Source organism: Marisediminicola sp. LYQ85 (assembly GCF_046600695.1).
Lineage (GTDB): Bacteria > Actinomycetota > Actinomycetes > Actinomycetales > Microbacteriaceae > Marisediminicola.
Genome location: NZ_JBKIWO010000001.1, coordinates 1595691 through 1652359 on the forward strand (window position 1 = coordinate 1595691; position 56669 = coordinate 1652359).

The 56669-nt window shown below is 69.6% G+C and carries 54 protein-coding genes and 1 tRNA gene (2 of these 55 cut by a window edge); 26 read left to right on the top strand and 29 right to left on the bottom strand.

What is annotated here, in order from left to right:
• Together ACLHG5_RS07540 and ACLHG5_RS07545 are read right to left on the bottom strand one after the other, a co-directional pair.
• A protein-coding gene (locus ACLHG5_RS07540; protein ID WP_411314799.1) for a GntP family permease crosses the window boundary here: on the bottom strand, positions 1–1106 show its 5' portion. It extends 304 nt beyond the left edge of the window; only the first 1106 of its 1410 coding nucleotides appear in the window; the start codon lies at positions 1104–1106; its stop codon lies off the left edge, out of view.
• A 5-nt stretch (positions 1107–1111) separates the two neighbouring features.
• A complete protein-coding gene (locus ACLHG5_RS07545; RefSeq protein ID WP_411314798.1) occupies positions 1112–1651 on the bottom strand; it encodes a gluconokinase in 540 nt (179 codons plus the stop codon).
• Between the two features lie 215 nt (positions 1652–1866).
• Between ACLHG5_RS07545 and gndA the strand changes: the two genes are divergently transcribed.
• On the top strand, positions 1867–3321 hold the full coding sequence (gndA, locus tag ACLHG5_RS07550; RefSeq protein ID WP_411318306.1) for an NADP-dependent phosphogluconate dehydrogenase: 1455 nt from the start codon (positions 1867–1869) through the stop codon (positions 3319–3321).
• Positions 3322–3430: 109 nt separating this feature from the next.
• On the opposite strand, the gene ACLHG5_RS07555 is transcribed toward gndA, so the two are convergent.
• Positions 3431–4759 (bottom strand): LCP family protein, encoded by a 1329-nt coding sequence (locus tag ACLHG5_RS07555; RefSeq protein WP_411318307.1) that lies wholly within the window; start codon positions 4757–4759, stop codon positions 3431–3433.
• Between the two features lie 77 nt (positions 4760–4836).
• Here ACLHG5_RS07555 and ACLHG5_RS07560 point away from each other — a divergent pair, with 77 nt between their 5' ends.
• A complete protein-coding gene (locus tag ACLHG5_RS07560; protein WP_411318308.1) occupies positions 4837–5199 on the top strand; it encodes a hypothetical protein in 363 nt (120 codons plus the stop codon).
• Positions 5200–5319: 120 nt separating this feature from the next.
• Here ACLHG5_RS07560 and ACLHG5_RS07565 read toward each other — a convergent pair whose 3' ends face one another.
• The 3 genes from ACLHG5_RS07565 to ACLHG5_RS07575 form a co-directional block, all read right to left on the bottom strand.
• Positions 5320–6297 (bottom strand): ribose-phosphate diphosphokinase, encoded by a 978-nt coding sequence (locus tag ACLHG5_RS07565; protein ID WP_411314794.1) that lies wholly within the window; start codon positions 6295–6297, stop codon positions 5320–5322.
• A gap of 37 nt (positions 6298–6334) precedes the next feature.
• Positions 6335–7771, bottom strand: a complete 1437-nt coding sequence (gene glmU / locus ACLHG5_RS07570) for a bifunctional UDP-N-acetylglucosamine diphosphorylase/glucosamine-1-phosphate N-acetyltransferase GlmU (protein WP_411318309.1) — start codon at positions 7769–7771, stop codon at positions 6335–6337.
• 106 nt (positions 7772–7877) lie between these two features.
• Positions 7878–7949: transfer RNA gene (locus ACLHG5_RS07575), tRNA-Gln, on the bottom strand.
• A gap of 105 nt (positions 7950–8054) precedes the next feature.
• Between ACLHG5_RS07575 and ACLHG5_RS07580 the strand changes: the two genes are divergently transcribed.
• Positions 8055–8546: a MarR family winged helix-turn-helix transcriptional regulator gene (locus tag ACLHG5_RS07580; protein WP_411314792.1), complete on the top strand. Its 492-nt coding sequence runs from the start codon at positions 8055–8057 to the stop codon at positions 8544–8546.
• Between the two features lie 40 nt (positions 8547–8586).
• Here the strand turns inward: ACLHG5_RS07580 and ACLHG5_RS07585 are convergent, their stop codons facing one another.
• The 5 genes from ACLHG5_RS07585 to glp all read right to left on the bottom strand — a co-directional run bounded on the left by ACLHG5_RS07585 (position 8587) and on the right by glp (position 13303).
• Positions 8587–10452: an ABC-F family ATP-binding cassette domain-containing protein gene (locus ACLHG5_RS07585; protein ID WP_411314791.1), complete on the bottom strand. Its 1866-nt coding sequence runs from the start codon at positions 10450–10452 to the stop codon at positions 8587–8589.
• Positions 10453–10518: 66 nt separating this feature from the next.
• Positions 10519–10971: a molybdenum cofactor biosynthesis protein MoaE gene (locus ACLHG5_RS07590; protein WP_411318310.1), complete on the bottom strand. Its 453-nt coding sequence runs from the start codon at positions 10969–10971 to the stop codon at positions 10519–10521.
• Positions 10964–11443 carry a molybdenum cofactor biosynthesis protein B gene (locus ACLHG5_RS07595; protein WP_411314789.1) on the bottom strand — a complete coding sequence of 160 codons (480 nt, stop codon included), beginning with the start codon at positions 11441–11443 and terminating at the stop codon, positions 10964–10966. The genes ACLHG5_RS07590 and ACLHG5_RS07595 overlap by 8 nt, the downstream gene beginning before the upstream one ends.
• Entirely contained in the window at positions 11440–11958 is a 519-nt protein-coding gene (gene moaC, locus ACLHG5_RS07600) for a cyclic pyranopterin monophosphate synthase MoaC (protein ID WP_411318311.1), read from the bottom strand. Before moaC ends, ACLHG5_RS07595 begins: the two co-directional genes overlap by 4 nt.
• Positions 11951–13303, bottom strand: a complete 1353-nt coding sequence (glp, locus tag ACLHG5_RS07605) for a gephyrin-like molybdotransferase Glp (protein ID WP_411314787.1) — start codon at positions 13301–13303, stop codon at positions 11951–11953. Before glp ends, moaC begins: the two co-directional genes overlap by 8 nt.
• Before the next feature lie 76 nt (positions 13304–13379).
• On the opposite strand from glp, the gene ACLHG5_RS07610 reads away from it, so the two are divergent.
• Entirely contained in the window at positions 13380–14228 is an 849-nt protein-coding gene (locus ACLHG5_RS07610; RefSeq protein ID WP_411318312.1) for an MTAP family purine nucleoside phosphorylase, read from the top strand.
• Positions 14228–15283: an NAD-dependent epimerase/dehydratase family protein gene (locus ACLHG5_RS07615; protein WP_411314785.1), complete on the top strand. Its 1056-nt coding sequence runs from the start codon at positions 14228–14230 to the stop codon at positions 15281–15283. Before ACLHG5_RS07610 ends, ACLHG5_RS07615 begins: the two co-directional genes overlap by 1 nt.
• On the opposite strand, the gene ACLHG5_RS07620 is transcribed toward ACLHG5_RS07615, so the two are convergent.
• Positions 15270–16835 (bottom strand): molybdopterin-dependent oxidoreductase, encoded by a 1566-nt coding sequence (locus ACLHG5_RS07620; RefSeq protein WP_411318313.1) that lies wholly within the window; start codon positions 16833–16835, stop codon positions 15270–15272. The genes ACLHG5_RS07615 and ACLHG5_RS07620 overlap by 14 nt on opposite strands.
• A gap of 137 nt (positions 16836–16972) precedes the next feature.
• On the opposite strand from ACLHG5_RS07620, the gene ACLHG5_RS07625 reads away from it, so the two are divergent.
• The 3 genes from ACLHG5_RS07625 to ACLHG5_RS07635 are packed head-to-tail and all read left to right on the top strand — an operon-like array spanning position 16973 to position 19091.
• On the top strand, positions 16973–17716 hold the full coding sequence (locus tag ACLHG5_RS07625) for a glycosyltransferase family 2 protein (RefSeq protein ID WP_411316272.1): 744 nt from the start codon (positions 16973–16975) through the stop codon (positions 17714–17716).
• On the top strand, positions 17713–18366 hold the full coding sequence (locus tag ACLHG5_RS07630; RefSeq protein WP_411318314.1) for a DUF2064 domain-containing protein: 654 nt from the start codon (positions 17713–17715) through the stop codon (positions 18364–18366). The genes ACLHG5_RS07625 and ACLHG5_RS07630 overlap by 4 nt, the downstream gene beginning before the upstream one ends.
• The gene (locus ACLHG5_RS07635; protein WP_411314782.1) at positions 18363–19091 is read left to right on the top strand and encodes a class I SAM-dependent methyltransferase; all 729 of its coding nucleotides are present in this window, start codon (positions 18363–18365) and stop codon (positions 19089–19091) included. The genes ACLHG5_RS07630 and ACLHG5_RS07635 overlap by 4 nt, the downstream gene beginning before the upstream one ends.
• Here the strand turns inward: ACLHG5_RS07635 and ACLHG5_RS07640 are convergent.
• Together ACLHG5_RS07640 and ACLHG5_RS07645 are read right to left on the bottom strand one after the other, a co-directional pair.
• Positions 19034–19540: a hypothetical protein gene (locus ACLHG5_RS07640; protein ID WP_411314781.1), complete on the bottom strand. Its 507-nt coding sequence runs from the start codon at positions 19538–19540 to the stop codon at positions 19034–19036. The two genes, ACLHG5_RS07635 and ACLHG5_RS07640, sit on opposite strands and share 58 nt — an antisense overlap.
• Complete coding sequence (locus ACLHG5_RS07645; protein ID WP_411318315.1) at positions 19537–20826, bottom strand: molybdopterin-dependent oxidoreductase; 1290 nt, start codon at positions 20824–20826, stop codon at positions 19537–19539. Before ACLHG5_RS07645 ends, ACLHG5_RS07640 begins: the two co-directional genes overlap by 4 nt.
• Positions 20827–20934: 108 nt before the next feature.
• Here ACLHG5_RS07645 and ACLHG5_RS07650 point away from each other — a divergent pair, with 108 nt between their 5' ends.
• On the top strand, positions 20935–22353 hold the full coding sequence (locus tag ACLHG5_RS07650; RefSeq protein ID WP_411318316.1) for a glycosyltransferase family 87 protein: 1419 nt from the start codon (positions 20935–20937) through the stop codon (positions 22351–22353).
• Positions 22354–22462: 109 nt separating this feature from the next.
• Entirely contained in the window at positions 22463–23149 is a 687-nt protein-coding gene (locus ACLHG5_RS07655) for a hypothetical protein (protein WP_411314778.1), read from the top strand.
• Between the two features lie 74 nt (positions 23150–23223).
• On the opposite strand, the gene ACLHG5_RS07660 is transcribed toward ACLHG5_RS07655, so the two are convergent.
• On the bottom strand, positions 23224–24102 hold the full coding sequence (locus tag ACLHG5_RS07660; RefSeq protein WP_411318317.1) for a hypothetical protein: 879 nt from the start codon (positions 24100–24102) through the stop codon (positions 23224–23226).
• Between the two features lie 50 nt (positions 24103–24152).
• On the opposite strand from ACLHG5_RS07660, the gene moaA reads away from it, so the two are divergent.
• Together moaA and ACLHG5_RS07670 are read left to right on the top strand one after the other, a co-directional pair.
• Complete coding sequence (gene moaA, locus ACLHG5_RS07665) at positions 24153–25235, top strand: GTP 3',8-cyclase MoaA (RefSeq protein WP_411318318.1); 1083 nt, start codon at positions 24153–24155, stop codon at positions 25233–25235.
• Between the two features lie 13 nt (positions 25236–25248).
• Positions 25249–25518: a MoaD/ThiS family protein gene (locus ACLHG5_RS07670; protein WP_411318428.1), complete on the top strand. Its 270-nt coding sequence runs from the start codon at positions 25249–25251 to the stop codon at positions 25516–25518.
• A 19-nt stretch (positions 25519–25537) separates the two neighbouring features.
• Here ACLHG5_RS07670 and moeB read toward each other — a convergent pair whose 3' ends face one another.
• On the bottom strand, positions 25538–26698 hold the full coding sequence (gene moeB, locus ACLHG5_RS07675; RefSeq protein ID WP_411318319.1) for a molybdopterin-synthase adenylyltransferase MoeB: 1161 nt from the start codon (positions 26696–26698) through the stop codon (positions 25538–25540).
• Between the two features lie 34 nt (positions 26699–26732).
• On the opposite strand from moeB, the gene ACLHG5_RS07680 reads away from it, so the two are divergent.
• Positions 26733–28271 carry a hypothetical protein gene (locus ACLHG5_RS07680; protein ID WP_411318320.1) on the top strand — a complete coding sequence of 513 codons (1539 nt, stop codon included), beginning with the start codon at positions 26733–26735 and terminating at the stop codon, positions 28269–28271.
• Positions 28272–28281: 10 nt separating this feature from the next.
• On the opposite strand, the gene ACLHG5_RS07685 is transcribed toward ACLHG5_RS07680, so the two are convergent.
• The 5 genes from ACLHG5_RS07685 to metG all read right to left on the bottom strand — a co-directional run bounded on the left by ACLHG5_RS07685 (position 28282) and on the right by metG (position 33581).
• Entirely contained in the window at positions 28282–29220 is a 939-nt protein-coding gene (locus ACLHG5_RS07685) for a 4-(cytidine 5'-diphospho)-2-C-methyl-D-erythritol kinase (RefSeq protein ID WP_411318321.1), read from the bottom strand.
• Between the two features lie 93 nt (positions 29221–29313).
• Positions 29314–30141 (bottom strand): putative protein N(5)-glutamine methyltransferase, encoded by an 828-nt coding sequence (locus ACLHG5_RS07690; RefSeq protein ID WP_411318322.1) that lies wholly within the window; start codon positions 30139–30141, stop codon positions 29314–29316.
• A gap of 20 nt (positions 30142–30161) precedes the next feature.
• Positions 30162–30995: a 16S rRNA (adenine(1518)-N(6)/adenine(1519)-N(6))-dimethyltransferase RsmA gene (gene rsmA, locus ACLHG5_RS07695; RefSeq protein ID WP_411318323.1), complete on the bottom strand. Its 834-nt coding sequence runs from the start codon at positions 30993–30995 to the stop codon at positions 30162–30164.
• A gap of 13 nt (positions 30996–31008) precedes the next feature.
• On the bottom strand, positions 31009–31944 hold the full coding sequence (locus ACLHG5_RS07700) for a TatD family hydrolase (RefSeq protein WP_411316270.1): 936 nt from the start codon (positions 31942–31944) through the stop codon (positions 31009–31011).
• Positions 31945–31982: 38 nt separating this feature from the next.
• Complete coding sequence (gene metG / locus ACLHG5_RS07705) at positions 31983–33581, bottom strand: methionine--tRNA ligase (protein ID WP_411314770.1); 1599 nt, start codon at positions 33579–33581, stop codon at positions 31983–31985.
• Between the two features lie 102 nt (positions 33582–33683).
• On the opposite strand from metG, the gene ACLHG5_RS07710 reads away from it, so the two are divergent.
• A complete protein-coding gene (locus ACLHG5_RS07710; protein ID WP_411318324.1) occupies positions 33684–34532 on the top strand; it encodes an aldo/keto reductase in 849 nt (282 codons plus the stop codon).
• A gap of 152 nt (positions 34533–34684) precedes the next feature.
• On the opposite strand, the gene ACLHG5_RS07715 is transcribed toward ACLHG5_RS07710, so the two are convergent.
• Positions 34685–36388, bottom strand: a complete 1704-nt coding sequence (locus ACLHG5_RS07715; RefSeq protein WP_411318325.1) for an AAA family ATPase — start codon at positions 36386–36388, stop codon at positions 34685–34687.
• 294 nt (positions 36389–36682) lie between these two features.
• On the opposite strand from ACLHG5_RS07715, the gene ACLHG5_RS07720 reads away from it, so the two are divergent.
• Genes ACLHG5_RS07720 through ACLHG5_RS07735 form a run of 4 tightly spaced genes read left to right on the top strand, consistent with a single transcriptional unit; the run spans position 36683 to position 40922 of the window.
• The gene (locus tag ACLHG5_RS07720; RefSeq protein ID WP_411314766.1) at positions 36683–37471 is read left to right on the top strand and encodes a DeoR/GlpR family DNA-binding transcription regulator; all 789 of its coding nucleotides are present in this window, start codon (positions 36683–36685) and stop codon (positions 37469–37471) included.
• Positions 37468–38454, top strand: a complete 987-nt coding sequence (locus ACLHG5_RS07725; protein ID WP_411318326.1) for a 1-phosphofructokinase family hexose kinase — start codon at positions 37468–37470, stop codon at positions 38452–38454. The genes ACLHG5_RS07720 and ACLHG5_RS07725 overlap by 4 nt, the downstream gene beginning before the upstream one ends.
• A 38-nt stretch (positions 38455–38492) precedes the next feature.
• Positions 38493–40595 carry a fructose-specific PTS transporter subunit EIIC gene (locus ACLHG5_RS07730; protein ID WP_411318327.1) on the top strand — a complete coding sequence of 701 codons (2103 nt, stop codon included), beginning with the start codon at positions 38493–38495 and terminating at the stop codon, positions 40593–40595.
• Positions 40596–40652: 57 nt separating this feature from the next.
• Positions 40653–40922 carry an HPr family phosphocarrier protein gene (locus ACLHG5_RS07735; RefSeq protein ID WP_411314763.1) on the top strand — a complete coding sequence of 90 codons (270 nt, stop codon included), beginning with the start codon at positions 40653–40655 and terminating at the stop codon, positions 40920–40922.
• Positions 40923–41027: 105 nt separating this feature from the next.
• Here the strand turns inward: ACLHG5_RS07735 and rsmI are convergent, their stop codons facing one another.
• Complete coding sequence (rsmI, locus tag ACLHG5_RS07740) at positions 41028–41939, bottom strand: 16S rRNA (cytidine(1402)-2'-O)-methyltransferase (RefSeq protein WP_411318328.1); 912 nt, start codon at positions 41937–41939, stop codon at positions 41028–41030.
• A 51-nt stretch (positions 41940–41990) separates the two neighbouring features.
• Between rsmI and ACLHG5_RS07745 the strand changes: the two genes are divergently transcribed.
• Positions 41991–43616, top strand: coding sequence for a dolichyl-phosphate-mannose--protein mannosyltransferase (locus tag ACLHG5_RS07745; protein WP_411318329.1), 1626 nt, complete (start codon positions 41991–41993; stop codon positions 43614–43616).
• A gap of 71 nt (positions 43617–43687) precedes the next feature.
• Here the strand turns inward: ACLHG5_RS07745 and ACLHG5_RS07750 are convergent, their stop codons facing one another.
• Positions 43688–44155 (bottom strand): BLUF domain-containing protein, encoded by a 468-nt coding sequence (locus tag ACLHG5_RS07750; RefSeq protein ID WP_411314760.1) that lies wholly within the window; start codon positions 44153–44155, stop codon positions 43688–43690.
• Positions 44152–44406, bottom strand: a complete 255-nt coding sequence (locus ACLHG5_RS07755; protein WP_411314759.1) for a hypothetical protein — start codon at positions 44404–44406, stop codon at positions 44152–44154. The genes ACLHG5_RS07750 and ACLHG5_RS07755 overlap by 4 nt, the downstream gene beginning before the upstream one ends.
• Positions 44407–44559: 153 nt before the next feature.
• Between ACLHG5_RS07755 and ACLHG5_RS07760 the strand changes: the two genes are divergently transcribed.
• The 3 genes from ACLHG5_RS07760 to ACLHG5_RS07770 all read left to right on the top strand — a co-directional run bounded on the left by ACLHG5_RS07760 (position 44560) and on the right by ACLHG5_RS07770 (position 48659).
• Positions 44560–45918: an O-acetylhomoserine aminocarboxypropyltransferase/cysteine synthase family protein gene (locus tag ACLHG5_RS07760; RefSeq protein ID WP_411314758.1), complete on the top strand. Its 1359-nt coding sequence runs from the start codon at positions 44560–44562 to the stop codon at positions 45916–45918.
• A 134-nt stretch (positions 45919–46052) separates the two neighbouring features.
• Complete coding sequence (locus ACLHG5_RS07765) at positions 46053–46607, top strand: CoA-binding protein (protein WP_411318429.1); 555 nt, start codon at positions 46053–46055, stop codon at positions 46605–46607.
• Between the two features lie 198 nt (positions 46608–46805).
• Positions 46806–48659, top strand: coding sequence for an alpha/beta hydrolase family protein (locus ACLHG5_RS07770; RefSeq protein ID WP_411318330.1), 1854 nt, complete (start codon positions 46806–46808; stop codon positions 48657–48659).
• A gap of 60 nt (positions 48660–48719) precedes the next feature.
• Here the strand turns inward: ACLHG5_RS07770 and ACLHG5_RS07775 are convergent, their stop codons facing one another.
• Positions 48720–49280, bottom strand: a complete 561-nt coding sequence (locus ACLHG5_RS07775; protein ID WP_411318331.1) for a DUF3060 domain-containing protein — start codon at positions 49278–49280, stop codon at positions 48720–48722.
• Between the two features lie 80 nt (positions 49281–49360).
• On the opposite strand from ACLHG5_RS07775, the gene ACLHG5_RS07780 reads away from it, so the two are divergent.
• Both ACLHG5_RS07780 and ACLHG5_RS07785 read left to right on the top strand, forming a co-directional pair.
• The gene (locus tag ACLHG5_RS07780; RefSeq protein ID WP_411318332.1) at positions 49361–50239 is read left to right on the top strand and encodes a sulfurtransferase; all 879 of its coding nucleotides are present in this window, start codon (positions 49361–49363) and stop codon (positions 50237–50239) included.
• A gap of 67 nt (positions 50240–50306) precedes the next feature.
• Positions 50307–50906: a hypothetical protein gene (locus ACLHG5_RS07785; protein ID WP_411314754.1), complete on the top strand. Its 600-nt coding sequence runs from the start codon at positions 50307–50309 to the stop codon at positions 50904–50906.
• Here the strand turns inward: ACLHG5_RS07785 and ACLHG5_RS07790 are convergent.
• Positions 50882–52768, bottom strand: a complete 1887-nt coding sequence (locus tag ACLHG5_RS07790) for a thioredoxin domain-containing protein (protein WP_411318333.1) — start codon at positions 52766–52768, stop codon at positions 50882–50884. The two genes, ACLHG5_RS07785 and ACLHG5_RS07790, sit on opposite strands and share 25 nt — an antisense overlap.
• Positions 52769–52790: 22 nt before the next feature.
• On the opposite strand from ACLHG5_RS07790, the gene ACLHG5_RS07795 reads away from it, so the two are divergent.
• Positions 52791–53540 carry an MBL fold metallo-hydrolase gene (locus ACLHG5_RS07795; RefSeq protein ID WP_411314752.1) on the top strand — a complete coding sequence of 250 codons (750 nt, stop codon included), beginning with the start codon at positions 52791–52793 and terminating at the stop codon, positions 53538–53540.
• Positions 53541–53607: 67 nt separating this feature from the next.
• On the opposite strand, the gene ACLHG5_RS07800 is transcribed toward ACLHG5_RS07795, so the two are convergent.
• Positions 53608–54435 (bottom strand): aldo/keto reductase, encoded by an 828-nt coding sequence (locus ACLHG5_RS07800; protein WP_411318334.1) that lies wholly within the window; start codon positions 54433–54435, stop codon positions 53608–53610.
• 36 nt (positions 54436–54471) lie between these two features.
• The gene (gene nhaA, locus ACLHG5_RS07805; RefSeq protein ID WP_411318335.1) at positions 54472–55767 is read right to left on the bottom strand and encodes a Na+/H+ antiporter NhaA; all 1296 of its coding nucleotides are present in this window, start codon (positions 55765–55767) and stop codon (positions 54472–54474) included.
• 106 nt (positions 55768–55873) lie between these two features.
• Between nhaA and hrpA the strand changes: the two genes are divergently transcribed.
• Positions 55874–56669 carry the 5' portion of an ATP-dependent RNA helicase HrpA gene (hrpA, locus tag ACLHG5_RS07810; protein ID WP_411318336.1) on the top strand. 3026 nt of this gene lie beyond the right edge of the window, so only the first 796 of its 3822 coding nucleotides appear in the window; it begins with the start codon at positions 55874–55876; its stop codon lies off the right edge, out of view.

Sequence of the window (56669 nt, forward strand, 5' to 3'; positions counted from 1 at the left end):
GCGGCGATGACAAAGCCCGCGACGATGAGCGGAAGGCCGAGGGCGTCGAGCGACTCGGCGAGGGCACCGCCGATGCCGCTCGCGCGGAGCACCCCACCGAACATGCCACCGGCACCCGTGATGAGGATGATCGCGCACACGGGCCCGAGGGCGCTGTCGACGATGCTCTCGACGAGCGAGCGGCGCTTGCCGTTGCGCCACCCGAGGAGCCACATGGCGAGCACGACGGTGATGAGGAGCGCGATCGGAGTCTCACCGAGCAAGCGGAGCCCCTGCACGACGGGAGAGTCGAGCGACACGACCTCGGCCGTCGCGAGAGCGTTGAGTCCCGTGTTGAGGAAGATGAGGATGAGCGGCAGAACGAGCAGGAAGATGATGGTTCCGAGGCGGGGAGCCGACTTGAACTCGTCCATCTCGGGGTCGTCCTTGACGCCGGAGAGGATCGTCGGGATCGCGATGTCGTACTTGCGGCCCAGGTAGGTTCCGAACTTGTATCCGACGATGTACCAGGTCGGGATCGCGATGAGCAGACCGAAGACGAGCACGACGCCGACATCCGCGCCGAGGAGGCCGGTCGCGGCGACGGGGCCGGGGTGCGGCGGAACGAAGATGTGCATGACCGAGAACGCGGTCGCCGCGGGGAACGCGTAGAGCAGCAGCGAGCCGCCGAGGCGACGCGCGACGGCGAAGATGATCGGGAGCATGACCACGAGGCCCGCGTCGAAGAAGATCGGGAAGCCCATCGCGAGCGAGGCGACGGAGAGCGCGAGGGGGGCTTTCTTCTCACCGAAGGTGCGGATGAGCGCATCCGTGAGCACTTGGGCGCCGCCACTGATCTCGAGCATGCGGCCGAGCATCGCCCCGAGTCCGACGAGGAGGGCGACGGAGGCGAGAGTGCTTCCGAACCCGGATGTCAGGGTCGGGATGACCTGGTCGAGCGGGATTCCCGTGGCGATCGCGGTGACGAGGCTCACGATGATGAGGGCGAGGAACGCGTGGATGCGCGCCCCGATGATCAGCACGAGCAGGAGCGCGATGGCTCCCGCCGCGATCAGGAGGAGTCCCCAGGTGGGGAGCTCCCACAGGAGTTCGAGCTCGGTCATCATTGTCCTTACTGGTTGGTCGTGCTGGTGGGGGTTTGGAGGTCGCGGAGGCGCTGCGCGACCTCGGCGACGATGGATTCGGGGCCCTGGGCGATGTCCACGGCGATGCCGCGTTCGCCCTCGACGAGGGGCTCGAGGGTGTCGAACTGCGAGTCGAGGAGGGTCACGGGCATGTACTCGTGGTTGCGACGCGACTGCCTGTCGGCGATGAGATCGCGTCCGCCGACGAGGTGCACGAAGACGGTGCTCGGCGCGTGGCTGTTGAGCACGCCGCGGTAGCGCTTCTTGAGCGCCGAGCACGCGACGACGATGGGCTTGCCGTCGGCGAGTTCGGCGCCGACGCGATCGGCGATGATCTCGAGCCAGGGGGCGCGGTCTTCGTCGTTGAGCGCGTGGCCCGCCGCCATCTTCGCCTTGTTGGCGCGGGGGTGCAGGTCGTCTCCGTCGATGAACTCGACGTCGAAGTGGTCGGCGAGAGCCTGACCGATCGTCGACTTTCCGGAGCCGGAGACACCCATGACGATGAGTGGGGGGATGGAGGTCGGCACATTTCTCCTTCGGTATCAGGACGCGTCATTACGTCTGACAACATCAACGGAATTGCCGTTTAAATCAGACTTAACCGAAGACACTAGCAGTCGATGAGGTCCATACTGACCCCGGGCGACACACGACAAGCAAGAAAAGTCGTGTTCTAGGCTGAATCGAGCCGCAGCGATCGCGCCGACGGCACCCAGCACGTGAAATTGCGAGGAGCAACCGCATGTCAGATCGGGCCACTCAAGCGAACATCGGAGTCGTCGGGTTGGCGGTGATGGGGTCGAACCTCGCCCGCAACCTCGCGAGCCGCGAGGGCAACACCGTCGCCGTCTACAACCGCTCCCCCGAGCGCACCGACCTCCTGCTCTCGGAGCACCCGGAAGCCGGCTTCATCGCCTCGAAGTCGATCGAGGACTTCGCGGCATCGCTCTCGAAGCCCCGCACCGCCATCATCATGGTGCAGGCCGGGCGGGGAACCGACGCCGTGATCGACCAGCTCACCGAGGCGTTCGAGCCCGGCGACATCATCGTCGACGGCGGCAACGCGCTCTTCACCGACACCATCCGCCGCGAGAAGGCCGTGCGTGCCACGGGCATCAACTTCGTCGGCGCGGGAATCTCGGGCGGCGAGGAGGGTGCGCTCAACGGCCCGTCGATCATGCCGGGAGGCTCGGCCGAGGCCTACGAGACCCTCGGGCCGATCCTCTCGTCCATCGCCGCCGTCGCCGAGGGCGAACCGTGCGTGACCCACATCGGCACCGACGGCGCCGGCCACTTCGTCAAGATGATCCACAACGGCATCGAGTACGCCGACATGCAGCTCATCGCCGAGGCCTACGACCTCTTGCGCCGAGTCGGGGGGCACGAGCCCGCCGCGATCGCCGACGTCTTCGACGAGTGGAACGGCGGCGACCTCGAGTCGTATCTCATCGAGATCACCGCGGAGGTGCTGCGACAGGTCGATGCGGAGACCGGCAAGCCCCTCGTCGACGTCATCGTCGATGAGGCGGGCTCGAAGGGAACCGGGGTCTGGACCGTGCAGAACGCCCTCGGGCTCGGCGTGCCCGTCGGCGGAATCGCCGAGGCCGTGTTCGCCCGCGCCGTGTCGAGCAAGCCCGACCAGCGCGAGGCCGTGCAGAAGACCATCACGAGCCGCCCCGAGATCCACTCGGCGAGCGACAACTTCGAAGACGACGTGCGCGCTGCGCTCTACGCCTCGAAGGTCGTCGCCTACGCCCAGGGCTTCGACGTGATCATCGCGGGAGCCCTCGATTACGGCTGGAACATCGACAAGGGTGCGGTCGCGAAGATCTGGCGCGGCGGATGCATCATCCGCGCGCAGTTCCTCAACCGCATCGTCGAGGCCTACGAGAACAACCCCGGCATCTCGACTCTGCTCGAAGACCCGTATTTCGCGAAGGCCGTCGCCGACGGTGAAGCGGCGTGGCGCCGGATCGTCTCGACGGCCGCCCTCTCGGGCATCCCGATCCCCGGATTCGGCGCGGCGCTGAGCTACTACGACTCGCTCGCGTCCACGCGGCTCCCCGCGGCGCTCGTGCAGGGCCAGCGCGACTTCTTCGGAGCCCACACCTACAAGCGCGTCGACAAGCCCGGCGTGTTCCACACGCTGTGGTCGGCCGACCGCTCCGAGGTCGAGACCGAGGGCAGCGGGCACTAGTCGCTCGACGGGCTCAGGGAGCGGCCGAGCGGCCGTTCGCTGAGCCTGTCGCCGCCCCCCGGCGCTGTGTACTCAACGCAGCTCAGGGCGACGCGGTGCGGCTCCCGCGTCAGCCGCCCGCGGTCTGACCCGCGGTGCAGGTCTCCTGGTCGGCCGTCTGACCCTCGACGGTGTCGGGCAGGTCGACTCGCGGCGTCTCGCCGTCTGCGGTGCCCTCGCTCGGCGCGGGAGTGGTCGGGGCGCTCGGGTCTGCCGACGGCGGGGGAGTCTCCCCCGGCGTCTCCTCGGGCACGTCGGGCACCTCGGGCTCGACGGGAACGCCGTTCTCGTCGAGGGCGTCGGGGTCGATGGTTCCGCCGCCGGTGTCGCCCGTGAGAGTCAGGGGGAGGTCGGCCTCGATCGCGGCGATGAGCTCTGTCGCCGCCGTCTCGATCGCGACGACGCCCGACTGGCCGTTGCTCGTGCCCGACCCGCTCGGGTATCGCACGAACACGACCTCTTCGAGCGGGATGTCGCGCAGCGCACTCGCGATCGACACCATCGTGTCGACGCTCTGCAGGCTGTTGGAGAGCTGCAGGTTCTGCGTCGCCGCCGTCGCGATCCCGTAGAGCCTCACGGGGTTCGAGAGCGTGTCGGAGCTCTTGAGTGTGCGCACGAGCGACGAGAGGAACTGCTGCTGGTTGCTGATGCGCGTCGTGTCGCTGCCGTCGCCGACCCCGTAGCGCGAACGCAAGAACTGGAGGGCGTCGAAGCCCGAGAGCGAGTGCTCCCCGGCATCGAGCTGGAAGCTGATCTGGCGGTCGTCGATGGGCGTCGCGACGCACACGGGAACCCCGCCGACGGCGTTCGACATCGCGATAACACCGTCGAATTCGATCTCGGCGGCATAGGGGATGTCGAGCCCGGTGAGGGCCTCGACGGTGAGGACGACGCACGCGAGCCCGCCGCGGCTCAACGCGGAGTTGATCTTCGCGCTGTACGCCGGGTTGTAGACGGTGCCGTCGGGGCCCGTGCACTCGGGGATGTCGACGAAGAGGTCACGCGGAAAGCTCACGACCGTGGCCCGCTCGTGATCCTCGGAGATGTGCATGAGCATCGTCACGTCGTTGAGCTCGGCGTCGCGTTCACCGTATGCCGCGTTGCCGCCACCGCTGTCGCTCCCGACGAGGAGGAGGTTGACGCCACCCTCGATCGCCCCGATCTGCACGGGATCGTCGTCTTCGCCCGCGAGACTCACGCCCGGCCCGACGGCCGAGGTGAGGTTGTAGACGGCGAAAGCCGCGACGCTCGCCGTGCTCACGAGCACGACCGCGAGGGTCGCCGCGACGACGCGCGCGACGAAGCCGACGGGGTGCCCGCTGCGGAGTCGACCGTGCCGAGCCACGGGTGCGGCTGTGTCGTCAGCCCGTGGGGCGGAGCGGTGAGATGCAGTAGACATTGAGCCGATGGTAACGGATGGGTCTCGCTCGACCCTGAGCATGCGCGCGACACCGCCCGTGACACACTGGGGAGGCCATGTCAGACCACCACCCCGAACTCGCCGGCTATGAGCCCGGCGACGGGCGACCGCTGCGCAGCAAGAACGTGGTGCGCGTCATGCGCGTCGTCGTGATCCTGGGAATCATCGCCCTCGTCCTCCCGGGCATCGTCACGACCCTCTCGGTCGGCTCGTCGACCGCCGCCGCGGCGTGCGCGACCTGGGTGGATTTCGAGACGCCCGACGCCACGGGAGCATCGGCACGTTTCGAGTTCTTCGGTCCCGGCGGGCCAGGATGGCAGTGCTACTCGGTGGGGGCGTTCGGTGGCGACCGCCTCGTCGCCTCGCTCGGGATCATCCCGAGCGGAGCTCGCCTGCCCGTTCCGACGATCGGGTCCTGAGCTCGCGCTGCATCGCGGTCGCGAACTGCTGTTCAGCGTCCGCGGGAACAGCCATTCGCGACCGCGACCGCGATCGGCCGTTCGGTGCTCAGGCTGCGCCGGGCTCAGGCAGCACTGGGCTCAGGCGGCGCCGTCGAACATCGACGTGACCGAGCCGTCGTTGAAGACGGCGCTGATAGCCCGCGCGATGAGCGGCGCGATCGGCAGCACCGTGAGCGTGTCGAAGCGCTTCTCAGCGGGGAGGGGAAGGGTGTCGGTCACGACGACCGAATCGATGAATTCGCTCTGCAGCAGCTCGGTCGCCGGGTCGGAGAACACCGCGTGGGTCGCCGCGACGATGACGCGCGTGGCGCCCTGGGCTTTGAGGGCCTCGGCAGCCGATGCGATCGTGCGCCCGGTGTCGATGAGGTCGTCGACGATGAGACACGTGCGGCCGTCGACATCCCCGACGATCTCGCGAACCTCGACCTGGTTGTGCACGCGCGGGTCGCGACGCTTGTGGATGATCGCGAGCGGTGCGCCGAGCTTCTGGCTCCAGATGTCGGCCACGCGCACGCGACCCATGTCGGGGGAGACGACCGTGAGGTCGGAGGAGTCGAGGTTCACGCGGAAATGCTCGAGGAGCACGGGCATCGCGAAGAGGTGGTCGACGGGGCCGTCGAAGAAGCCCTGGATCTGCGCGGCGTGGAGGTCGACGCTCATGATGCGGTCGGCGCCGGCGGCCTTGAAGAGATCGGCGACGAGTCGGGCGCTGATCGGCTCGCGACCGCGGCCCTTCTTGTCTTGGCGCGCGTAGGGATAGAAGGGGGCGACGACGGTGATGCGCTTCGCGGACGCGCGCTTGAGAGCGTCGACCATGATGAGCTGCTCCATGAGCCACTCGTTGATCGGGGTCGTGTGTGACTGGATGACGAACGCGTCGCACCCGCGCACGCTCTCGTCGTAGCGTGCGTAGATCTCGCCGTTCGCGAATGTGCGAGCGTCGGTGTGCACGAGCTCCGAACCGAGGGCGCTCGCGATGTCGACGGCGAGCTGGGGGTGGGCCCGACCGGAGACCAGCACGAGCCTCTTCTGTCCGGTGACGGTGATCTCGGACACGCATCCTGCTCTCTGCCGGCGAACCGACGGTGATGACCTACTCGGCGGAGTCGACGCCAGCAGCCGCAGCTGCCTGAGCAGCAGCGGTGCCGGCGCGATTCTGTGCAACCCAGCCGGCCATGTTCCTCTGCGAAGCCGCCGTGATGGCGAGGGCTCCAGCGGGAACGTCTTTGCGGACGACCGTGCCGGCGCCGGTATAGGCTCCGTCACCGATTCTAACCGGCGCGACGAAGACGTTGTGCGACCCCGTGCGCACGTGCGACCCGACGACCGTCTTGTGCTTCGCGACACCGTCGTAGTTGGCGGTGATCGTGCCCGCGCCCACGTTGGAGTGCTCACCCACGACGGTGTCTCCGACGTAGCTCAAGTGCGGCACCTTGCTCCCCTCGCCGATCGTCGAATTCTTGGTCTCGACGAAAGTGCCGATCTTGCCGTCGGCGCCGAGGGTCGTGCCGGGACGCAGGTAGGCGAACGGGCCGACGGTCGCTCCCGCGCCGACGACCGCGAGGGTCGCGTCGGTGCGAGTGACGACGGCGCCCGCGCCGATCTCGCAATCGACGAGTGTCGTGTCAGGGCCCACCACGGCGCCGGACTCGATCGCGGTGGCGCCGAGGATCTGGGTGCCCGGGCGCACCTCGACGTCGGGTGCGAGGGTCGCCGTGACGTCGATCCAGGTCGAGGCGGGGTCGACGATCGTGACGCCCGCGAGCTGCCAGCGCCTCACGATGCGCGCGTTCAGTTCGACACCCGCCGCGGAGAGCTGCACGCGGTCGTTGATCCCCGCGACGAGCCAGTGGTCGGAGACGGCGACGGCCGCGATCCCCGCGCCGGCAGCGCGCACCTCGGCTGCGGCATCCGTGAGGTATTTCTCCCGCTGGGCGTTGTCGGTGCCGATGGAGGCGAGCACCGAGCGCAACACGGCGGCGTCGAAGACGTAGACGCCCGCGTTGACCTCGCGCACCGCGAGCTCGGCGGCCGAACCGTCTTTCTGCTCGACGATCGAGAGGAAAGTGCCCGCCGCGTCGCGCAGGATACGGCCGTTGCCCGTCGGGTCGTCGAGCACGGCGCTCAAGAGGGTGAGGGCGTCGCCGGATGCGCGGTGCGCGTCGACGAGACCGCCGACCGTCGCGGCGTCGAGCAGCGGAACATCCGCACTCAAGACGACGACGTGGCCGTCGAAGTCGGCGGGCAGGGCGTCGACCGCGACCTCGACCGCGCGACCGGTGCCCGGGACCTCGTCTTGGTCGACGACGATCGCGCGAGGCGAGAACGTCGAGACGGCCTCGACGACGCGGTCGCGCTCGTGCCGCACGACGGTCACGATGTGCGCTGCTCCGAGGGCCTCCGCCGTCGTGAGCACGTGCCCGATGAGAGGCAGTCCCGCGAGCGGGTGAAGAACCTTGGGGAGGGACGACTTCATGCGGGTGCCCTGCCCTGCGGCGAGAACGACGACGGCGAGATCGGACGAAGACATGGAGCCCCTCACTCGGGCTGCGCCGGTGGTGATCCACCACCGGTTCGGCCCGGATAACAAGAAATGACGGTGGACACGTGGCGGCCCGGTCGGGTCGGCGGGGTCGCTCCGCCTCCAGGATTCGAACCTAGACCGAACAGCTCCAAAGGCTGTCGTGCTGCCGTTACACTAAGGCGGATCACGCCGAGGGCGCTCCCCCAGTCTGCCAGATCGGGCGCGCGGATGCTCCCGCCCCTCCCTCGCGGCGTCGGGCCCACGACGGTGCGGGCACGATAATGGTCGGATGCCAGGAAGCGATGAGGTCGACCGGATCGTCGACGCGTGGTCCCGTGAGAGACCCGACCTCGACTTCTCCCCGCTGCAGGTTCTCAGCAGGGTCGGGCGGCTCTCGAAGCACCTCGACCGCGCGAGGCGCACGGCGTTCGCGGCATCCGGTCTCGACTCGTGGGAGTTCGACGTGCTCTCGGCTCTGCGCCGCGCCGGCGACCCCTATCACCTGAGCCCGAAAGCACTCCTGCAGCAGACTCTCGTGTCGAGCGGAACCATGACGAACCGCATCGACCGCCTCGTGGCACGCGAGCTCGTGGAGCGCCGCACCGACCCGCGCGACGGTCGCGGCATCCTCGTCGTGCTCACGGACGCCGGCAGCGCCCGCGTCGACTCGGCGATCAGCGCGCTCCTCACGGCCGAGACCGAGGTGCTCGCGGGACTCCCCGCGAACGATCAGGAGCGCCTTGCCGCGCTCCTGCGCAAACTGAGCCTCGACTTCGACTGAGTCAGCGAGCTAGCTTGCTAGCCGGAGACCCTGCCGCGCGCTACCCCTCGAGCAGTTCCGAGAGTTCGAGCCAACGGAACTCGAGTTCGCTCTGCGCCTTCTCGACGGCCGCGAGCTCGGCCTGAAGCGCGCCGAGGCCCGCGTAGTCGTTCTGGTCGTGCTCAGCGAAGCGCTGGTGCAGCGCAGCGATCTGCTGGGCGTACTTCTCGAGCTTGCGACCGGCCGCAGCGAACTCCTTCTGCGAGTTGCGCAGCTCGGCACCGCCGAGTTTCGGCTTCGAGCTCGCGCTCGACGACGCCGCGCCCGTGTCGGTCGCCTTCTCGGTGGCGGTGGATGTCGCGCCCCCGCGCTCGACCGAGCGCAACCGGAGGTACTCCTCGACCCCTCCCGGCAGGTGCCGCATGCGGCCGCCGAGGATCGCGTACTGGTTGTCGGTGACACGCTCGAGCAGGTAGCGATCGTGGCTCACGACGATGAGGGTGCCGGGCCACGAGTCGAGCAGGTCTTCGATCGCCGCGAGGATGTCGGTGTCGAGGTCGTTGGTGGGCTCGTCGAGGATGAGCACGTTGGGCTCGCCCAGGAGGATGAGCAGCAGCTGCAGTCGACGACGCTGGCCACCGCTGAGGTCTTTGACGGGGGTCGAGAGCTGTTCGCTCATGAAGCCCATGCGCTCGAGCAGTTGCCCGGGGGTGAGCTCCTTGCCGCCGGTGACGTAGGAGCTCTTCTGGCGCGCGATGACGTCCATCACGCGGTCGTTGAGGATGTCGGCGAGCTCGTCGAGCTGCTGGCTGAGGATGGCGACCTTCACGGTCTTGCCGCGCTTGACGCGGCCGACGGTCGGCTGCTGGGTGCCCGCGATGAGGCTCAGGAGGGTGCTCTTGCCCGCGCCGTTGACCCCGAGGATGCCCGTGCGCTCGCCGGGCGCGATGCGCCACTCGATGTCGCGCAGCACTTCGCGGCCGAGCGGGGCACCGGTGTGCTCATCGGTTCCGCTGCCGACATCGCCGGCACTCAGCGGATAGGTCACACCCACGTCGAGCAGGTCGACGACGTCCTTGCCCAGGCGCGACGTCGCGAGCTGGCTCAGGGCCACGGTGTCGCGCGGCGGCGGCTCGTTCGCGATGAGCTCGTACGCGGCATCCATGCGGAATTTCGGCTTGGTCGTTCGGGCCGGCGCACCGCGACGCAACCAGGCGAGCTCTTTGCGCGCGAGGTTCTGGCGCTTCGACTCCATGGTCGCGGCCATCTTGTCGCGCTCGACGCGCTGCAGGATGTATGCCGCATACCCGCCCTCGAACGGCTCGATGATGCGGTCGTGGACCTCCCACGTGTCGGTCGAGACCTCGTCGAGGAACCACCGGTCGTGAGTGACGACGATGAGCCCGCCCTGGTTGGGCGACCACCGACGCTTGAGGTGCTGGGCGAGCCACGCGATGCCCTCGACGTCGAGGTGGTTGGTGGGCTCGTCGAGAAAGAGCACGTCCCAGTCGCCGACGAGGAGCTTCGCGAGTCCGACGCGACGACGCTGCCCGCCGGAGAGCTCGCCCATGCGGGCGGTCCACGGGAGGTCGCTCAGGAGCCCGTCGATGACGTCGCGGATGCGGGCGTCCCCCGCCCACTCGTGCTCGTCGAGGTCGCCGACGATCGCCTGCGAGACGACCATGTCGTCGGGGAGCACATCGGACTGGTCGAGCATGCCGAGGGTGATGCCGCGGCGCCTCGTGACCCTGCCGCCGTCGGGTTCGATTCGCCCCGCGAGGAGGTTGATGAGGGTCGACTTGCCGTCGCCGTTGCGACCCACGACGCCGATGCGATCACCCTCGTTGAGGCCGATCGTGACCTTGTCGAAGACGACGCGGGTGGGATATTCGAGGTGCAGGGATTCGGCCCCGAGGAGATGTGCCACCCTCCGAGGGTACGCGGGTGCGGGCGACCGGCCGAACCGGCGGTCGGCTGAGGGCCGGTCGACGGCTCAGCCGATCGCGCCGACCCACTCGGTCGAGCCGTCGCCGAACTCCTGCTCTTTCCAGATCGGCACGGACTCCTTGACGGCGTCGACGAGCCGCGCGCACGCCGCGAACGCTTCGGCACGGTGGGCGGATGCCGCGGCGCACGCGAGGGCGATGTCACCGATGCGGAGCGAGCCGACCCGGTGCGCCACGGCGAGGGTCACGTCGGGGAACTCGCCCGCGACCTCCGCGGCGACGCGCGCGATGACATCGCCCGCGGTGGGGTGCCCGGTGTAGTCGAGCCTCGTGACGTGTTTGCCCTCGTCGTGGTCGCGCACGACCCCGGCGAAGGTCACGACGGCCCCGGCGTGGTCCGACGCGACCGCGCGGGAGCACGCGTCGACCGTGATCGGTTCGGAGTCGACGCGGGCGAACACGACGCCGTGCCGGGGATTCTCGGACTGTGTCTCAGGCATCGTGGTGGCCTCCGTCGATCTGGTCGAGAACGTGGTCGAGGATGTCGTCGAGGACGCCGAGCCCGTCGCGCACTCCCCCGGTCGACCCGGGGAGGTTGACGACGAACGTGCCGCCCGCGACTCCCGCGACACCGCGGGTGAGCAGCGCGAACGGCGTGCTCGCCGCACCTCGGCGGCGCAACTCCTCGTGGAAGCCGGGCACCTCGACGTCGAGCAGAGCCGCGGTCGCGTCGGGGGTCGAGTCGCTCGGCGAGATGCCGGTGCCCCCCGTCGTGACGAGGAGTGCCGGGCGAGCGGCGAGCGCTGTCGCGAGGGCTGCGGCGACCTCGGGACCGTCGGGAACCACAACGGGGTCGGTCGTCTCGAGACCGCGCGCAGACATCCAGTCGCGGATGATCGGCCCGGTGCGGTCGTCGTAGACCCCCGTCGCCGCGCGAGTGGAGGCGACGACGACGACGCCGCGACGGCTCACGCGGCGCCCGTCCGTTCGGCGAGCGCACTCTCGCGAGTCCAGTCCCCCGACTTGCCCCCGGACTTCGCGACGACGCTGATCTCGCCGATCGTCGCGAGCTTGTCGACGGCCTTGATCATGTCGTAGAGGGTCAGGGCCGACACCGTCGCGGCGGTGAGCGCTTCCATCTCGACCCCGGTGACGGCGGTCGTCGAGACGGTCGCCACGACGGTGAGCGCGTCGTCTGCACCCGTGATGTCGATCTCGACGGCTGCGAGAGGCAACGGGTGGCACAGCGGGATGAGCGTCGCGGTCTGTTTCGCGGCCATGATGCCGGCGATGCGCGCCGTGCCGACGGCTTCGCCCTTCGGCAGCGCGCCGTCGAGCACGGACCGCACGACGTCGGCCCGCGTCGTCACGACGGCCCTCGCTGTGGCGCGTCTCGCGGTGGCGCTCTTGGCCGAGACGTCGACCATGTGCGCGGAGCCGTCGGCCCGGACGTGGGTGAGGGAGGGGGCGGAGGGCAGGTCAGTCATGGATGCTCCAGATCTCGACGGTGTCGCCCGCGGCGAGGTGACTCACACCCGCGGGGATGTGCACGAGGTGCGAGCTCGAGGCGTAGCTGTGCAAGAGGTGCGAGCTCGGGCCGCCCACGAGGTGGACGGTGCCGTCGTCGGCGAGAACGCCGCGGCGCACCTGGTGCTTGTGTTCGGGCGAATCGACGGCGACGGCGAGGGGTGCCCGCTGCGAGGGTCGGTGCACGCTGAGACCGTGCATCGCGCGCAGGGCGGGCCTCACGAACATCTCGAACGACACGAGGGCGCTCACGGGGTTGCCGGGCAAGGCGATGACGGGACGGTCGATCGTGGCGCTGCTCGTCGCGCCGCTCGTGACACCCGCGACCACGGCCGACCCGGCAACCGCCCCCTCGGCGAGCGCGATGCTCGCGAGGCCGAGGCCCTGGGGTCCGCCCGGCTGCATCGCGACGCTCCCGAACGCCACCCCCGCGGGAGCGAAGACGTCGCGCACGACCTCGAAAGCGCCCGCGCTCACTCCCCCGGTCGTGAGCACGAGATCGCACAGTGGGGCGTCGACGGCGAGGATGCGCGCGAGCTCGGTCGCATCATCGGTGACCGAGCGCACCGCGACGACCTCGGCTCCGGCCCCGACGACGCTCGCGGCCATGCTCGCGGCGTTCGCGTCGTAGATGCGGCCGTGGTCGAGAGCAGACCCGGTCATCTGCAACTCGTCTCCCGTGGAGATCACGAGCACGCGTGTGCGGCGCACCACCTCGACGCTCGTGATGCCCGACGCCGCGATGACCGCGCACTGAGCGGCCCCGAAGCGCGTTCCCGCCGGCAGGAGCACGGCGCCGGCGCGCAGGTCGCTCCCGCGCTCGCGCACGAACGCTCCCGGGCTCGGCGGGGTCGCGAATCGCACGGCGGCGAGAGCGTCGCCCTCGGCCGGAAAGGTGTCGGGTGTCGCGTGTTCGATCGGGATGACGGCATCCGCGCCCGCGGGCATCGCGGCACCGGTCATGATGGGCGACACCGTGCCGGCCGCGAGCGCGGCGATCGGATGGCCCGCGGCGATCATCGGCCCCACGGGCACGTCGCGGCTCGCCACGATCTCGGTCGAGCGCACCGCGTATCCGTCCATCTGCGAGTTGTCGAACGGGGGATGATCGATCGGCGACACGAGGTCGTTCGCGAGCACCCGGTCGAGGAGAGCGGAAACCGATCCGGCGAGCGAAGACGCCCCGAGAGGCGGCCGGTCGTGCGCGGAGGGGAGGTCGATCCGCTCGGGCAGGGCGTGGGCACGGGCGGCGAGAGGGGCGAGCAGAGCGCGAACCGCCTCCTGGTGCTCCGCGACCGTCGTCATGCCCCCATCATCCCAGGCGGCGCCGGGAGAACCGCGCCTGCACCCCGATCGCAGCCCGTGCTGGAAGACTGGGCGCATGTCTGAACCCGTCGCGCGCATCGCCGTCATCGGAGGCTCCGGTCTCTACAGCCTCTTCGACCCCGCCGAGTCGGAGAAGCGATCCATCGCGACCCCGTACGGCACGGCATCCGTGACCATCGGAACGCTCGCGGACACGACCGTCGCGTTCCTCACGCGCCACGGCGTCGACCACTCGGTCGCGCCGCACCTCATCAACTTCCGCGCCAACATCTGGGCGCTCGCGTCGCTCGGGGTGCGCGCCATCGTGTCGAGCGCCGCGGTCGGCGGAGTCCACCCCGACTACGCACCCGGAACGTTCGTGCTCACCGACCAGTTCATCGACCGCACCCACGGGCGGGCGGACACGTTCTACGACCGCGGGTCGGTTCAGCACCTCGCCGCCGCGGACCCGTTCTGCCCGACCCTGCACTCGATCGCCGAGACCGCTCTCGGGGGCGAACTCGACGGTGCTCGCGTCGTGCCGACCGGCACGGTCGTCGTCATCCAGGGTCCGCGGTTCTCGACTCGCGCCGAGTCGCTGTGGTTCCGCGCGGCGGGCGCCCACACCGTCAACATGACGCTCTACCCCGAGGTTCCGCTCGCGGCCGAGCTCGGCATCGGAACGGTCAACCTCTCGTTCGTGACCGACGGCGACGCGGGCCTCGCTCCCGCTCTCGGCGACGAGGACGGCGCGGGCGACGAGGTGAGCGCCGAGCTCGTGTTCGCGCGGCTCGCCGAGGCTCAACCGCGCATCGTGCGCGCGATCGAGACCGTCATCCGCGCGATCCCCGACGACTACGAGGCTCGCGAGCTCATCCCCGCCCACGAGGTCGCGGCTGTTCTCGCCCAGCAGGTCACCGCCTGATGCTCCTCGTCACGGGCGGCAGCGGATTCATCGGCTCGGCCGTCGTCGAGGCCGCCCTCGCGCGCGGCGAGCGCGTGCGCGTGCTCGACTCGCTGCGCGACGACGTGCACGGTGCGCCCCCCGCCGCCGACGATCGCGTCGAGTTCGTGCGTGCCGACGTGCGTGACGCGGATGCCGTGGCCGGTGCCCTCGCGGGCGTCGAGGTCGTGTGCCACCAGGCCGCCAAAGTGGGTCTCGGCGTCGACTTCGCCGACGCACCGGACTACGTCTCGTCGAACGATCTCGGCACGGCCGTTCTCCTCGCCGCCATGAGCGCCTCGGGGGTCTCGAGGCTCGTCGTCGCGAGCTCGATGGTCGTCTACGGCGAAGGCAGCTATCGGGGCCGCTCGGGTCTCACGAGACCGGCCGCGCGTCGGCGATCCGACCTCGACGCGGGGCGCTTCGACCCGACCGACGCCGACGGCGGCCCGCTCACGCCCGAACTCATCGCCGAAGACGCCCCGCTCGACCCGCGCAACGTCTACGCGCTCTCGAAGCTCGCCCAAGAGAATCTCGCGAGCTCCTGGGCGCGCTCGACGGGAGGGTCGGCGGCCGCGCTGCGCTACCACAACGTCTACGGACCGGGGATGCCGCAGAACACGCCGTATGCGGGAGTCGCCTCTCTCTTCCGCTCGTCGCTCGAGCGCGGCGAAGCTCCGCGCGTGTTCGAAGACGGCGCTCAGCGACGCGACTTCGTGCACGTGCGCGACGTCGCGAGCGCCAACCTCGCGGCGATCGACTGGACGGCGTCGAGCGACGAGTCGACGTTCCGCGCCTTCAATGTCGGCAGCGGCACCGTGCACACGATCGGCGAGATGGCCGAGCAGTTGAGCGAGCACGCGAACGGCCCCCGGCCGATCGTGACCGGCGAGTACCGTCTCGGTGACGTGCGGCACATCACGGCCTCGTCGGAGCGGCTTCAGACCGAACTCGGGTGGGCTCCGACGATGACGTTCGAGGCGGGGATGCGCGAGTTCGCGTCGGCACCGCTCCGCGCGGCGGTCACGCGACGCTGAGCTCGATCGTGTGACGGCCCGTCGCGCCGTCCGGGACGACGGGCGCGATGTCGGCGGTCTGCACGAGCCCGTCGACATCCATCGCGCGCACGACGATCTCGTGGTCGCCGACCTCGGCCTCCCACTCGAACCACCACTGCAGCCACGTGTCGACCGAGACGTCGGTCGCGAGTGTCGCCTCGCGCCACCGACCGCCGTCGATCTGCACCTCGACCGACGCGATGCCCGTGTGCTGCGCCCAGGCGACTCCGGCGATCACCACACGCCCGGCCTCGACCGTCGAGCGCGAGGTCGGGGTGTCGATGCGCGACGAGATCTTGACGGGACCGCGCTCCGTCCACCCGCGCGTCGACCAGTAGGCGAGGTCGTCGGCGAAGGTCGTGACCTTCAACTCGGTGACCCACTTCGTCGCCGAGACGTAGCCGTAGAGGCCGGGGACGACCATCCGCACGGGAAAGCCGTGCTGCAGGGGAAGGGGCTCGCCGTTCATCCCGACAGCGAGCAAGGCATCGGTGTCGTCATCCTGCAGAACGTCGAGGGGAGTCGAGGCCGTGAACCCGTCGACGCTCGTCGAGAGAACCATGTCGGCGCCCTCGAGCGGCACCGCTCGAGCGAGGACGTCGCGGAGCGGGTGGCCGAGCCAGAGGGCGTTGCCGATGAGGTCGCCTCCGACCTCGTTCGACACGCACGCGAGGGTCACGTAGCGCTCGACGAGCGGGAGGGCGACGAGCTCGTCGTAGGTCATCTCGATCTCGCGCTCGACCATGCCCGTGACGCGCAGTCGCCACTCGCTCGGGTCGACGGAGGGCACCTGCAGTGCCGTGTCGATGCGGTAGAACGCGGTGTTGGGCGTGACGAACGACGAGAGCCCGCTCACCTCGGCCGCGGGGTCGACGGGGAGTGCGACCGCGACGTCGGCAGCCGCGGGCAACCGGATGCGGGCTCGGAGGTCGCGCACGGCTGCCGACGCCGAGTTGAGCGCGCGGGCGCCGATGCCGACGACGGCACTCGAGACGCCGACGATCGCGACGAGGCGCAAGAAGCGGCGGCGGTCGAACTGCGGTGCGGCATCCGCGACGACGGCCGCGCGGGTGGACGCCGCGGCGACCCAGTCGCGGAGAGCACCGATCGACAGGTGCAGGAGCACGGCTCCGGTCACCGCCCCCATGACGGTCGGCATCGCCGCGATCGCGGTCGCTTCGGCGCGCGTGAGCACGGCGACGAGGGCGACGACCGCGACGGCCGCGAGGATGACGAGGCCGACCGGCGGCCGACGCCACTGCACGACACCGGCGATCGCCGCGACGACGAGCACGGCCGCACCGAGGCACACGAAGAGCACGAGTTTGTCTGCCGTGTCGAAGAGGCTGATGACGAGACTCTTGAACCCGGGGGGAACGAGATCGATGATGAGCGACCCGACGGCGAGCATGGGGTTGCCGATTCCGCCGAGAACGAGCGAGACGAGTTCGGCGACGGCGAGCGTCGCTGCGGCACTCACGACTCCCGCGGTCGCGGCCCACGTGCGCGGCGACACTCTCGACGATCCCACGGCGTCAGGCTAGGCCCGCATCCTGTGCATTCGGCGGCGGTCCGGAGCTCCGGGCAGAGCTCGGCGGAACTGGACGTAGGGTTTCACTGGTGACCGAACCGTCTCTCGACCCCGAATCCGCCGAACGATCCGGCGCGATGGAACCGTCTGCGCCGATCGCCCTCGTCGACGTCGTCTTTCCGTGCCTCAACGAGGAGGGCGCCCTCCCGACGGTGCTCTCGCGCTTGCCCGAGGGATACCGCGCGATCGTCGTCGACAACGGGTCGACTGATCGCTCCGTCGAGGTCGCTCTCGCGCACGGCGCAACGGTCGTGCACGAGTCCCGCCGCGGTTTCGGGTCGGCCGCGCACGCCGGACTCCTCGCCGCGACGGCGCCCGTCGTCGCGTTCTGCGACGCCGACGCCTCGATGGATGCCGCCGACCTCCCCCTCGTGGTCGACCCCGTCGTGGCGCGGTCGAGCGATCTCGTGCTCGGCCGTCGTCGACCGACACGGCGCTCGGCGTGGCCGCTCCACGCTCGGATCGCGAACCTCGCTCTCGCCGTTCTGATGCGCCGGGCCACGGGCATCCCTCTCCACGACCTGGGTCCCATGCGTGCTGCTCGACGGGAGGGTCTGCTCTCGCTCGACCTGACCGATCGCCGGAGCGGCTACCCGCTCGAGATGATGCTCGAGGCGCACGCCGCGGGGTGGCGCATCGTCGAGGTCGACACCCCGTATTCACCGAGAGTCGGCAAGTCGAAGGTCACGGGCACCCTGCGCGGCACGATCGTGGCCATCAAAGACATGTCGCGATTGCTCGCTCGCCAGCGAGCAGAGCAGCGGTCAGCGACACGGGCACGCCCGCGAACACCCGGACGCCGCGAGGAGACGAACCGATGACGACACTCGTTCTCATCGCGAAGGAGACGATCCCCGGGCGCGTCAAGACGCGGTTGCACCCGCCGCTGACACTCGTGCAGGCTGCGGAGCTCGCCGCTGCCGCGATCGCGGACACCCTCGAGGCCGTCTCGGAGCTCCCCGCGACGAGACGGGTGTTGCTCTTCGAAGGAAACCTTCTGCCGCCCGGCTCCGAACACTACGACGTGATCACTCAAGTGCCCGGAGACCTCGATGCGAGGCTCGGCGCGATGTTCGACGAGGTCGAGGGCCCCACCGTGCTCATCGGCATGGACACCCCGCAAGTGAGTGCCGCCGACCTCGCGCCCGCGTTCGAGGCGTGGCCCGACGACGTCGACGCGTGGTTCGGTCCCGCGAACGACGGCGGCTTCTGGTGCCTCGGCCTCGCGGACGCCCGCGACGGACGCCCCCGCGGCGACCTGCTCCGAGGAATCCCGATGTCAAGGGCTGACACGGGAGAGCACCAACTCCGCAGACTGGAGAGAGCGGGCCTCGCCGTGCGGATGCTCCCGACCCTCACCGACGTCGACACGATCGACGACGCGACGGAGGTCGCGGCCACGGCCCCCGGGAGCCGATTCGCCCGCACACTCTCCCGCTTCACCGACACGACCCCGAAGGACCGCTTGTGACCATCGCCGAAGACACCGCCTCTCTCGACTCGCGCGCATCGACGTCGACCGACGACCCGTCGGCGACGTTCGGTTCCGGCGGGTCGGAGCCCTACGCGGTGGCCCTGCGCGATGCCGACTCCCCCGTGCTCTTCCTGCACGCGACCCACCGCGGGCGCCTTGCGGGAGCCCCCATGGACGTCGCCCGCTGGAACGCCGCAGCGGACTCCGTGGACCTCTCGCTGCTGCAGAGCGTGCGCGGCCCGGTGCTCGACATCGGCTGCGGGCCGGGGCGGATGGTGCGAGCCGCCGCCGCGCTCGGCGTCGAGGCGCTCGGCATCGACGTCTCCCCCACCGCGATCGATATCGCGCGGGAGTCGGGGCTCGACGTTCTGCTCGCTTCGGTGTTCGACGACATCCCCGCGATGGGTGCGTGGCAGACCGCTCTCCTCGTCGACGGCAACATCGGGATCGGCGGAGACGTGAGCGCGATGCTCGCTCGCTGCCGGCAACTGCTGGCACCCGACGGCGAGATCGTCGTCGAGGTCGACCCGAGACACGACGTCGACAACACCTACACGGGCCGCCTCGTCGACACCGACGGGCGCGAGAGCGCCCCCTTCCCGTGGGCCGAGGTCGGCTTCGCAGCCCTCGTGCGCCGCGCGGAACCTCTCGGGCTCGCGGTGCGTCAGTCGTGGGAGCTCGAGGGTCGCGCTTTCTGCCGCCTCGCCGCGAGCACCGCGTAGCCCGCGAGGGCGATCGCCGTCACGACGGCGAGTCCCACGAGGAACCAGACGAAGTTCGAGGCGTAGTCGAGGGGCACGACCGTCGGGTTGTTGGCGCCGATCGCGCTCTTGTAGATTCCGGGAACCGCGACGAGCGCAACGACCGCGCCGACCACGACCGCGGCCTGGAAGATCGCGAGAGCACCGAGGGGAACCCGGCGTCCGGTCGAGCGCAGAACGAGATTGCCGACGACGACCCCCATCGAGATGATGCCGTCGTGGATGACGAGCGCTCCGAGAAGCCACACGCCGATTCCGAGCCATCCCGAGGGCCTCACGAGGTCGACCACGACGAAGCCTCCGAGCACGATGAGGGCGATACCGACGATCACGAGCCCCGTGCGCCAGGCCTGCATGGCCCTCGACACGTCGCGAGGCGGATGCTCTGCGTGCGTGTGCGCCGTCGTCACGAGATCACCTCGAGTCGGCTCAGCCACTTGGTCTGCAGCACTCCGGGGCGGGCCGGCGCGATCATGCGCGCGGGGTATCCGTGGTCGATGTCGAGCTCGGACCCGTTGAGTTCGAGCGCGACGAGGGTGAGATCGTCTCGCACGTATTCGGCACCCATCTCCATGACGGCATAGATACTCCCCTCCTCGAGGCTCGTGGCGCGGAACCTCGCGCCGGGCTCGGCGCCCACGAGGTCGGCGAGATCGCGCATTCGCGGACCTCGCCACCGGGCCGATTGGCTCCACCCCTCGACGCACGCGATCGGCAGTTCCACGTCGTACTGCGGGAGGGCGAGGAGCTCGTCGCGTGACAGGACTCGCGACGTCGAGCCGTTGCTGACCGTGAGCGTCCAGCCCGGATCCACCGCCGTCTCGAGCACATCCGCGGCGCGGGCCGTGCGGTTGACAGGGAGGTCGTTCGGGCCCACACCCTGCTTGCGGGGGGCGAAGAGATTGGTGCCGTCGAGCACGCGGAACGACTGACCCCCCGTGAAGACGACGAGGGCAGCGGCAGACAACCCGATGGCCGCGAGGAACCCCCGCCGGCTCGTGCGTGCCTCGCGCGGCTCGCGCGGTGTTCCGGGAACCCTGTCGATCCACGCGAAGACCCGACCGGTGACGCCCGTCGTGTGCGGGGAGTCGAGGACGACCTCGCGGTCGCGCCCGTCGTGTTCGCCCGACTGGGGCGCCTCGGCGATCCGCACGACCGAGCCGTCGGCCTCGTAGCTGTCACGCTTGCGCCAGTACTGCGCGATGGTCGGGAGCTTGATCGCGATGTGGATCGCGAGCGATCCGATGACGACGAACGACAGGGCGAAGTGGGTCTGGCGGAACGGGAACGGGAAGAACGCGTAGAGCTGGAAGGTGTTGAGGAGCCCGATCGTGATCTCGACGATCGACGCGGCGACGAACACCGCGATCGATGCCCGCTCGAAGAAGTGGCGCACCGATCGCACGGGCGGCGATTGGAAGAGCTCCGGAAACACCGTGTAGAGCTTGCCGAGCAGAAGCGGGAAGCACACGATGCCCGCGGTGATGTGGAGACCCTGACTCACCTGGTAGATCCACACGGGGCGGGTCGGGAAGACCATCCACGGCAGGGGTTCCTGCAGATAGTGGCTGAAGAGCCCGGTGCCGAAGCACACGAGGAACGCGATCGCGAGAAGGCGACCGAGCACCGTCGCCATGCGCGGGTTGCGCGAGGGGCTCGCGAGCGACCGGCGCACGTCGTGCAGCAATCGATGCATGCGCTCATTCCACCACGAGAGGCCTCTCACGGTGGTTGTCGACTCGATGGCGGGCACACCCCTTATTCGGAACCGACCGCACATCAGACAGGATGAAGTGTGCGAATCGTGATTACCGGCCTCCTTCTCGCCGCGAGCGCCGTCGTCACGGTCGTCTCGATCACCGCGTTGCCCTACTACGACGACAAGAGCGGAAGGCTCTGGCCACTCGTGGCCCTCACCGCTCTCCTCTGGGTTCTCTTCGTCGCCTCGATCGTGGCGCTGCGCTCGGTCCGCGGCCGCGCGGCGATCGTGCTCGTCATCGTCGGGTCGATCGGGATCGGGGGTGCGGCGATGGCCGGCCCCCCGAACACGAGCACCGACTCGGCACGCTACGCGTGGGACGGCATCGTGCAGAACGCCGGAATCTCGCCGTACGACTTCGTTCCGACCGATCCCGAACTCGCCGACCTCCGCACCGACTGGTTGTTTCCCGACCCCGTCGTCGGCGCCGACGGCGAGCTCGAGTGCGAGGGATCGCGCATCCTGCAATCCGTCGAACCGGGGACCGACGAGGTCGTGTGCACGGCCATCAACCGCGCGACGGTTCCGACGATCTACCCTCCCTCGAGCGAGATCCTCTTCGCCGCGGTGCGGTTCGTGACCGGGCCCGAACCCCAGTACTGGCCGATGCAACTCGTCGGACTCCTCCTGAGCCTCGCCATCACGGGCATCCTCCTGCGCGCACTCCACACGAGAGGGCGCGACCCCCGCTGGGCGGCGCTGTGGGGGTGGAGTCCGCTCATGGCCACCGAGGCCGTGACGAACTCCCACATCGACGTCTTCGGCGGACTGCTCATCCTGCTCGCGACCCTCGCGGCCGCGAACGGCAAGCGCGTGTGGGCGGGCGTCGCACTCGGTGCCGCGATCGCCGTGAAACTCATTCCCGTGATCGCCGCCCCCGCGCTCCTGCGCCGTCGGCCGATCGTGCTCATCGCCGTGTCGATCGCGACGTTCGCCGCGCTCTACGTTCCGTACATCCTCGCGAGCGGCATCGGCGTGCTCGGTTACCTCCCCGGATATCTCACCGAGGAGGGCTACTCGAGCGGCGACCGGTTCGTTCTGCTCTCGACGGTTCTCCCCGGCACCGCCGCGACGATCGTCGCCGTCATTCTCGTCGCCGCGACCGCGGCCCTCGTCTGGTGGAAGACCGACCCGACCGACCCCTGGGTCGGCCAAGCGGTCATGATCGGCGTGACCCTGCTCGTCGTGAGCCCGCGCTACCCCTGGTACGCCCTCATGCTCGTTCCCGTCGTCGCGATGTCGGGCCGATGGGAGTGGCTCGCCGTGCCCGCCGCGCTCACGGTGCGCTACCTCATCCCCTCCGTCGACCTCGCACGGCTGTGCCTCGCGCTCGCGATCGTGCTCATCGTCGCCATGTCGCTGCACCGCGCGGGCCCCGGGGCGCTGCGGCGTCTCGGCGGATGGCTGCGTCATCCGCTCTCGCCGACGACTCGGAAAACTGATCACTCCCTGAGTGCTGGCTGATAGAAGTAACGGAAAGGTCACGGAACCGAACTCGTCCAAACCGAATCGCGATCGGGTGCGAACTCCTGTCAACACCAACCGCAAACACTTCAGCTAAGGATGAGAAATCATGCGCAAGTTCTACAAGTCCACTCTCGGAATCGCCGCAGCAGCACTCCTCGTCGGTGGTCTCGCAGCATGCTCGACCGACGCCGCCGAAGAGCCCGCCGATGACGCGGACACCTCGGAAGAGGCCACGGTCGACCCCGAGCCCCTCGCCTCGATCCCTGAGCTCGACGGTGTCGACACCCAGGTCACGCTCGACGCCGGCTTCGTCGAGGCCCTCGAGTCGCTCGGCCTCACCCCCGGAACCCTCGGAGACGCCACGCTCTCCGACGAGGGCGTTCTCGCCTTCCCGATCACCGGTGGAAACGTCGACTACTACGACCCCGAAGAGGACTACCGTCCCTACGTCCAGGGCTCCATCGAGCACGACGGTTCGGGAATCTCCCTCACGGCCGGCGACACCGTCGTCGAGCTGACCGACTTCCGTATCGACCCGGGCACCTCGCAGCTCTTCGGCACCGTGACCGCGAACGGTGAGGCCGTCGGAGACGACATCTTCATCTTCAACCTCGACGGAACCACGCTCAACCCGCTCACCGAAGACGCTGACGGCAACGCCGTTCTCGAGGGAACCACCGTTCTCATCAGCGAGGACGCCGCACCGCTCCTCAACGACACCTTCGGCACGGACGCTGTGACCGACGAGCTCGTCGTCGGAATCGCGCAGATCACCGCATCGGCCGCCGAGTAACAACTCCGCTCCACCCGGAAGCCCGTCGTGCTCACGCACGGCGGGCTTTCGTCATGTCGCGAAGACGCGCGAGCTCACCGACGATCCAGCGCGCCCGTCATCGACGTCGCCCACGCCGCGTAGAGCTGCGACCACCGTGTCTGCTCTCCCGCGGGTCGCCAGAGCTGGTGGAGGAACTCCGGAGGGAACGGCACGCGGAGGCAGCGGGCGCGAGACTCGAGGAGTTCACGGTTGATGGCGTTGAGGGCACGGGCGTGGCGCCCGCCCGCCGCTCGACCCGCCCGCGAGATGCTCACGACCTTCTCCATGGGCGAGACGTCGGCGACGAGAACGGTCGCCTCGGCGGGGATGCGCTCGAGGAGAGCGTCGAGGGTCGCACTCATGCCCTCCCGCCAGCGTCGGCGGGAGGTGAGCAGGAGCGTGTCGGTGATCCCCAGCATGATGACGACGACGTCGACGTCGCGGAGAGCGGACTCCGCCGAGTCGATCGTGGAGACGGCGTTGGTGAGCCGGAACCCCGGCACCTCGAGCGCGGCCCACTCGACTCCTCTGCCGGTGATGGCCGCGTGTCGACGAGCGAAGTGCGCGGCGACCGCGAGTTCGAAGGTCAGAACACCGAGTCCGACGGCCGTCCCCTCCCCGATGACGAGGATGCGGTCGGGGGTCGGGCCGTCGATCACGCCCCGTGGCTCGTCTTGAGGGAAGATGTCGGCGCGCGCGTCGCTCCGCCGCATCAGATACTCGACCGCGTTGACCGTTCGCGCCCATCCCCACGCGTTCTCGTTCTGCTCGACCATGGGATTCTCCGGGAGTGCCGACGGGGTGCGGTCGAGGGCGGATGCCCTCACCGGTTCGGGGCCCCAGTATCGCGTGCCGGGCGGTAGACCGCGCAATCGGTGCGGAACGAAGACGATCGTCGCGTTGGAGTCGCCCGCTTCTGCGCGACGGAACACGGGGATGCGTGCGGAGCATGCTCCCGAGATCGTCGCCTACCCTCGTAATCATGAGCGTCTCACTCGGAATGCCCCGCCTCCCGGGGCTCACGCGCGAGACCCCGCCCCGCCCCGAGGGCACCGCGGGGCTCGCCGACCGGTGGGGTCGCACCGCGACCGACCTGCGCATCTCGCTCACCGATCGGTGCAATCTCCGCTGCACGTACTGCATGCCTGCGGAGGGTCTTCCGACGCGACCCGCGTCGACGCTCCTGCAGGCAGACGAGATCGCGACCCTCGCACGCATCGCCGTCGAACAGCTCGGGGTGCGACAGATCAGGTTCACGGGCGGCGAGCCCCTTTTGCGCAAAGACCTCATCGACATCATCCGCTCGTGCGCCGCTCTCGACCCCCGCCCCGAGATCTCGCTCACGACCAACGCCATCGGCCTCTCGTCGCGCGCAGCGGACCTCGCGGCGGCCGGGCTCGACCGCATCAACGTCTCGCTCGACACCGTGCACGCCGCGACTTTTCTCGAGGTCACGCGCCGGCCGTTCCTCGACCGGGTGCTCGCGGGGATCGAGGCGTCCGCCGCCGCGGGGCTCACCCCCGTGAAGATCAACGCGGTGCTGCTGCGGGGGGTCAACGACGCGGAGGCCGCCGACCTCCTCGCGTGGTCTCTCGAGCGCGGACACCAGTTGCGATTCATCGAGCAGATGCCCCTCGACGCCGACCACGCCTGGGAACGCACGACCATGATCTCCGCCGCCGAGATCCGCCAGCGCATCGGCGAACGCTTCAGCCTCGTGCCCGACATCGAACCCCGCGACGGTGCCCCGGCCGAACTCTTCCGCGTCTACCCGCGCGGAGACACGACGGGAGAGCACCTCGGGCTCGTCGGAATCATCGCGTCGGTCTCCGAACCGTTCTGCGCCGACTGCCGCCGCGTGCGCCTCACGGCCGAGGGAGGAGTGCGCAGCTGCCTCTTCTCGCACACCGAGACCGACCTCCTCGCGCCGCTCCGCTCCGGCGCGAGCGACGGCGAACTCGCGCGACTGTGGCAAGACGCGATGTGGGCGAAGCCCGCGGGCCACGGCCTCGACACCGACCAGTTCGTGCAGCCCGCGCGATCGATGAGCGCGATCGGCGGATGACGCGGTGATCACGATGCGCTTCTTCGCGGCCGCGCGTGCCGCAACCGGTCGAGACACGCTCGAACTCGAGGACATCGGCGGCTCGCCGACCCTCGCCGAGGCGCTCGACGCCGCAACCGAGCTCGTGCGCTCCGACGGCGCCCTGACCCCGACCGGGTCCGATCTCGAGCGGGTGCTCTCGCGATGCTCGTTCCTCGTCGACGGCCTCGCGACGACCGACCGCACGGTCGAGCTCGCGAGCGGAGCGACCGTCGACGTGCTCCCTCCCTTCGCGGGTGGGTGACCGCCGTGCGCCGGTCGGGTCAGGCCCGCGCGACCGTCACCGGCTCCGACTCGACAGGATCCGACTCGACCGGATCCGACTCGAGCCACGCACGGATGCCGCCTCGGAGCGACACGGCCTCGACACCCGCGGCGCGCAAGACCTCGACGGCTCGACCCGACCGCACGCCGGTCTGGCAGTACACGACGACGGGCCAACCGTCGGTGAGCGACGGATCACCGATGAGAGACGGATCGTCGACGAGGCTGCCGAGGGGAACGAGAGAGTCTCCCGCGATGCTCGCGAGATCGTGCTCATAGGGTTCGCGCACGTCGACGAGCGTGACAGTGCCCGCGTCTCGCAGCGCGCTGCGCAGGGCACCCGCCTCGATCGTCGGCCCCGCCCCCGCCGCGCGGACCCCGCAGAACGCGTCGTAATCGATGAGCTCGGTGACGGGCTCGCGGTCGGGATGTCTGCGAACGCCCAGTTCGCGCCAACGCGCCTCGAGGGCGTCGAAGATCTGCACGCGCCCGAGCAGCACGTCGCCGGTTCCCGTGATGAGTTTGATCGCCTCGACCGCCATCATCGACCCGATCGTGCCGCACACGGCGCCGAGCACGCCCGCTTCGTCGCACGACAGCACGAGCCCGGGGTCGGGCGGTGTCGGGTGCAGGTCGCGATAGTCGATCGAGAGCCCGTCGGGCGCGCCCTCCCAGAACACGGTCACTTGGCCGTCGAAGCGGTAGACCGAACCCCACACGTAGGGCACTCGCGCGATCGCCGCCGCGTCGTTGGCGAGATAGCGCGTGGCGAAGTTGTCGCTGCCGTCGATGACGAGGTCGTAGTCGCGCACGAGCTCGAGGGCGTTCTCCCGCGTGAGCCGCACGTCGTGGGTCTCGACCGCCACGAGCGGATTGAGCTCGCCGATGGAACGCGCGGCGCTCGCGGTCTTGAGGTCGCCGACGCTCGCCGTGCGGTGGATGACCTGGCGCTGCAGATTGGAGAGGTCGACCGTGTCGAAGTCGACGATGCCGATCGCGCCGACACCCGCCGCCGCGAGATAGTGCAGCACGGGCGAACCGAGGCCCCCGGCCCCGATCACGAGCACGCGCGCGGCCGCGAGCCTGGACTGCCCGTCTATGCCGATGCCGGGGAGCGCGATGGTGCGCGACGACCGCTCGAGCGCGTCGCGGCCGAGCACTCCCGACGCGTCGACGAGGGCGGGCAGAGCGACGATGACTGACCTCCTGAAGCGGGCGGATGAACGCCTCGCCAGTCTATCGAGCCGCGTGCAGCGTCACCCGGCCCTCGCGCCCGTCGCGGTGGGGGTGCTCGCGCTCGTCGTGTCGCTCGTCGGCATCACGACCCCGTCGATCTGGTACGACGAGGCCGCGACGATCACGGCGGTCACGCGCAGTTGGCCCGAGCTGTGGCTCATGCTGCAGAGCGTCGACGCCGTGCACGGCGCGTATTACGTGCTCATCCACGCGATCGTCGACGTCGTCGGCTATTCGCCGTTCGCCATCCGTGCCCCGAGCGCGGTCGCGACGGGAGTGACCGCGGCACTCACGGTGCTTCTCGCGCGCCACTTCACGACCGAGCGACTCGCGGTGCTCGCGGGGGTCGTGTTCTGTCTTCTGCCGCGAGCGACCTGGATGGGCATCGAGGCGCGGTCCTACGCGATGAGCGCCCTCTTCGCCGTGCTCGTGACCCTCGTGTTCGTCATCGCCCGCCGGTCGACGACGCGAGCGTGGTGGGTCGTCTACGGCGTGACGATCGTCGTGGGCTGCTTGTTCTTCATCTACCTCGCGCTCGTCGTCGTCGCCCACGCGGTGACGATGGTGTGGTGGCTCGCGACCCAGCGCCGCGAGGCCGTGCCCGTGTTCCGACGCTGGCTCGCCGCGAGTGCGGCCTCGGCGGTCGCGATCCTGCCGTTCGCGGCGACGGTCGTGGGGCAATCGGGGCAGCTGTCGTGGATCGACCCGCTCAGCCGCGAGACGGTCAGGTACGTGTTCCGCACGCAGTGGTTCTACGGGAGCACCGAGTTCGCGATCGCCGGGTGGGCTCTCATGATCCTCGCCGCGATCGCGCTGTTCCGCCGTGCGCGCGGCTTCTCGCTCATCGCGGTCGTCGTGCCCCTGCTCATCGTGCCGACGGCATCCCTTCTCGTCGCGACGGAGCTCTACTCCCCCATCTACAGCCCGCGCTACCTCGTGATGTGCATCCCGTTCGTGGCGATCCTCATGGCGGCAGCCGTCGCGGCGATCCCCTCGCGCCCCCTCGTCGTCGTGACGGTCGCGAGTCTCGTGGCCCTCGCGGTGCCGTCGTTCGTCGAGACCCGCCTCCCCGAGGCGAAACAGGAGTCGTCGTGGAGCGAGGTCGCTCAGTTCGTCGCCGACGAGCGGCGCTCGGAGTCGGCCGAGGGCACGACCGCGATCATCTACGGGTGGGTGCGCTACCACCCGACGGCGACCTCGCGCGTGATCGCCTACTCCTACCCCGCACCGTTCGACGGCACCGTCGACGTGACCCTCGACACACCCGCCGGGCAGACCGGTCAGCTGTGGGAGACCTTCCACCCGCTCGAGGACTCCCTCGACCATCTCGACGGCACGGATGTCGCCTACCTCATCACGAGCGTCAAACGCGACCTGCGCGACGACACCGCGGCGACGCTCGACACGATCGGGTGGGAGGTCACGGGCGAGTGGTCGTTCACCGACGTCAACGTCGTGCGCTACGAACCGCGGGCACCCGAGAGCGCTCGCCGCTAGCCGCTAGCCGCTAGCCGGTCGTGATGATGCGCGCGCCGTGCACGGGACCGGTCGCCCGTGCGACGGTCAGGCGCGCGGCGCTCAGCGCGATCTGCAGTTCGAGAGCGCTGTCGAGATCGGCCGCGAGGAACGCGACGGTCGGGCCCGAACCGGAGATCATCCCCGCGAGCGCCCCGTTCTCCTCGCCGAGCTCGATGACGGCCGCGAGCTCCGGCTCGAGGTGCAGAGCCGGCGCCTGGAGGTCGTTGTGGAGTGCCTCGGCGAGCATGTGGGGGTCACCGGCTCGCAGAGCCTGCAGCACCTCGGTGTCGACCTGCGGTTGCGCTTCGGCCGGGAAGATGTCCTGGGCGTGACGGTCGCGGTGCCGGTCGAGCTCGCGATACACCTCGGGGGTCGACAGACCGAAGTCGGCGAGCGCGAACACCCACTGGAACTGCCCCTTCGCGAGGGCGGGGCTCAACTGGTCACCGCGTCCCGTGCCGATCGCCGTGCCACCGAGAAACGCGAACGGCACGTCGGCGCCGAGCTGCCGGGCGAGCGCGAGCAACTCGTCGCGACCGAGGTCGGTTCCCCACAGGGTGTCGCACGCGAGAAGGGCGGCCGCGGCATCCGCCGACCCTCCACCCATTCCGCCCGCGATCGGCACGTGCTTCTCGATCTCGAGGTGCACTCCCCCGCGGTATCCCACCGTGTGCGCGAGCAGGGTCGCGGCGCGGATGGCGAGATTCGATCCGTCGACGGGCAACCCCGTCGTGTCGATGGGCCCCGTGAACGACACCGAGAAGTCGTCGGCGGCGCTCGCCCGCACGTCTTCGAAGATCGAGACGGCCTGGTAGGCGGTCGCGACGTCGTGGTAGCCGTCGTCGAGCAGTGAACCGACTTTGAGAAAGACGTTGATCTTGCCCGGTGCTCGCGTGTGTACCACTCGCGTCGCGGCCGAGGTTGTCATTGCTCCAACCTAGTCGAGGCGAGGGCGGCGCTCCCCCCGCGGTCGCGGGCCCGGGTGAGTGCGGGGCCCCGTCTGTGGCAGCTCCATGGTCGGTCAGGGCAGCGTCGCGGCGTGAACACCCACGGCGATCGTCGCGCCGCGGCCGGCGTCGGTCTCAATCGACACCGCGAACCCCCCGCTCTCGAGAAGCCGCGCGGTGGCTCCAGCCTGCCCGGCGCTCGTCTCGATGAGCACGACCCCGTCAGGCGCGAGCCACTCCGCGGCCCCGCCGGCGATGCGGCGGTGGAGATCGAGCCCGTCGCTGCCGCCGTCGAGCGCGAGGGCGGGCTCGTGCTCGCGCGCCTCGGCGGGCATCGTCGCGATCGCTCCGGTCGGCACATACGGCGCGTTCGCGATGAGCACGTCGACCCCGCCGCGCAGCGTCGAGGGCAGCGTGTCGAACAGGTCGCCGAGCAACACCCGGCCCCCGAGAGGCTCGAGCGTGTCGTGCGCGCACCGCACCGCCACAGGGTCGAGGTCGGCGGCGATCACGCTCGCCGTCGGAACGGATGCCGCGACCGCCGCGGCGACCGCCGCGGCACCGCAACACAGCTCGACGACGGTCACGGTGCCCTGCGTCGCGCGCGACCGCTCCTCCGCCGACGAATGCGCGGCCGCCCTCTCCTGCGCACGGTCTATCGCGGCGAGCGCGAGGGCCTCGGTGCGTCGGCGCGGCACGAACACCCCGGGCACCACGCGCACGCGACGCCCGAGGAACTCGACCCATCCGACGACGTGTTCGAGCGGCATCCCCGCGACCCGCGAGGCGACCATGTGCCGCACCTCGGCGTCGTCTCGCGCGGAACCGAGGATGACAGCCGCCTCCTCCTCCGCGAACACACACCCCGCCGCGCGGAGCGTCGCCACGAGGTCGGCCGTCATCGTCCCCCGGCGAGCATCGTCTAGGCCGCGCGCGCGATCGCGAGGAAGTCGTGCACCGTGAGCTGCTCGCCGCGCGTCGTCGGGTCGACCCCGGCGCGCAGCATCCGCTCGCTCGCTGCGGCAGACCCGCCGAGGACCTCGGCGAGGGCCTGCCGCATCATCTTGCGGCGCTGCTGGAACGCCGCATCGACGAGCGCGAACGTCGCGAGGCGCTCCTCCTCGGTGCCGGGTTCGGCCACGTGCCTCGTGAACGACACGAGAATCGAGTCGACATTCGGCACGGGCCAGAACACCTGGCGGCTCACGAGCCCGGAGGTTCCCCACGAACCGAACCACGCCGCCTTGACGCTCGGGCTTCCGTAGACCTTCGACCCCGGGCCCGCCGCCAGGCGCTGCCCGACCTCGGCCTGCACCATGACGAGGCCCGAGCGGAGGCCGCGGAACGTCTCGAGAAAGTGCAGGAGCACGGGAACGGAGATGTTGTACGGCAGGTTGGCGACGAGCACGGTCGGCTCGTCCGGCAGCTCCGTGACGCCCATGGCGTCGGCCGTGACGACCGTGAGCGCGGCACCGGGTTGCAGTTGCTCGACCGTGAGCGGCAGCTGCGCGGCGAGACGCGTGTCGATCTCGACCGCGACGACCGAGCGCGCGACCTCGAGCAACCCGAGGGTGAGCGATCCGAGCCCCGGGCCGATCTCGACGACCGAATCGGTCTCACGCACCCCCGCGGCCTTGACGATGCGGCGCACCGTGTTGGCGTCGATGACGAAGTTCTGGCCGAGCTTCTTCGTCGGCTGGATGCCCAGGAGGTCGGCGAGGTCGCGGATCTCGGCGGGTCCGAGGAGGGTGCTCACGCGAGCATCCGCCTCACGCGACCTCGGAGGGGTCGACCTGGTCGTCCCACTCCGCGTCGCCCTGGGTCACCGGTTCGGCGTCCCACGAGCCGTAGACGAGCTCGGTGTTCGACGAGATCTGCGCCGCGAGCATCGAGACGTCGGTGCCGAGGTGCTCGGCCATGAACCGCAGCGTGATCGGCACGAGGTAGGGCGAATTCGGTCGGCCGCGGTAGGGGATGGGGGTCAGGAACGGCGAGTCCGTCTCGACGAGGATGCGGTCGCGCGGGATGACCTCGAGCGCCTCGCGCAGCGCGACCGAGTTCTTGAACGTGACCGTTCCTGCGAACGAGAGATACCAGCCGTTGTCGGCGCACACCTTCGCCATCGCCGCATCACCCGAGAAGCAGTGGAAGACGGTGCGCTCAGGAGCGCCGACCCTCAGCAGGGTCTCGATGACGTCGTCGTGGGCGTCGCGATCGTGGATCTGCATCGCGAGATCGTGCTTCTTGGCGATCTCGATGTGCGCCTCGAACGCGCGGTGCTGGGCGCCGCGACCCGACTCGTCGGTGCGGAAGTAGTCGAGGCCCGTCTCGCCGACGGCACGCACGCGCGGGCGCGACGCGAGCTCGTCGATCTCGGCGAGCGCCGCGTCGAGGGTGCCCGCGGCCTCGTATGCCGGAGCCTCGTTGGGGTGGATGGCGACGGCCGCGAGCATGCGCGGTTCCCTCGCCGCCATCTCGGCCGACCAGCGCGACGTCTCGAGGTCGCCGCCCACCTGCACGACGCCGCGGATGCCGACGCTCGACGCCATGTCGAGCTGCTGCAGGTAGTCGAGAGGGTCGTCACCGTCGGCGATCTCGAGGTGCGCGTGGTTGTCGTAGCACGGCACGACAAGGGCGGGCGGAAGCGGCGGGTAGGTCAAGTCGCGGGTCTGCCCGTGCTCCGCGCGGGATTCGCGCGTGCGGATGTAGTTCGACGGCGATGCGCCCGTCGCCCCGTCGGCGCTCACGACGCGGCTCCCGCGGGCTCGGGAGACTCGATGCGCGGAAAGAGCGCGTCGATCGAGTGCACGCGCGTGCCCGAAGGCAACTGGCCCCAGTGGCCGGCGTCGACGATCACCTGGTCGGTGAGGTTGCCGAGCTCGGGCTGCGCACCGATCGCGCCCCAGAGCTTGTGGGTCGCATCGGGGATCACCGGCGAGAGCAGCACCGCGAGAGCCCGCAGACCGTCGGCCGCAGTGTAGAGAACCGTCGCGAGGCGATCCCGCTTGGCCTCGTCTTTCGCGAGCGCCCACGGCTCCTGCACGGTGATGTATCCGTTGAGCTCCTCGACGATGGTCCAGATGCGCGCCACGGCATCGTGGATCGCGAACGACTCCATCGCGACATCCGCCCCCTCGGCGGCCTCGCGCACCACGCGCTGGACCTCGAGATCGGCCTCGGTGTAGTCGGTGCCGTGCGGAACGACGCCGTCGAAATACTTGTTGATCATCGCGATGACGCGCGACGCGAGGTTGCCGAACCCGTTCGCGAGCTCCGACTGGTAGCGCGCCGCCAGATCCTCCCAGCTGAACGAGCCGTCCTGCCCAAAGTGGATGGCGCTCATGAAGTAGTAGCGGAAGGCGTCGACCCCGAACGTCTCGGTGATCTGGCTCGGCGCGATGCCCGTGAGCTTCGACTTCGACATCTTCTCGCCGCCGACGAGCAACCAGCCGTGACCGAACACGCGCTTCGGCACATCGAGCCCCGCCGCCATGAGCATCGCGGGCCAGATGACGGCGTGGAAACGCGCGATGTCTTTGCCGACGAGTTGCACGGCGGGCCAACGGCGGCGGAAGTTCTCGTCGTCGGTGCCGTACCCGATCGCGGTGATGTAGTTCAGGAGGGCCTCGAACCACACGTAGACGACGTGCTCCTCATCCCACGGGATGGTGATGCCCCAGTCGAAGCTCGAGCGCGACACCGAGAGGTCTTGCAGGCCCGACCGCACGAACGAGATGATCTCGTTGCGCACGCTCTCGGGCTGGATGAAATCGGGCTGCGACTCGTAGAGGTCGAGCAGACGCTGCTGGAAGTCGCTCATGCGGAAGAAGTAGTTCTTCTCCTTCAAGATCTCGACCGGCCGCGTGTGGATCTTGCACACGAGCTGACCGGCGTAGTCGCCCGTCTCGGTCTCCATGAGATCGTCGAGTTGCTTGTACTCCTCGCAACCGACGCAGTAGTAGCCCTCGTATTCGCCCGAATAGATGAAGCCGTCGTCGTAGAGCTTCTGCAGAAAGATCGTCGCCGCGGTCTCGTGGCGCTCATCCGTCGTGCGGATGAAGTCGTCGTTCTGGATGTTGATGGTTTCGAGCAGGGGAAGCCACGACTCCTCGACGAGCTTGTCTGCCCAGGCCTTCGGCGTCGTGTCGTTGGCGACGGCGGTGCGCAGGATCTTCTGGCCGTGCTCGTCGGTTCCCGTGAGCAACCAGGTGTCGTCACCGCTCTGGCGGTGCCACCTGGCCAACACGTCTGCCGCCACCTCGGTGTACGCGTGCCCGATGTGGGGAACGTCGTTGACGTAGAAGATGGGGGTCGCTATATAGAAAGAGTCTCCGGCGGCCATTCGACCATCCTAAAGCCGCCGAGGGGTCCGTGACGGCGGCGCCGGCGGCGGGCCGCGCCCGGGCTCGACGCGCCCCGGCTCGGCGCGCCTAGGCTCGACGCCATGAGATACCGCCGCATCGGAGACACCAAGGTCAGCGCCATCGGGCTCGGAGCGATGCCGCTCTCGACCCCCGGGAGGCCCGACCGCGACGACGCGATCGCCGTCATCCACGCGGCGCTCGACGCGGGCATCACCCTCATCGACACGGCCGACGCCTACACGAGCGCGGCCGACGGGCCCGGCCACAACGAGCGACTCATCGCCGATGCACTCCGGGGCCGGTCGGAGACGGTGCTCGTCGCGACCAAGGGCGGCCACATCTACGCCGAGAACGGCCCGTGGGGTCAGAACGGCGATCCCGCCTACCTCGCCGACGCCGCGCGAGCCTCCGCGGCTGCGCTAGAGGTCGACACGATCGACCTCTACCAGTTTCATCGCCCCGACCCCGCCGTGCCCTACGCCGACTCGATCGGTGCGCTGAGCGACCTGCTCGACGACGGCGTCATCCGCATGGCCGGCATCTCGAACGCCGACATCGCGCAGATCGAGACCGCCCGCGGCATCCTCGGCGAGCGTCTCGTGTCGGTGCAGAACCAGTTCTCGCCCGCGTTCCGCTCGAGCGAGGGCGAATTCGACCACTGCGCCGAACACGACATCGCCTTCCTCCCGTGGAGCCCGCTCGGCGGCGCCGCGAAGGCAGCGGATGCCGGCACCGACCACTCCGCGTTCGCGACGGTCGCCGCGGAGCTCGGGGTGAGCCCGCAGCGCGTGGTGCTCGCGTGGGAGCTCGCGCTGCAGCACGTGGCCGTGCCGATCCCCGGAAGTCGCCGCCCCGCGAGCATCCGCGACTCGGCCGCCGCCGCCGACCTCGTGCTCACCGCCGACCAGCTCGAGGCGCTCTCCGTCTGACCCGCGCGGCCCCACCCCCCAAGTACCCGGTTTCCGCGAGCGTATGCCGGATCTGGCGGCCCCTCGCGGAAACCGCGGACTCTCGGGCCCGGGTCGGGGCAGGGCCGGGGCGGCGCGGGCCCGGGTCGGGGCAGAGCCGGGGCGGGCGCCGGTCAGTGCGAACTCGAGGGCTGCGGGTCGGGGTCGGCGGTGTCGTCGGCGACGGTGTCGGTGTCGGTGTCGAGGGCCTCGTCGGGCGCCTCGTCGGGGATGTCGTGGGCGTCGTCGTAATCGACAGACAGACTCGATCCCATCGCGGTCGAGAGGGGACTGTAGGCGTGCCACCCGTCCGCGGGGAACACCCGACCCTCGGCCGGCGCGCTGTACCCGCCCTCGAAAGAGGTGTGATCGTCGGAGGGAGTCGCAGTCGACTCCGGTGCCCGCCCTCCCGACCCGAGGAGTTTGCGCGTGAGGGTGGCGCGAGACGACAGCAGCTCGGCAAGGGCGGTCTCGAGGTCGGCGTCGCCCACCTCGGCGTCGCGCACGGCCGCCCGCAGCACGGCGCGGCGGATGAGCTCCTTCGCGAACGACCCGGTCACGCCGTCGGCCTCGTCGGCCGCGGCGTCGAGCGCAACGGCACTGAAGGGGAGGTCGCCCGCGTAGCGACGGAACAGACGTCGGCGCTCGGCGTCGCCGGGAAGACCGATCTCGACCGCGAGGTCGACGCGCCCCGGACGCTCGGCGAGGGCACGCTCGAGAACCTCGACGCGGTTCGTCGTCATGACGAAGGCCACGTCGGCATCCCCGTCCAGACCGTCGAGGGCATCGAGGACCTCGAACAGCAGAGGCTGCGGTGACGAGTGCCGCTGCATCGCAACGAGGTCGATGTCTTCGAGCACGACGATCGAGGGCTCGAACGTGCGGGCGATCTCGGCCGCCGCACCGATGTGCGCGATGCTCGATCCCGTGAGCAGCACCGCCGTGACACCGGGCGTCAGGCCGAGCAGGTGGCGGACGGTGAGGGTCTTGCCGGTTCCGGGCGGGCCGAACAGCAGCACTCCCCTCTTGAGGTGCTGCCCGGAGCGGAGGAGAACGTCGCGATGCTCGCCGATCCCGACCACGTGGTCGACGACGGTGGCGAGCACACCCTCGGGAAGGATGATCGCGTCGGCGGGCACTTCGGGACGAGGAAGGAAGGTCACGCCCGCGCTCCCTCCGAAAGTGGACGGCTCGAACGAGAGCACCTGCCCGCGCAAGACGCTCAGCGCGATCATCCGCCGCTTGACCTCACCGAGCACACGCTGCGTCGCCTCGGGGCTCGCCCCCATGACCTCGAGGGTGGCCGCTTCGCGCCCGAACTGCGGGTTGGCCGACCTCTGGACGATCGCGACCGGCGCCCCCTCGAAAGCGAAGAGGCGGAGCCCGAACGCGACGACCTGCCGAGTGGTCGACGGACCGGTCGCGCGCGAGACGTAGTCGACCGGACCGAGGCCGAAACTCACGTGCGGGCTCGACACGAGTTCGGGCAGGGGGGTGTGGAACTTCTGCTGCCCGCCGCCGACGCCGACCAGCTCACCTGCGCCGTCGTCCGACATCGCGTCGAGGGCGAGGTCGACGTCGACCAACCGGTGGTCGGCGATCGTCTCACTCACGACGGGCACGGTCTCGGCGTCGACCCCGAGGTGGTGGGAGATGCGGTCCCCGAGCGGAGTGCGGGTGGATGTCTCCCCCGCGTCGACCGACGCGACCGCGCGATCGAGAAATCTCTTGAACGACCGGACGAGCTGCCGATCGTTCTCCTCGTCTGTCGGCATGGGGGTTCCGTTCGTGTCGGTGCTGGTGAGCGGCTGCGGTGCGCGCGCGGGTGCGGGCGCCACGTCGCGCTGCTCCGCGTGGGCGTGCGGGCGTGCGTGCGTGCGTGCGTGCGTGCGTGCGTGCGTGCGCCCAGCCAAGCACACGGCACCCGAGACTGTCTCGTTTCCGCGAGGGGCCGCCGGATCGGGCATACGCTCGCGGAAACGACGCAGGGTCGAGGGGACGGGGGGGCGACGGGGGGCGAGGGGCAATCTGTGTTTGTGTTGGTTTTTCTTTGAATGACTTGTTTTTGGGGGCGGGGCGGCGTAACGTGAGCGGATCGCGAGCGGGAGCCGCGACGAGTCGAAGGAGACCGGGTGTACGCGGAAGAGCGCCAAGCGCACATCGAGGCCGTGCTCGCCTCGAGCGGACGCGTCGTGGTCGCTGAGATCGCCCGCCACCTCGACGTCACGAGCGAGACCGTTCGCCGCGACCTCGATCAGCTCGAGACCCGCGGCATCCTGCGTCGGGTTCACGGCGGGGCCGTCGCCCCCTCGCGAGCGAGCCGCGTCGAAGCGTCGCTCATCGAGCGCCGCGACCGCAACACCGCGGCGAAAGACCGCATCGCCCTCGCCGCGATGCAACTCGTTCCACCGAGTTTCACGGGGTCGATCGCAATCGACGCCGGCACGACGACGGGTCTCCTCGCGCAGCGCCTCGTGCGCTGGACACCGGACACCCCGGGCCGCTCCCTCGTCGTCATCACCCACTCGACTCTCGTGGCCACGACCGTGAGCGAGAACCCCGCGATCGAGGTGCTCCTCCTCGGCGGCCGCCTGCGCGGCATCACGGGCGCCGCGGTCGGCGCGACGACCCTCGCCCAGCTCGCGACCGTGCGGCCGGATATCGCATTCATCGGCACGAACGGTCTGCACGCCGAGTTCGGGCTGAGCACCCCCGACACCGACGAAGCCGCGGTCAAGGGCGCGCTCACGACGGGCGCCCGCCGGGCGGTCGCCCTCGCCGACGCGTCGAAGCTCGGCGAAGCCACCCTCGTGCGGTTCGCGACCCTCACCGACATCGACACCCTCATCACCGAGGCGACCCCCGACACCGAACTGCACACCGCCCTCGACCTCGCCGACGTGGAGGTACTCGTCGCATGATCGTCACCCTCACCACCAACCCGAGCCTCGACCGCACGATCGAGCTCGCCCGCGCGCTCGACCGCGGCGAAGTGCAGCGGGCATCCGCCACCCACGAACAGCCCGGAGGCAAGGGTGTCAACGTCTCGCGGGCGCTCCTCGCCTCGGGGCTGCCGACCCTCGCGGTGCTCCCCGGCGCGACGGACGACCCCTTCGTCGTCGCGCTGCTGGCCGAGCGCATTCCGACAGCCGCCCTCCCGATCGCCGGCCGCGTGCGCTCGAACGTGACCCTCACCGAGCCCGACGGCACGACGACGAAGATCAACGAGCCCGGGCCGACGCTCGACGCCGCCGACGAGGCCGCGCTCGTCGAACTCGTCGTGACCCGGAGCGCCGGAGCCGACTGGCTCGTGCTCGCCGGGTCGCTGCCGCCCGGCCTCTCCCCCGACTTCTACGCGACGGTCGTGCGCGCCGTGCGGGCGGCCGCCGCGATCGGAACGGATGCCGCGCGCGCACCCCGCATCGCCGTCGACTCCTCCGGCCTGCCGATGGCCGCCCTCATCGCGTCGGGTGTCGGTGTGGATCTCGTGAAGCCCAACGCCGAGGAGCTCGCCGAGCTGACCGGACACACCGACCCCGCCGCGCTCGAAGCCGACCCCGCTGCGACCCTCCTCGCGGCGCAGACGCTCCTCGATGCGGGGTGCGGCGCCGTGCTCGCGACCCTCGGGTCGAAGGGCGCCGTTCTCGCCACGCGAGACGGCGCCTGGCTCGCGACGATGCCCCCGATCGTGCCGCGCAGCACTGTCGGCGCCGGGGATTCGTCGCTCGCCGGCTACCTCCACGCCGACACCCGCGGCGCGACGGCACCCGAGCGCCTCGCCCAGGCCGTCGCGCACGGTGCCGCCGCGGCATCCCTCCCCGGCAGCACGATGCCGTCGGCCGACCAGACCCACCCCGAGGCGGCCGACATCCGACCGCTCTCGCCGATCACCGCCGATCACTGAACACCGCACTGAACACCCTCGCCAGTCAGGAGAACACAATGTCGTCACTCATCACCCCCGGCCTCGTCTTACTCGACGTCGACCTCGGCACCGATCGCGCGGGAGTCATCCGCACGCTCGCCGAGAAGGTCGCCGAAAACGGTCGCGCGACCGACGCGTCCGCCCTGTTCGACGACGCGTGGGCGCGCGAGCAGAAAACCGACACGGGCATCCCCGGCGGTATCGCCATCCCCCACTGCCGCTCTACGGCGGTGACCGAAGCCACCCTCGTGATGGCACGACCCACCCCCGCGGTCGACTTCGGTGCGACGGATGCTCCCGCCGACCTCATCTTCTTCATCGCGGCGCCCGACGGGGCCGACCAGGTGCACCTGAAACTGCTCTCGAAGCTCGCGCGCTCGCTCATCAAACCCGAGTTCGTCGGCGCGTTGCGCGCAGCGGGCAGTCGCGAGGAGATCGTGTCGCTCGTCGAGGGCGCGGTCGCGGATGAGCCGGCGCCGACAGAAGCCGCACCGGCCCCGGCCGCCGCCGATGCCCCGGCCGCGAACGCCGACCGCCCCGTGCTCGTCGCCGTCACCGCGTGCCCCACCGGAATCGCCCACACCTATATGGCTGCCGACTCGCTCGTCGCCGCCGCTGAGCGAGCGGGCGTCACCCTGCACGTCGAAACCCAGGGATCGTCGGGCGCCAAGCCCCTCGACCCCGCGATCATCGCGAGCGCTGCCGCGGTCATCTTCGCCGTCGACGTGGATGTCCGCGACAAGGGCCGATTCGCCGGCAAACCCGTGATCCAAGCCCCCGTGAAGCGCGGCATCGACGCGCCGGACGCCATGGTGTCCGAGGCGCTCGCGGCCGCGAACGACCCGAACGCGCCGAAGGTCGCCGCGGCGAGCGGCGCGGGGTCGACCGCATCCGCCGACATGTCATCGACGGGGGCGAAGGAGAGCTTCGGCGGCAAGCTCAAGAAGTGGCTTCTCACGGGAGTCAGCTACATGATCCCGTTCGTCGCCGGAGGCGGGCTGCTCATCGCCCTCGGTTTCCTGTTCGGAGGGTTCGAGATCGTCAACGACGGACTCAACACCCAGATCGTCCTCGGCAACAGCCTGCTCAACCTGCCGGACGCGACAGGCCGGTCGTGGTTCAACTTCGCCGACGGAACGAGCCTCGGCGCCTACCTCGGCGCCGTGTTCGTGACGATCGGGCAAGCGTCGATCGGGTTCCTCGTTCCCGCCCTCGCGGGATACATCGCCTACGCGATCGCCGACCGCCCCGGAATCGCGCCCGGCTTCACCGCCGGTGCCGTCGCGCTCATCATGAACGCGGGCTTCCTCGGCGGACTCGTCGGTGGACTCATCGCGGGTGGTATCGCCTTCGCGATCGGTCGCCTGAGCGTTCCCACATGGCTGCGCGGGCTCATGCCCGTCGTCATCATTCCGCTCGGCGCGTCGATCGCGGCATCCGGCCTCATGATCGTGCTGCTCGGCGGACCGATCGCGCTGCTCACGACGGGCCTCAACGACTTCCTCTCCGGTCTCGACGGGGCGTCGGCCATCCTGCTCGGTGTCATCCTCGGCACCATGATGGCGATCGACCTCGGTGGCCCCGTCAACAAGGTCGCCTACGCGTTCGCTGTCGCCGGCCTCGGTGCCGGGTCGTTCGACAACCAGGCGCCGTGGGCCATCATGGCCGCCGTCATGGCCGCAGGAATGGTGCCGCCGCTCGCCATGGCTCTCGCCTCGACCGTGCTCGCGCGTCGCCTGTTCACCCCGGTGGAGCGCGAGAACGGCAAGTCGGCGTGGTTGCTCGGTTCGGCGTTCATCTCGGAGGGAGCGATCCCGTTCGCCGCGGTCGACCCGCTGCGCGTCATCCCCGCGGGCATCGTCGGCGGAGCCCTCACGGGAGCCATCACGATGGCGGCGGGGGTCACCTCGCAAGCGCCGCACGGAGGCTTCTTCGTGTTCTTCGCGATCGGCAACTTCCTGATGTTCGCCGTCGCCGTCGCCGCGGGCACGATCGTCTCCGCCCTCATCGTCGTCGCCCTCAAGCGCTGGACGGTGCGCACACCGCGAGCGGAGGACGCCGGCCGCGCGGCCGAGGCGCGCGACGCGGACGTCGTCACGCCGGTCAGCGCGTCCGCATGAGCCGGCCATAACCTGACCTGACCTGACCTGACCTGACCACGAGAGAAGGAGAACACCATGGCCGAACGCCACGCCACCATCGCGAGCAGTGTCGGGCTGCACGCCCGCCCCGCAGGACTCTTCATCGACGCCGTAAACAAGCAACCCGTGAGCGTGACGATCAGCAAAGACGGAAGCGCGCCGCTCAATGCGGCGAGCATCCTCTCGATCATGAGCCTCGGCGCGGCGCACGGCGACGTCGTGACCCTCGCGGCCGAGGGTGACGGAGCCGAAGCGGCGCTCGACGAGCTCGTGGCCCTGCTCGAGACCGACCTCGACGCCGAATAGCGCCCCCCGAAGTACCTCGATTCCGCGAGCGTGCGTCAGATCCGACGTACGCTCGCGGAAACGGGATACAGGCGGCGTGGGGTTTGCGCGCGGTCGCGGGTGGCCTCAGGGTGCGGGCGGGGCCCCGTCGGAGGTCGGCCCGGGGCGGCCCGCGGCGCGCACCGCGGGGTGAGAGACGTCGGGGCTCGGCTGGCGAGCGGCCCCCTGGCTCTTCGCGGCGAGCGCGCCCTCGTAGAGGTCGCGTCGCCCGAGCCCCGTCGCCTCGGCGACCTCGACGGATGCCTGCTTGAGCTTGGTGCCCGCGGCCACGAGTGACAGCACCTCGGTGATCCCTGCCGCGAGATCCATCGCGGGTGCCACCGCGCCTTCGACGACGATGCAGATCTCACCCCGCACCCCGCTCGACGCCCACTCCCCGAGTTCGCCCGCCGTGCCGCGCTTGACCTCCTCGTAGAGCTTGGTCAGTTCGCGGCACACGGCGATGCGGCGGTCGTCTCCGAGCGCGAGTGCGATGTCGCGCACGGTGTCTCCGAGCCGGTGCGGTGACTCGAAGAACACCATCGTGCGGGGCTCCCGAGCGAGTCGCGCGAGGGCGGCGACACGACCTTTGCGCGGCATGAACCCTTCGAAGGTGAACCGATCGGTCGCGAGCCCCGAGAGCGCGAGGGCGGTGATGACGGCCGACGGTCCTGGCAGCGCCGTGACGGTGACTCCGGCAGCGGCGGCGGCCGCCACGAGGGGGAACCCGGGGTCGCTGATGGCGGGCATTCCGGCGTCGGTGAGCACGAGAACATCCGAGTCTCGGGCGAGCTCGACGAGTTCGACGGCTTTCTCGTGCTCGTTGTGTTCGTGCATGGCGATGAGCTGGGGGCGGTTCTCGACCCCGAGGGCGCGCATGAGGTGGATGGTCACGCGCGTGTCTTCCGACGCGATCACGTCGACACGGCCGAGCGCCTCGACGAGGCGGGTGGAGGCGTCGCCGAGGTTGCCGATGGGCGTCGCCGCGAGGATGATCACGCCCCATTGTCTCAGCCGGTCGGCCCGTGACCCGCGGCTACCATTGCCCGTGTGACCCGCGCCGCCCCCCAGCATCCCCCGGTGGTGGGCCCTCGCCCCGTGCCCGCAGCATCGCGGCGGTCGCTCTCTCGACTGCGTCCGGCGCTCCCGTGGCTCGGTCCCCTCGGCGTCGTCGTCCTCGCGGCCGTGCTGCGCCTCTGGAATCTCGGGTCGCCGCGCTCCCTCGTCTTCGACGAGACCTACTACGTGAAAGACGCCTTCTCTCTTCTGCAGTTCGGCTACGAGGGCCAGTGGGGCGAGTCGGCCGGGGGCGAGGGGGCGGATGCCGCGTTCGCGACCGGTGACACCTCGTCGCTGTCGAGCGACGCGGCGTTCATCGCGCACCCTCCCCTCGGCAAATGGATCATCGCCCTCGGTGTGCGGGTGTTCGGGGTCGACGATCCGTTCGGGTGGCGGGTGAGCACGGCCGTCGTCGGTGTGCTCGCGGTCGCCCTCGTGTGTGTGCTCGCGTTCGCGCTCTTCCGCTCGGTCGCGCTCGCGACCCTCGCGGGCGGGCTTCTCGCGATCGACGGTCTCGCGATCGTGATGTCGCGCACGGCCCTGCTCGACAACTCGCTCATGCTCGTGACTCTCGCGGGGTTCGGAGCCGTGCTCCTCGATCGACGGCAGAGCGCGCGACGCCTCGACGCGTGGATCGCGAGTCGGGTCGATCGCGGGCTCCGCATCGATTGGGGTCCGTCGCTGTGGTGGCGACCGTGGCTCGTCGCAGCGGGGGTGCTGTTCGGTCTCGCGACGGCGGTCAAGTGGAGCGGGCTCTACTTTCTCGCCGTCTTCGCGGTCTACACTCTCGTCGTCGATGCCGTGGCGCGGCGCCGGGCGGGCGTGGCGTTCTGGGCGAGCTCGGTGGTGTTCCGCCAGGCCCCGGTCAGTTTCGTGCTCACGGTGCCCACGGCCGCGGTCGCCTACGTCTCGACCTGGGCGGGGTGGCTGCTCTCGTCAGACGCCTACGGGCGCGGCTGGGCCGACGACGAGGATGCCCTCGGCGGCGCGGCGAGCGACCGACCGTTCGCGTGGCTCCCGAACGCCCTCGAGAGTCTGTGGCGCTACCACGTCTCGATGTACAACACGAACGTGGGCCTCGAGACTCCGCACAGCTACGAGGCCAACCCGCTCACGTGGTTCCTGCTCGTGCGCCCGACGGCGTTCTTCTACGCGGGCTCGAGCGAGGGCGAGGGCGGATGCGCGGCGCCGACGTGTTCGGAGTACATCACGTCGATCGCGAACCCCGTGCTGTGGTGGCTGCTCATTGTGGCTCTCGGATACCTCGTCTACCGCCTCGCGCGCTACCGCGAGTGGCGCGTCGGCCTCATCCTCACGGGTGTCGCCGCCGGCTATCTCCCGTGGTTGCTCTACCTCGACCGCACCGTGTTCCAGTTCTACACGATCGTGTTCCTCCCCTATCTCGTGCTCGGGGCGACTCTCGTCGTGAAGCTCTTCGTCGACGGAGCGCGCGACGCGAGCGGGCGCATCCGGTGGTCTTCCCCGCCTCTCGTCGCACTGGGGGTCGCGCTGCTGCTCGTCGTCGCGACGAGCGTGTTCTTCTGGTCGGCGTGGTCGGGCATCTCGGTGTCCGGCACCTACCAGCGGTGGCACTACTGGTTGCCCACCTGGCGCTGAGAACGTCGTCGTCCTTCTCCGCCAGCGAACGGATCGAGAGACCGGGGAGTGACCGGGAGAGACCGGGTTCGCTACGCGCCGGCCGTCGCCCGCACGCGGAACCACAGGCTGAGCTCCCGCACGGCGCGCATGGTCGAGTCGAGGTCGGTGGGATCGTCGAGATCGTGGAAGGTGCTGCGGAACCCCGGGGGCGCTTCGCCCGCCGGCTCGCTCACGCGCGCGTGCCCCATCGTCCATTCGGCGAAGTGACGCTCGGTGAGCGCTTCTTCGAAGAGCACCCGCATTCCGCGGTGACGCGAGTCTTCGCCGATCGTCGCGAGGAGGCTGCGAACGGCGTCACGCGGACCCTCGAGCACTTGAAGAAACCGGCCGCCGCGATAGAGGAGCATGCCCGTGATTCCGGACTCGGCGTTGTTGCGTCGACTCTGGCGCAGGAGCCCGCCCAGCTGCTCCTCGTCGAACTCGTGGTCGCCGAAGCTCGTGTAGACGACGGACAGGAGCTCGGGTGCGCCTTCGGGGAGCGCGTCGACGGCGGTCATGCCGTCTCGCCCGCTCGACCTCGGCCCGCTGGCTCGAGCTGCTCGAGCGCACGCATTGCGGTGTCGAGTTCGGCGAAGTGACCGACACCGCGCGAGAACGGGTCGCTCACGAGGTACCGGCCGTCGTCTTGCCTGTCGATGTAGCCGAGGAAGTTGCCGTCGACGCTACCGACGTAGAAGTCGTCTTCTACCTGTGCCCAGACGACATCGGCGTCGTCGCGCACCTCGTTGAGCGTGGTGTCTGTGGTCATTCTCTCTGTCTCCAACGGCCCCCGGTTGCTGGGGCCTCGCCAAGACTAGGTGACCGCCTCGGGAGAAGCTGGGTGCCTGGACATCGGGCGAGTGGGCGTGTAACGCGGCGTCACCCGAGCTCCGCGTTCGCGGCGCTCGGGTAGCGTGAGCGGATGGCTGACGCGACACCCGACTCACCCGCGAACACCGCGAACACCGCGACCTCCGACCACGAGTGGGGTTTCCGCACCCGGGCGATCCACGCGGGCAACATCCCCGACGCCGTCACGGGCAGCCGCGCACTCCCGATCTACCAGTCGTCGGCGTTCGTCTTCGACGACACCGCGGATGCCGCGGCCCGCTTCGCCCTGCAGAAGTACGGCAACGTCTACAGCCGTCTGAGCAACCCGACGGTCGCGTCGTTCGAGGAACGGGTCGCGAGTCTCGAGGGCGCGCTCGGCGCCGTGGCGACGGCATCCGGTCTCTCGGCGCAGTTCATCACGTTCGCCTCTCTCGCGGGGGCGGGCGATCACATCGTCGCGTCGGCGAACCTCTACGGCGGGTCGATCACGCAGCTCGACGTCACCCTGCGCCGCTTCGGCGTCGAGACGACGTTCGTGCAGAGCTCCGACCCCGCCGACTACGCCGCGGCCATCACCGATCGCACCAAGCTCGTCTACGCCGAGACGGTCGCGAACCCCTCGGGCGAGGTCGCCGACATCGCCGGGCTCGCGGATGTCGCGCACGCCCACGATCTGCCCCTCATCATCGATTCGACGATCGCGACGCCCTATCTCAACCGGCCCATCGAGTGGGGAGCCGACGTCGTCGTGCACTCGGCCACGAAGTTCCTCGGGGGCCACGGCACGACCCTCGGCGGTGTCGTCGTCGAGAGCGGGCGCTTCCCGTGGGCCAACGAGCACTTCCCCCTCTTCGATCAGCCCGTGCCGAGCTACGGCGGTCTTAACTGGAGCGGCAACTTCGGCGAGTACGCCTTCCTCACCCGGTTGCGCGCCGAGCAGTTGCGCGACATCGGGCCGGCCCTCGCGCCGCACTCGGCGTTCCTGCTCGCGCAGGGTGTCGAAACCCTTCCGTTCCGGATGCAGGCCCACGTCGACAACGCGCGGGCCGTCGCCGAGTGGCTCGACGCCGACGACCGCATCGAGGCCGTGTTCTGGGCCGGGCTCCCCGACCACCCGCACCACGATCGGGCACGCAAGTATCTGCCGAAGGGACCGGGTTCGGTCTTCAGCTTCGTGGTCCGCGCCACCGCGACCCAGGGGGGCCGCGAGGTGGGTCAGTCGTTCATCGAGTCGGTCGACCTCGCGAGCCATCTCGCCAACATCGGCGACGCGAAGACCCTCGTGATCCACCCCGCCTCGACGACCCACGCCCAGCTCAACGAGCAGCAGCTCGTCGACGCGGGTGTGCTCCCGGGAGTCGTGCGCATCAGTGTCGGAATCGAAGACCCCGACGACATCATCTACGACCTCGACCAGGCGCTCACCACGGCGACGAAGGGCCGCTCATGAGTTTCGACACCGGCGGAACAGCCCCGGGCATCCCCACGACGCCGCCCGCTGCCGCCCCGCGAGACACAGCCGAGGACTCGATCGACGAGAGCCAGCCGACGGATGCCGCGCCCGCCACGAATCCGAACGCCACCGTGCAGACGCAGCTCGCCAACGGGCTCACATGCGCGCTCCCGGCGAGCAGTCCCCTCGCCAAACTGCTCGCGTCGCAGCGCACGTGGGTGGGACCGACCGCGAAACAGCGTCTCGGCATCCTCCGCCGTGCGAAGTCGATCGCGATCGTGGGCGCCTCGCCCAACCCCGCCCGCTCGAGTTACTTCGTGGGCACCTATCTGCTGCAGTCGAGCGACTACCGCGTCTACTTCGTCAACCCGATGGCCGACACCGTGCTGGGCCACAAGGCCTACCCTGATCTGGCGTCGCTCCCCGAGGTGCCCGACATCGTCGACGTGTTCCGCAAGGCGAGCGACATCCCCTCGGTCATCGACGATGCGATCGCGGTCGGCGCGACGACCGTGTGGGTGCAGCTCGGCATCTGGAACCAGGAGGCGGCCGAGTACGGCGAGTCGAAGGGGCTCACGGTCGTCATGGACCGCTGCATCAAGGTCGAGCACGCCCGGTTCCACGGCGGACTGCATCTGCTCGGTTTCGACACGGGAGTGATCTCGGCGCGCAAGGTCGTGCGCTGAGCCGAGGCGCACTCCTGATCGACGCTCACATCTGCACAAACGTGCAGGCCGTTCGGCGCGGTGGGGGTCCGAGCGCTGGGTAGTGTCGATCGGGGCGCCCGGCGGGCGGCCCGAATCCCCCTCTTCACCACTCTGAGGTCTGTCACCGTGGACACGCTCGAGCGTCTCCCCGCGCAGCCGCTATCGAACGGAACGACCGTGAACCGCGCTCTCCTCAAGAGAAACAGCTTCTGGCTGGCTCTCTCGCTCATCTTCTGCCTCATCTCCGGAATCGGTGCGTCACTCGTTCAGACGTCGGGCGGGTCGACCGAGGTCACCGAGCTCCGTCTCGAGACGTCGACGGGTCAAGCTCTCAGCGCTCTGCTCTTCGTGCCCGAGACGGCGACCGCCGACACCCCCGCACCCGGGATCGTCGTGAGCCACGGGTGGTGGAACAACAAGGAGATGCAGGACGCCAACTTCGTCGAACTCTCCCGGCGCGGTTTCGTCGTCATGTCGATCGACATGTACGGCCACGGCGACTCCGACCCGCTCACCTTCGGGCAGGAGCCCGTCGACGGCACAGGCATGTACAGCGCCGTCGAAGCACTCGCCGCCCTGCCATACGTCGACACCGAGCGCATCGGCGTCGAGGGCCACTCGAACGGCGCTCGCGCCGCGAACTTCTCGATGCCCATCGACAACGAGCGTGACGAACCCCTCATCTCCTCGGTCCTCCTCGTCGACAACGACGGGGTCTACCGCGACGAGACGGCGGACGGCGCCTACTTCAACCTCTACGGCGCGCGCGACGTCGGCATCGTCGCCGACCAGTACGACGAGTTCTTCTTCCGCAGCTACGACGCCGACGGCAACGCCGTGACCGCCCCGCGCGACTACATCACGACCGACAACGCCCAATCGTTCCTCGCGTTCGGCGCCGACCCGGCGGAGCTCGACGAGGAGCGTGTGGCATCGCAGTTCTACACCGACGACGTCGACGGCACCGAGGCGTTGCGCATCGTCTACACCCCGGCCGAGACCCATCCGTGGGGGCCGTTCTCGAAGACCACCACGGGGAGCGTCATCGAGTTCTTCGAGGAGTCGCTCGGCGCCCCCGCTCCTCTCGCCTCCGACGCCCAGGTCTGGCAGGTGAAGGCGTTCTTCAACGCCCTCGGACTCGTCGGCTTCGGCATCTTCCTCGTCGCCTTCACCCGGGCGATGCTCACGACTCGTGCCTTCGCCTCCCTCGCCGGCACCCCCGCGCCGCGCGCCGTCGCGAACCGCGGTCTCGGTCTCGTCTGGTTCTGGGGTGGCCTCGCCGTCTCGGCCGTGATCTCCGCGACGAGCTGGATCCTGCTGAGCCAGAACACCGCGGTCTCGGCTCTCGCCTTCAACACCGTGCCCTCGATCTTCACTCAGGGCGCAGTCACCTTCGTCGCCTTCTGGGCGCTCGTCAACGGTCTCGCCGCGATCGTCATCATGGGCCTCTCCTTCGTGCTCTTCGGTCGACGTCACGGCCTCGATCTGCGCGCGTCCGGCGTGCTGCCGGGGTGGCGCAAGGGGCTCCTCGGCACGCTCCTCGGCGTGATCACGGTCGTCGCGGCGTTCGGTCTCGTCTTCGTCGTCGACTACCTCTTCACGACCGACTTCCGCCTCTGGGTTCTCGCGGTCAAGGCGTTCACGCCAGACAAGATCGGCATCGCGCTGCTCTACCTGCCTTTCTTCCTGCTGTTCTACGTCGCGAGCTCGGTGTCCGTGAACTCGTTCAACAGGTCGACGATCGCGGGGCGCGAGTGGCTCAACACGGCTGTCGTCGCCCTCGCGACAGCACTCGGTGCACTCGTGCTCGTCATCGCGCAGTACACGACGTTCGCCGCGACCGGCGAGCTCATCCCCGGCTTCGGCGGCATCTTCAGCATCTGGCTCATCCCGATCATCGTGATCCTCGCGGCGAGCGTCGTGATCACCCGCAAGATCTACCGCGCGACGGGAAACCCCTACATCGGTGGCGTCATCAACGCGGGAGTCGCGACGGTCATCTCCGTGACCAACACGCTCACGTTCACCTGATGCGGCCGGGGAGTCTCTCGTGCGCCAGCCGCACGAGGGACTCCCCGCCCACTGGGGCGATCAGTCGTTCTCGCGCACGTCGTTGCGCTCACCCGCGCTGTCGATCGAGCGGATCGCGTCATCGGCGACCACGTCGTTGTCCGATCCCTCGATCACGACGGTCCCGATGCTCCCGTCGACCTCGACACTGTTGCGTTCGCCTCGCACCATGACCTCGCCGAGGTCGCCGTCGACATCCACCTCGTTGTCCTGGCCCTCGATCTCGATCGACCCGACCGTCTCCGCGTCGACCTGGGTCCGAGCGCCGCGTATGACGAGCGTCTCGATGCTCTCGGCGTCGACCTCGATGTCTTCGCCCTGAACGGTCACCGTGCCGCACACACCCTCGAGTTCGAACTCCCGACCCTCGCCGGTCAGATCGATCGATTCTCCGTCGCACCGGATGTCGTCGCCGTCACGCTCGGGGTCCGACCCTCGATCATCGTCTCGACTCGACCCACGATCCGGGCGGTCCCGGTCGTCCACGGGCGTGAGCGAGGAGGGGAGCGTGACGCACGCGGAGAGGAGGAGGGCCGTCGAGGCGGCGACGACAGCGCCGGCGAACGTTCTGCGGGTTCTCATGCCCTCACCGTACGCCGAGAGCGTTACGGTTCTTTGCAGATTCCCGACCACTGTCGGTGGCCTCTTGCTACCGTGTGCTCGTGACGACCGGACCCCTTCTCATCTCGCCTCTGGTGTCGACGCAGTGGCTCGCCGACCACCTCGGAGCCGACAAATTCGTCATCATCGATGCGACGGTGTCGTGGTCGACGGGCGTGCTCGGAGAGTTCGGCGGTCTCGTCACCGGCCACGAGCGCTACGTGCTCGAGGGGCACATCCCCGGCGCCATCTTCGCCGACCTCATCGACGGCCTCTCCGACCCCGACGGCGCGGCCCCGTTCGCCAAGCCGTCGCAAGAAAGATTCGAGGATGCCGTCGGCCACCTCGGTATCGACAACGAGACGACCGTCATCGTCTACGACACCTCGTCTGGTGAGTGGGCGTCACGCCTCTGGTGGTTGTTCCGCTCGTGGGGTTACGACTCCGTGGCCGTTCTCGACGGCGGATTCGTGCGCTGGGTCGCCGAGGATCGCGCCGTCGAGCTCGGTCACGTGAGCCCCCTCACGGCCGACTTCGCAGCGTTCGAGCGACCGAGACTGTGGGCCGACCGCGCGGAGGTCGAGAGCATCGTCGCGGGCGACACCGACACGAGACTCGTGAGCGCCCTCCCGACGACGCCGTGGCGCGGTCGAGCGCCGATCGGGGCGAGCTCCCCGAGCACCTCCTCGAGCATCCCCGCGAGCGCGACGATCCCGGTGTCGCACCTCGTCGATCCCTCGACGAACGAGTTCGTCGACGAGGCGGCCCTGCGCGAACTGTTCGACGACGTCGTCGGGCATCGCGTCGTGACCTTCTGCCACAGCGGCATCGACGCCGCGGCCGATGCGCTCGCCCTGACCCTCATCGGCCAGGAGGATGTCGCGGTGTACGACGGCTCGCTCCTCGACTGGGACAGGGAGCACGCGCTCACCTCGCGCTGACGGCCTCTTCGGCGCGTGAGCGGGGCGCCCCAGGGTGCTCGCGACCCGCGCGGGTAGCATCGGCAGCATGTCACGCGCCCGGATCCTCCTCATCCTCGGCGCCACGGTGCCCGCCCTCCTTGCCGGCGCGATCGGCCTCACCCACCCGATGCGGCTCACCCCCGACACCGCGGGGTACTGGCGCGACATGCACATCGTGCTGCTCTTCGTCTTCCCACTCATGGGGCTCGCGCCGTGGCTCGTCGCGCGTGCGGTCGATCGTCGACTCGGCTGGCTCGGCGCGTTCTTCGGCTACGGCTTCGCCACCCTCTACACGGCACTCGACGTGCTCGCGGGAATCGGTGGGGGTGCCCTCGTCGCCGCGGGCGAACCCGACGCGACGTCGCCGATCTTCCGCATCGCCAACCTGCTCGCGACGGCGGGAGTGTGGTCACTCGTGGCCGGCACCCTCGTCGCGGGGGTCGCCGCGTTCATCCGCTCCCGGCTCGCGAGCATCCCGGGCACGCTGCTTGCGGTCGTCGGCGCCTACCTCATCGCCGAAGGACACGTGTTCTTTCCGCTCGGAACCGTCGCGATGCTCCTGCTCGCGGGCGGATACGCGATCCTCGCGGTCGTCGTCTCGCGGCCCCGCGCGATAGTCGGTCAGCCCGCAGACGCGAGCTCGTGAGCGAAGGCGTCCGCCGCGGTCACAGGTAGGCGACACACGAACTCCCGGCACACGTACGCCGTCGCGAGACCGCCCTGGCTCGTCCTCCCGGCGAAGAGCTCGAATCCCGCATCGGCGAACGCCCGTGCCGAGCTCTCGCTCACGATGGCGACGACGGCACCCGCCCTGTCGACCGATCGGGCCACGCCGACGACGGAGGAACCGTCATCCGCTCCCGTGACGACGACGATCTGGGGGCCGCGAGCGGCGATCGCGAGCATCGCACCGAGCGCGGCGCCGAACGACACCGGCCGCGGGGTCGCGAGCGGAGCGACGAGCGCCATGGCCCGTTCGGCCGCGACCGCGTATGCCGCCTCGCCCGTGAGCGAGTGCAGGGTGAGCGCCGTGCGAGCGAGCGAACTCACCCCCGAGGGGTACGCCCCCTCCGAAGGGTCGGTGTCGAGCGAGAGCCCTTGCGACGCGAGAACCGGGTCGCCGCCGCCCGGCACCGCGAACGGCACCTCGGAGTCGCCCGCCGCCGCCATCGCCCCGTCGACGAGTTCGCGCGCGGCGAGAGCCCAGCGGTGGTCGCCGGAGGCGAGCCCGAGCCTGAGCAGTCCCGCCGCGAACATCCCGTAATCCTCGAGGGTCGCGCGCGCCGCCGACACCGACTGACCGATGGATGCGCGCACGAGGGTGCCGTCGTCGAGTCGATGCCGTGAGAGCACGTGCTCCGCGGCGTCGCGAGCGAGGTCGATCCAGTCGGATCTGTCGTGGCGGAACCCCGCGTCGGCGAGCGCCTCGATCGCGAGGCCGTTCCACCCCGTGAGCACCTTCTCGTCGAGGGCGGGCGGGCGCTCGCGCGATCGCTCGACCGCGCCGAGCCGGTAGTAGCCGCCCTCGGTGCGCTCACCGTCGACGGTGCTCTCACTGTCTTGCGCCGACGCGAACGCCCCGCTCTCGAGTCGCATGACCGAGCCGAGAAACTGCGCGATGCCCTCCGCGACCTCGAGGTGCTCGCTCGAGCGCGCGTAGCACCCGAGAAGCAGAGCGTTGTCGTAGAGCATGCGCTCGTAGTGCGGTTCGCTCCAGTCGCGGCGCGTGGAGTAGCGGAAGAAGCCGCCCTCGACCGCGTCGCGCAACGGCGACGACGCCATCGCTCCGAGGGTGCGACGCGCGAGCTCGCCGGCGTCGCGCGGTGTGCGCCCCTCGGTCGACGTGGACGGGAGAGACCCCGCGTCGAGGAGCAGACCGAGCACGGGCACGACCGGAAATTTCGGTGCCGTGCCGAAGCCGCCGAACTCCGTGTCTTCGAACCCGACGAGCTCGCGTACGACCCCGTCGAACGCCTCGAGCGTCGGCAGGTCGCCGCGCGCGAGGGTCGCGCTTCCGGCGATCGCTCGCGCGACCGTGTCGGCGTTCGACTCGACCTCGTCGCGGCGGTCGCGCCAGGCATCCGCGACAGCGTCGAGCACAGTGCGGAACGGCGGATGCCCCTGCACCGGTTGCGGGGGAAAGTACGTGCCCGCGAAGAACGCCTTACCCGCCGGGGTGACGAAGACGTTGAGTGGCCACCCGAGCTGACCCGTGAAGGCGCCCGCCGCCGCGAGGTAGCTCGAGTCGACCTCGGGGTGCTCCTCACGATCGACCTTGATCGACACGAAGTCCCGGTTCATCTGCTCGGCGATCACGGGATCGCTGAAACTCTCGCGCGCCATCACGTGACACCAGTGGCACGTGGAGTATCCGATCGAGACGAGCACCGGAACGTCGCGTTCGGCGGCCTCGGCGAACGCCTCGGGCCCCCACTCCTGCCAGTCCACGGGGTTGTCGGCGTGCGACCTCAGGTAGGGACTGACGGCATCGATCAGGCGATTCGGCATGCTTCCAGCGTAGGCTCGCAGTGTGCCTACGACAGCCATAACCTTCATCGGTGGACCCACCGCGCTTCTCGAATACGCGGGCCTGCGCTTCGTCACCGACCCGACGTTCGACACCCCCACGACCTACGCCGAACCGGGAACGACCACCCTCGTGAAGACCGCGGGGCCCGGAGTGACGCGAGCCGGACTCGGCACCGTCGACGTCGTGCTGCTCTCGCACCACGCGCACAAGGACAACCTCGATTGGGAGGGTCTCGAGCTGCTCGCGCAGGGCCCGCTCACGCTCAGCACCAACTCGGCGGCGAGCGACCTGTGGGGCGGAACCGTGCGCGGCTTCGACGACTGGGAGAGCATCGACGTCGACGGCGTGACCGTGACCGTCGTTCCCGCGCTCCACGGCCCGCCCGGCTCGGAATCGCGCACCGGGGAGGTCGTCGGCTTCGTGCTCGAGGCACCGGGAGAGCCGACCGTCTACGTGAGCGGCGACAACGCGTCGCTCGGCCTCGTCGAGCAGATCGCCGAGAGGTTTCCCGCCATCGACATCGCGGTCCTCTCGGCGGGGGCCGCGCGCGTGCCGGGCATCGACGCGCCGCTCACCCTCACGGCGGAGCAGGCGCGCGCGGCCGCCGACGTGCTCTCGGCGACGCGCGTCGTGGTCGTGCACACCGAAGACTGGGAGCACTTCAGCGAGACGCGCGACGACGTGGTTGCGGCGTTCACCGACTCGAGCGCGCTCGTGCCGACACCCCGCGGCGAACGCGTCGAGCTGTAGCAACGCGTCGAGCTGAAGCAACGCGTCGAGCTGAAGCAACAGGGCAGACCACCGCGGGGCCGCGAGATCAGTTGATCTCGAGCGGGTCACCGCCCACACGCTCGCCACGCTCGAGGGCCGTGATGGCCCGCATCTCGTCGTCGCTCAGCTCGAAGTCGAAGACGTCGAAGTTCTCGGCGATGCGCGCGCGCGAGTTCGACTTCGGAAACACGACGTGACCCTGCTGGAGGTGCCAGCGCAGCACGACCTGCGCCGAGGTGCGCTCGTGGGCCGCCGCCGCCGCCGTGATCTCGTCGAGTTCGAGGAGGGGGTATTTGCCCTGCCCGAGCGGACCCCACGCTTCGGTGACGATGCCGTGATCGTGACCGTAGGCGGTTTCGGCGCGGCGCTGGTGGTACGGGTGCAGCTCGATCTGGTTCACGGCGGGCACGATGTCGCACTCGCGCTCGAGTCGCTCGAGGTGCTCGACGAGAAAGTTGCTCACGCCGATCGACCGCGTGCGACCTCCCTCGCGGATCGTCTCGAGCGCGCGCCAGCTCTCGACGTAGAGGTCACGCTGCGGGGTCGGCCAGTGGATGAGGTAGAGGTCGACGTGGTCGAGGCCGAGCTTCTCGAGGCTCGCGTCGAACGCCGCGGGCGCGGTCTCGGATCCCTGGTCGGCGTTCCACAGCTTCGTCGTGACGAACAGTTCGTCGCGAGCGATTCCGGATGCCGCGATCGCGCGACCGACACCCTCCTCGTTTCCGTAGATCGCCGCGGTGTCGATGTGTCGGTAGCCGACCTCGAGAGCGTCGGAGACGATGCGTTCCGTCTCGCCGGGGTCGACCTTGAACACCCCGAATCCGAGCTGCGGGATGAGATGGGAGTCGTTGAGGGTGACGCGGGGAACAGTCATACGCCCATGCTGTCACGCGCGACCGTCGGGTGAGCCCTACGGAACCGAGAGCTCCGCCTCGTCGAGACCCGCCTTGCGGTAGTGCCTGTTGCGCACGCTGAGGATCGCCGACCCGATGATCGCGGAGATGAACGAGCCCACGAGCACCCCGATCTTGGTGTCGTCGTCGTACTCGGAGCCCTGGCCGAACGCGAGCTCCCCGACGAGGAGCGAGACGGTGAAGCCGATTCCCGCGATGAAGGTCATCCCCACGAGGTCGATCCATCTGAATGACGGATCCAGGTCGATGCCCTTGATCCGCGTGATGAGCCACGAGCCGGCGAGGATACCGATGAACTTGCCCGCGATGAGTCCGACGATGACGCCGATCGCGATGCTCGTCTGCAGAGCGGTCGCGAGACCGGACAGCCCGCCGACCGCGACCCCCGCCGAGAAGAAGGCGAAGATCGGCACGGCGAGGCCGGCCGAGAGGGGGCTCCAGCGTTCGGCGAAGTGCTCGGCGAGACCGTGATAGCGCGGCTGGCCGTCGGGGCCGACACCGGCATCCACTCGGGCTCTCGGCGTCGCGAGAACCGGAACCGCGAACCCGAGCAGCACCCCGGCGACCGTCGCGTGCACTCCCGAGGCGTGGATGAGCGTCCAGGTGGCGAATGCGAGAGGCAGCAGGAGCCACCACGACCGCACGCCTCGCTGCACGAGCACCGTGAAGATCGCCAGCGGGATGAGGGCGAGTCCGAGCATGAGGAAATCGAGCTCGTCGGTGTAGAACACGGCGATGATCGTGATCGCGATGAGGTCGTCGACGATCGCGAGGGTCAACAGGAACGTGCGCAGCGCCGGGGGGAGGAACCGCCCGACGACCGCGATCACCGCGACCGCGAATGCGATGTCGGTCGCCGTCGGAATCGCCCACCCGCGCAGCGCATCGGCACCGTCGTCGAGGTTGATGAGGGTGAAGATCACGGCGGGAACGATGACACCGCCGACGGCACCCGCGATCGGCACCGCCGCGGCGCGCGGGTTGCGCAGTTTGCCCGCTACGAACTCCTCCTTGAGCTCGAGCCCCACGACGAAGAAGAAAATCGCGAGGAGACCGTCGGCAGCCCACGCCCCGACACTCAGATCGAGACGCCACTCGGGGATGCCGAAGGTGAAGTCGCGCACGGCGAAATACCCGTCGGCGATCGGGGTGTTCGCGAGAACGAGCGCGATGATCGTCGCACCGAGCAGAAGGGCGCCGCCGATCGCATCCTGACTGAGCACGCGCGCGAGGCGATACCAGGTGCTCGTCTTCTGCTGGCCGGACGGCCTCGGGTCGGTTTCAGTCGCCATGGGAGCTCTCGCAATCGCGGTCATCAACTCGAGGGGTGTGCGGCACCACCGCGAGATCGGCCGCCGGACCATCGTAGGCGACCCGGCGACGTACGATGGAATGCTCATGACCGACACCTCCGCCGCGCCGCCGCTCGAGATCAGCTACCCCGAAGAGCTGCCGGTCAGCAGGATGCGCGACGAGATCGCCGACATCGTGCGTGACAACCAGGTCGTGATCGTCGCGGGCGAGACCGGGTCGGGCAAGACCACGCAACTGCCGAAGATCCTGCTCGAACTCGGCCGCACGAGCATCGGACACACGCAACCCCGACGCATCGCGGCACGCACGATCGCCGAGCGCATCGCCGAGGAGCTCGGCACCGAACTCGGCGGCGTCGTGGGCTACCAGGTGCGGTTCACCGATCGCGTCGGCAAAGACACGCGCATCAAGCTCATGACCGACGGGATCCTGCTCAACGAGATCCACCGAGACCGGCTGCTCAAGAAATATGACGCGATCATCATCGACGAGGCCCACGAGCGCAGTCTCACGATCGACTTCCTCCTCGGCTATCTCAAGCAGCTCCTCCCCCGCAGGCCCGACCTCAAAGTCGTCATCACCTCGGCGACGATCGACCCGGAGAGCTTCGCGAAGCACTTCGCGGATGCCGCGGGCAACCCCGCGCCGATCGTCGAGGTGTCGGGCCGGACCTTCCCCGTCGAGGTGAGGTATCGCCCACTCGTCGCCGAGATCGCCGAGACCGACGATCTCGACGACCGCCCGGCCCCGAGCATCGACCCCATCGACGGCATCAACCAGGCCCTCGACGAGCTCTCGCGGGAGTCGTCGGGAGACGTGCTCGTGTTCCTGAGCGGGGAGAACGAGATCCGCGACGCCGAGGAGGCGATCGCGGGGCGCT

Coding starts and splice junctions, on each gene's coding strand:
- ACLHG5_RS07710 (WP_411318324.1), top strand. CDS start 33,684: ATGAGATACCGCCGCATCGGAGACACCAAGGTCAGCGCCATCGGGCTC.
- ACLHG5_RS07555 (WP_411318307.1), bottom strand. CDS start 4,759: ATGTCTACTGCATCTCACCGCTCCGCCCCACGGGCTGACGACACAGCC.
- ACLHG5_RS07785 (WP_411314754.1), top strand. CDS start 50,307: ATGTCACGCGCCCGGATCCTCCTCATCCTCGGCGCCACGGTGCCCGCC.
- ACLHG5_RS07670 (WP_411318428.1), top strand. CDS start 25,249: ATGCGCTTCTTCGCGGCCGCGCGTGCCGCAACCGGTCGAGACACGCTC.
- glp (WP_411314787.1), bottom strand. CDS start 13,303: ATGACGACGGTCGCGGAGCACCAGGAGGCGGTTCGCGCTCTGCTCGCC.
- ACLHG5_RS07645 (WP_411318315.1), bottom strand. CDS start 20,826: ATGCATCGATTGCTGCACGACGTGCGCCGGTCGCTCGCGAGCCCCTCG.
- ACLHG5_RS07560 (WP_411318308.1), top strand. CDS start 4,837: ATGTCAGACCACCACCCCGAACTCGCCGGCTATGAGCCCGGCGACGGG.
- ACLHG5_RS07725 (WP_411318326.1), top strand. CDS start 37,468: ATGATCGTCACCCTCACCACCAACCCGAGCCTCGACCGCACGATCGAG.
- moaA (WP_411318318.1), top strand. CDS start 24,153: ATGAGCGTCTCACTCGGAATGCCCCGCCTCCCGGGGCTCACGCGCGAG.
- metG (WP_411314770.1), bottom strand. CDS start 33,581: ATGGCCGCCGGAGACTCTTTCTATATAGCGACCCCCATCTTCTACGTC.
- ACLHG5_RS07760 (WP_411314758.1), top strand. CDS start 44,560: ATGGCTGACGCGACACCCGACTCACCCGCGAACACCGCGAACACCGCG.
- ACLHG5_RS07625 (WP_411316272.1), top strand. CDS start 16,973: ATGGAACCGTCTGCGCCGATCGCCCTCGTCGACGTCGTCTTTCCGTGC.
- ACLHG5_RS07615 (WP_411314785.1), top strand. CDS start 14,228: ATGCTCCTCGTCACGGGCGGCAGCGGATTCATCGGCTCGGCCGTCGTC.
- ACLHG5_RS07580 (WP_411314792.1), top strand. CDS start 8,055: ATGCCAGGAAGCGATGAGGTCGACCGGATCGTCGACGCGTGGTCCCGT.
- ACLHG5_RS07590 (WP_411318310.1), bottom strand. CDS start 10,971: ATGCCTGAGACACAGTCCGAGAATCCCCGGCACGGCGTCGTGTTCGCC.
- ACLHG5_RS07690 (WP_411318322.1), bottom strand. CDS start 30,141: ATGACGGCCGACCTCGTGGCGACGCTCCGCGCGGCGGGGTGTGTGTTC.
- ACLHG5_RS07730 (WP_411318327.1), top strand. CDS start 38,493: ATGTCGTCACTCATCACCCCCGGCCTCGTCTTACTCGACGTCGACCTC.
- ACLHG5_RS07755 (WP_411314759.1), bottom strand. CDS start 44,406: ATGACCACAGACACCACGCTCAACGAGGTGCGCGACGACGCCGATGTC.
- ACLHG5_RS07680 (WP_411318320.1), top strand. CDS start 26,733: ATGACTGACCTCCTGAAGCGGGCGGATGAACGCCTCGCCAGTCTATCG.
- nhaA (WP_411318335.1), bottom strand. CDS start 55,767: ATGGCGACTGAAACCGACCCGAGGCCGTCCGGCCAGCAGAAGACGAGC.
- moaC (WP_411318311.1), bottom strand. CDS start 11,958: ATGACTGACCTGCCCTCCGCCCCCTCCCTCACCCACGTCCGGGCCGAC.
- ACLHG5_RS07655 (WP_411314778.1), top strand. CDS start 22,463: ATGCGCAAGTTCTACAAGTCCACTCTCGGAATCGCCGCAGCAGCACTC.
- glmU (WP_411318309.1), bottom strand. CDS start 7,771: ATGTCTTCGTCCGATCTCGCCGTCGTCGTTCTCGCCGCAGGGCAGGGC.
- ACLHG5_RS07750 (WP_411314760.1), bottom strand. CDS start 44,155: ATGACCGCCGTCGACGCGCTCCCCGAAGGCGCACCCGAGCTCCTGTCC.
- ACLHG5_RS07630 (WP_411318314.1), top strand. CDS start 17,713: ATGACGACACTCGTTCTCATCGCGAAGGAGACGATCCCCGGGCGCGTC.
- ACLHG5_RS07735 (WP_411314763.1), top strand. CDS start 40,653: ATGGCCGAACGCCACGCCACCATCGCGAGCAGTGTCGGGCTGCACGCC.
- gndA (WP_411318306.1), top strand. CDS start 1,867: ATGTCAGATCGGGCCACTCAAGCGAACATCGGAGTCGTCGGGTTGGCG.
- ACLHG5_RS07685 (WP_411318321.1), bottom strand. CDS start 29,220: ATGACAACCTCGGCCGCGACGCGAGTGGTACACACGCGAGCACCGGGC.
- ACLHG5_RS07775 (WP_411318331.1), bottom strand. CDS start 49,280: ATGAGAACCCGCAGAACGTTCGCCGGCGCTGTCGTCGCCGCCTCGACG.
- ACLHG5_RS07790 (WP_411318333.1), bottom strand. CDS start 52,768: ATGCCGAATCGCCTGATCGATGCCGTCAGTCCCTACCTGAGGTCGCAC.
- ACLHG5_RS07610 (WP_411318312.1), top strand. CDS start 13,380: ATGTCTGAACCCGTCGCGCGCATCGCCGTCATCGGAGGCTCCGGTCTC.
- ACLHG5_RS07800 (WP_411318334.1), bottom strand. CDS start 54,435: ATGACTGTTCCCCGCGTCACCCTCAACGACTCCCATCTCATCCCGCAG.